Origin of the sequence: Kitasatospora sp. NPDC057015, assembly GCF_042673745.1 — a bacterium.
Taxonomy (GTDB): domain Bacteria; phylum Actinomycetota; class Actinomycetes; order Streptomycetales; family Streptomycetaceae; genus Kitasatospora.
This window is the reverse complement of record NZ_JBHUSG010000011.1, coordinates 54,578-96,832: the sequence shown is the minus strand read 5'-3', so window position 1 is coordinate 96,832 and position 42,255 is coordinate 54,578. Positions and strand designations below refer to the sequence as shown.

Annotated in this window: 39 protein-coding genes and 3 tRNA genes (1 of these 42 running past the window's edge); 23 read left to right on the top strand and 19 right to left on the bottom strand. The window is 75.0% G+C overall.

What is annotated here, in order from left to right:
- Nucleotides 1-339 precede the first annotated feature (339 nt).
- The 3 genes from ACFTWP_RS13710 (at nucleotide 340) to ACFTWP_RS13700 (ending at nucleotide 3,690) form a co-directional block, all read left to right on the top strand.
- Entirely contained in the window at nucleotides 340-1,554 is a 1,215-nt protein-coding gene (locus tag ACFTWP_RS13710; RefSeq protein ID WP_380264687.1) for an alpha/beta hydrolase, read from the top strand.
- Nucleotides 1,555-2,053: 499 nt separating this feature from the next.
- Nucleotides 2,054-2,722 (top strand): DUF4097 family beta strand repeat-containing protein, encoded by a 669-nt coding sequence (locus tag ACFTWP_RS13705; protein WP_380264686.1) that lies wholly within the window; start codon nucleotides 2,054-2,056, stop codon nucleotides 2,720-2,722.
- 122 nt (nucleotides 2,723-2,844) lie between these two features.
- Nucleotides 2,845-3,690: an alpha/beta fold hydrolase gene (locus tag ACFTWP_RS13700; RefSeq protein ID WP_380264685.1), complete on the top strand. Its 846-nt coding sequence runs from the start codon at nucleotides 2,845-2,847 to the stop codon at nucleotides 3,688-3,690.
- An 8-nt stretch (nucleotides 3,691-3,698) separates the two neighbouring features.
- Here ACFTWP_RS13700 and ACFTWP_RS13695 read toward each other — a convergent pair whose 3' ends face one another.
- On the bottom strand, nucleotides 3,699-4,694 hold the full coding sequence (locus ACFTWP_RS13695; protein WP_380264684.1) for a helix-turn-helix transcriptional regulator: 996 nt from the start codon (nucleotides 4,692-4,694) through the stop codon (nucleotides 3,699-3,701).
- Nucleotides 4,695-4,789: 95 nt separating this feature from the next.
- Between ACFTWP_RS13695 and ACFTWP_RS13690 the strand changes: the two genes are divergently transcribed.
- A complete protein-coding gene (locus ACFTWP_RS13690) occupies nucleotides 4,790-5,365 on the top strand; it encodes a TIGR03086 family metal-binding protein (RefSeq protein ID WP_380264683.1) in 576 nt (191 codons plus the stop codon).
- Nucleotides 5,366-5,489: 124 nt separating this feature from the next.
- Here ACFTWP_RS13690 and ACFTWP_RS13685 read toward each other — a convergent pair whose 3' ends face one another.
- On the bottom strand, nucleotides 5,490-6,494 hold the full coding sequence (locus ACFTWP_RS13685) for an aldo/keto reductase (RefSeq protein ID WP_380264682.1): 1,005 nt from the start codon (nucleotides 6,492-6,494) through the stop codon (nucleotides 5,490-5,492).
- Nucleotides 6,491-7,171, bottom strand: coding sequence for a MerR family transcriptional regulator (locus ACFTWP_RS13680; RefSeq protein WP_380264681.1), 681 nt, complete (start codon nucleotides 7,169-7,171; stop codon nucleotides 6,491-6,493). The genes ACFTWP_RS13685 and ACFTWP_RS13680 overlap by 4 nt, the downstream gene beginning before the upstream one ends.
- Before the next feature lie 107 nt (nucleotides 7,172-7,278).
- On the opposite strand from ACFTWP_RS13680, the gene ACFTWP_RS13675 reads away from it, so the two are divergent.
- Nucleotides 7,279-8,112: a serine hydrolase domain-containing protein gene (locus tag ACFTWP_RS13675; RefSeq protein WP_380264680.1), complete on the top strand. Its 834-nt coding sequence runs from the start codon at nucleotides 7,279-7,281 to the stop codon at nucleotides 8,110-8,112.
- 37 nt (nucleotides 8,113-8,149) lie between these two features.
- On the opposite strand, the gene ACFTWP_RS13670 is transcribed toward ACFTWP_RS13675, so the two are convergent.
- On the bottom strand, nucleotides 8,150-8,926 hold the full coding sequence (locus ACFTWP_RS13670; RefSeq protein ID WP_380264679.1) for a pirin family protein: 777 nt from the start codon (nucleotides 8,924-8,926) through the stop codon (nucleotides 8,150-8,152).
- A gap of 319 nt (nucleotides 8,927-9,245) precedes the next feature.
- On the opposite strand from ACFTWP_RS13670, the gene ACFTWP_RS13665 reads away from it, so the two are divergent.
- The 5 genes from ACFTWP_RS13665 to fabF all read left to right on the top strand — a co-directional run bounded on the left by ACFTWP_RS13665 (nucleotide 9,246) and on the right by fabF (nucleotide 14,228).
- Nucleotides 9,246-10,421 (top strand): PucR family transcriptional regulator, encoded by a 1,176-nt coding sequence (locus ACFTWP_RS13665; protein WP_380264791.1) that lies wholly within the window; start codon nucleotides 9,246-9,248, stop codon nucleotides 10,419-10,421.
- Nucleotides 10,422-10,511: 90 nt separating this feature from the next.
- Nucleotides 10,512-11,465, top strand: a complete 954-nt coding sequence (locus tag ACFTWP_RS13660) for an ACP S-malonyltransferase (protein WP_380264678.1) — start codon at nucleotides 10,512-10,514, stop codon at nucleotides 11,463-11,465.
- Nucleotides 11,462-12,493, top strand: a complete 1,032-nt coding sequence (locus tag ACFTWP_RS13655) for a beta-ketoacyl-ACP synthase III (protein WP_380264677.1) — start codon at nucleotides 11,462-11,464, stop codon at nucleotides 12,491-12,493. The genes ACFTWP_RS13660 and ACFTWP_RS13655 overlap by 4 nt, the downstream gene beginning before the upstream one ends.
- A 76-nt stretch (nucleotides 12,494-12,569) precedes the next feature.
- Nucleotides 12,570-12,812 carry an acyl carrier protein gene (locus ACFTWP_RS13650; protein ID WP_100890366.1) on the top strand — a complete coding sequence of 81 codons (243 nt, stop codon included), beginning with the start codon at nucleotides 12,570-12,572 and terminating at the stop codon, nucleotides 12,810-12,812.
- A 150-nt stretch (nucleotides 12,813-12,962) separates the two neighbouring features.
- The gene (fabF, locus tag ACFTWP_RS13645; protein WP_380264676.1) at nucleotides 12,963-14,228 is read left to right on the top strand and encodes a beta-ketoacyl-ACP synthase II; all 1,266 of its coding nucleotides are present in this window, start codon (nucleotides 12,963-12,965) and stop codon (nucleotides 14,226-14,228) included.
- A 182-nt stretch (nucleotides 14,229-14,410) separates the two neighbouring features.
- Here fabF and ACFTWP_RS13640 read toward each other — a convergent pair whose 3' ends face one another.
- Nucleotides 14,411-14,905, bottom strand: coding sequence for a DUF3145 domain-containing protein (locus ACFTWP_RS13640; RefSeq protein ID WP_380264675.1), 495 nt, complete (start codon nucleotides 14,903-14,905; stop codon nucleotides 14,411-14,413).
- Between the two features lie 435 nt (nucleotides 14,906-15,340).
- Nucleotides 15,341-16,366 carry an NADP-dependent oxidoreductase gene (locus ACFTWP_RS13635; RefSeq protein WP_380264674.1) on the bottom strand — a complete coding sequence of 342 codons (1,026 nt, stop codon included), beginning with the start codon at nucleotides 16,364-16,366 and terminating at the stop codon, nucleotides 15,341-15,343.
- A gap of 145 nt (nucleotides 16,367-16,511) precedes the next feature.
- On the opposite strand from ACFTWP_RS13635, the gene ACFTWP_RS13630 reads away from it, so the two are divergent.
- The gene (locus ACFTWP_RS13630; RefSeq protein WP_380264673.1) at nucleotides 16,512-17,012 is read left to right on the top strand and encodes a MarR family winged helix-turn-helix transcriptional regulator; all 501 of its coding nucleotides are present in this window, start codon (nucleotides 16,512-16,514) and stop codon (nucleotides 17,010-17,012) included.
- A 195-nt stretch (nucleotides 17,013-17,207) separates the two neighbouring features.
- Nucleotides 17,208-18,866, top strand: coding sequence for an LCP family protein (locus tag ACFTWP_RS13625; RefSeq protein WP_380264672.1), 1,659 nt, complete (start codon nucleotides 17,208-17,210; stop codon nucleotides 18,864-18,866).
- A 51-nt stretch (nucleotides 18,867-18,917) separates the two neighbouring features.
- Here ACFTWP_RS13625 and ACFTWP_RS13620 read toward each other — a convergent pair whose 3' ends face one another.
- A complete protein-coding gene (locus ACFTWP_RS13620) occupies nucleotides 18,918-19,916 on the bottom strand; it encodes an NADP-dependent oxidoreductase (protein WP_380264671.1) in 999 nt (332 codons plus the stop codon).
- 169 nt (nucleotides 19,917-20,085) lie between these two features.
- Between ACFTWP_RS13620 and ACFTWP_RS13615 the strand changes: the two genes are divergently transcribed.
- A complete protein-coding gene (locus ACFTWP_RS13615) occupies nucleotides 20,086-20,700 on the top strand; it encodes a TetR/AcrR family transcriptional regulator (RefSeq protein ID WP_380264670.1) in 615 nt (204 codons plus the stop codon).
- Here ACFTWP_RS13615 and ACFTWP_RS13610 read toward each other — a convergent pair.
- The 4 genes from ACFTWP_RS13610 to ACFTWP_RS13595 form a co-directional block, all read right to left on the bottom strand.
- Nucleotides 20,654-21,586 carry a 1-aminocyclopropane-1-carboxylate deaminase/D-cysteine desulfhydrase gene (locus tag ACFTWP_RS13610; protein WP_380264669.1) on the bottom strand — a complete coding sequence of 311 codons (933 nt, stop codon included), beginning with the start codon at nucleotides 21,584-21,586 and terminating at the stop codon, nucleotides 20,654-20,656. The genes ACFTWP_RS13615 and ACFTWP_RS13610 overlap by 47 nt on opposite strands.
- Before the next feature lie 47 nt (nucleotides 21,587-21,633).
- Nucleotides 21,634-22,143 (bottom strand): isochorismatase family protein, encoded by a 510-nt coding sequence (locus ACFTWP_RS13605; protein ID WP_380264668.1) that lies wholly within the window; start codon nucleotides 22,141-22,143, stop codon nucleotides 21,634-21,636.
- 131 nt (nucleotides 22,144-22,274) lie between these two features.
- Nucleotides 22,275-23,342: a hypothetical protein gene (locus ACFTWP_RS13600; RefSeq protein WP_380264667.1), complete on the bottom strand. Its 1,068-nt coding sequence runs from the start codon at nucleotides 23,340-23,342 to the stop codon at nucleotides 22,275-22,277.
- Between the two features lie 351 nt (nucleotides 23,343-23,693).
- Nucleotides 23,694-23,767: transfer RNA gene (locus tag ACFTWP_RS13595), tRNA-Ile, on the bottom strand.
- A gap of 239 nt (nucleotides 23,768-24,006) precedes the next feature.
- On the opposite strand from ACFTWP_RS13595, the gene ACFTWP_RS13590 reads away from it, so the two are divergent.
- Nucleotides 24,007-24,891, top strand: a complete 885-nt coding sequence (locus ACFTWP_RS13590) for a trypsin-like serine peptidase (protein WP_380264666.1) — start codon at nucleotides 24,007-24,009, stop codon at nucleotides 24,889-24,891.
- A 158-nt stretch (nucleotides 24,892-25,049) separates the two neighbouring features.
- Nucleotides 25,050-25,799, top strand: coding sequence for a trypsin-like serine peptidase (locus ACFTWP_RS13585; RefSeq protein WP_380264665.1), 750 nt, complete (start codon nucleotides 25,050-25,052; stop codon nucleotides 25,797-25,799).
- Nucleotides 25,800-25,956: 157 nt separating this feature from the next.
- Here ACFTWP_RS13585 and ACFTWP_RS13580 read toward each other — a convergent pair.
- Both ACFTWP_RS13580 and ACFTWP_RS13575 read right to left on the bottom strand, forming a co-directional pair.
- Nucleotides 25,957-26,029: transfer RNA gene (locus ACFTWP_RS13580), tRNA-Asn, on the bottom strand.
- A gap of 58 nt (nucleotides 26,030-26,087) precedes the next feature.
- A tRNA-Asn gene (locus ACFTWP_RS13575) sits at nucleotides 26,088-26,163 on the bottom strand.
- 244 nt (nucleotides 26,164-26,407) lie between these two features.
- On the opposite strand from ACFTWP_RS13575, the gene ACFTWP_RS13570 reads away from it, so the two are divergent.
- The 5 genes from ACFTWP_RS13570 to ACFTWP_RS13550 all read left to right on the top strand — a co-directional run bounded on the left by ACFTWP_RS13570 (nucleotide 26,408) and on the right by ACFTWP_RS13550 (nucleotide 31,445).
- Entirely contained in the window at nucleotides 26,408-26,710 is a 303-nt protein-coding gene (locus ACFTWP_RS13570) for a hypothetical protein (protein ID WP_380264664.1), read from the top strand.
- A gap of 202 nt (nucleotides 26,711-26,912) precedes the next feature.
- Nucleotides 26,913-28,346, top strand: coding sequence for an FGGY family carbohydrate kinase (locus tag ACFTWP_RS13565; protein WP_380264663.1), 1,434 nt, complete (start codon nucleotides 26,913-26,915; stop codon nucleotides 28,344-28,346).
- Nucleotides 28,347-28,485: 139 nt separating this feature from the next.
- Entirely contained in the window at nucleotides 28,486-29,889 is a 1,404-nt protein-coding gene (locus ACFTWP_RS13560) for a glutamate decarboxylase (RefSeq protein ID WP_380264662.1), read from the top strand.
- A gap of 157 nt (nucleotides 29,890-30,046) precedes the next feature.
- Nucleotides 30,047-31,027: a DUF2690 domain-containing protein gene (locus tag ACFTWP_RS13555; RefSeq protein ID WP_380264661.1), complete on the top strand. Its 981-nt coding sequence runs from the start codon at nucleotides 30,047-30,049 to the stop codon at nucleotides 31,025-31,027.
- A 268-nt stretch (nucleotides 31,028-31,295) separates the two neighbouring features.
- Nucleotides 31,296-31,445, top strand: a complete 150-nt coding sequence (locus tag ACFTWP_RS13550; RefSeq protein ID WP_380264660.1) for a hypothetical protein — start codon at nucleotides 31,296-31,298, stop codon at nucleotides 31,443-31,445.
- A 108-nt stretch (nucleotides 31,446-31,553) separates the two neighbouring features.
- Here ACFTWP_RS13550 and ACFTWP_RS13545 read toward each other — a convergent pair whose 3' ends face one another.
- The 5 genes from ACFTWP_RS13545 to ACFTWP_RS13525 all read right to left on the bottom strand — a co-directional run bounded on the left by ACFTWP_RS13545 (nucleotide 31,554) and on the right by ACFTWP_RS13525 (nucleotide 37,674).
- On the bottom strand, nucleotides 31,554-32,648 hold the full coding sequence (locus ACFTWP_RS13545) for an RNA polymerase sigma factor (RefSeq protein WP_380264659.1): 1,095 nt from the start codon (nucleotides 32,646-32,648) through the stop codon (nucleotides 31,554-31,556).
- Nucleotides 32,649-32,779: 131 nt separating this feature from the next.
- The gene (dnaG, locus tag ACFTWP_RS13540) at nucleotides 32,780-34,702 is read right to left on the bottom strand and encodes a DNA primase (protein WP_380264658.1); all 1,923 of its coding nucleotides are present in this window, start codon (nucleotides 34,700-34,702) and stop codon (nucleotides 32,780-32,782) included.
- Between the two features lie 141 nt (nucleotides 34,703-34,843).
- Nucleotides 34,844-36,178, bottom strand: a complete 1,335-nt coding sequence (locus ACFTWP_RS13535) for a deoxyguanosinetriphosphate triphosphohydrolase (protein WP_380264657.1) — start codon at nucleotides 36,176-36,178, stop codon at nucleotides 34,844-34,846.
- Nucleotides 36,179-36,349: 171 nt separating this feature from the next.
- Nucleotides 36,350-36,718: a hypothetical protein gene (locus ACFTWP_RS13530; protein WP_380264656.1), complete on the bottom strand. Its 369-nt coding sequence runs from the start codon at nucleotides 36,716-36,718 to the stop codon at nucleotides 36,350-36,352.
- Nucleotides 36,719-36,819: 101 nt separating this feature from the next.
- Complete coding sequence (locus ACFTWP_RS13525; protein WP_380264655.1) at nucleotides 36,820-37,674, bottom strand: sirohydrochlorin chelatase; 855 nt, start codon at nucleotides 37,672-37,674, stop codon at nucleotides 36,820-36,822.
- A 158-nt stretch (nucleotides 37,675-37,832) separates the two neighbouring features.
- Between ACFTWP_RS13525 and ACFTWP_RS13520 the strand changes: the two genes are divergently transcribed.
- Nucleotides 37,833-39,917 (top strand): molybdopterin oxidoreductase family protein, encoded by a 2,085-nt coding sequence (locus tag ACFTWP_RS13520; RefSeq protein WP_380264654.1) that lies wholly within the window; start codon nucleotides 37,833-37,835, stop codon nucleotides 39,915-39,917.
- Between the two features lie 17 nt (nucleotides 39,918-39,934).
- Here the strand turns inward: ACFTWP_RS13520 and ACFTWP_RS13515 are convergent, their stop codons facing one another.
- Nucleotides 39,935-40,279 (bottom strand): ester cyclase, encoded by a 345-nt coding sequence (locus tag ACFTWP_RS13515; protein ID WP_380264653.1) that lies wholly within the window; start codon nucleotides 40,277-40,279, stop codon nucleotides 39,935-39,937.
- A 115-nt stretch (nucleotides 40,280-40,394) separates the two neighbouring features.
- Here ACFTWP_RS13515 and ACFTWP_RS13510 point away from each other — a divergent pair, with 115 nt between their 5' ends.
- Together ACFTWP_RS13510 and ACFTWP_RS13505 are read left to right on the top strand one after the other, a co-directional pair.
- Nucleotides 40,395-40,967, top strand: a complete 573-nt coding sequence (locus ACFTWP_RS13510; RefSeq protein ID WP_380264652.1) for a TetR/AcrR family transcriptional regulator — start codon at nucleotides 40,395-40,397, stop codon at nucleotides 40,965-40,967.
- 145 nt (nucleotides 40,968-41,112) lie between these two features.
- Nucleotides 41,113-42,255, top strand: the 5' portion of a protein-coding gene (locus ACFTWP_RS13505) for an NAD(P)/FAD-dependent oxidoreductase (protein WP_380264651.1). The gene runs 171 nt beyond the window's last position; only the first 1,143 of its 1,314 coding nucleotides appear in the window; its start codon is at nucleotides 41,113-41,115; its stop codon lies off the right edge, out of view.

Below are 42,255 nucleotides of genomic sequence, written 5' to 3'. Positions count from 1 at the left end.
CCGGTTCCCCGGGGGGGGGGCCCGGGCGCCGCCCCCCGCGGGGGGGCGCGGGGCCCCCGCGGGGGGCCCCCCCCGACCCGCGCCGCCGGGCGCCCGGTGCCCGGCCCCGGACCGCGACGCGCGCGGGCGGATCACCGGGGCCGCAGAGTGCATCGGGGCGAAACTCCCGGTTCAGCGGGGCGACACGGGCCGGACGGACGGGCATGTGACCCATCCCACAGTTTGACGCTCGCCCATCGCTCCTCCCGACCACCTACGCTTGCCGGAGCAGTAGGCAGTCGTACCACCTCCGGGCCCCGCCCGCAGTGACGGTCACGGGTCCCCGAGGGAGTTGACGCCATGCGCCGTAGGCGTTGGAAGCGTGTACTGATCGGCGCCTTCGCGGGATGCGCGGTACTCGTCGACGCCGGTGCGGCCGCGGCCCAGGCGGCGGCGTCCACCGAGCAGGTCGCCATCGCGACGCCTCCGGCCGGCAGCGCCGCCTGGGTGCAGGACCACTCCCTGGGCCGTACGCTCCCCGATCCCGCCACCACCGCACCCAGCTCGGTCGCCGCGTTCTTCGCCTCCCTGACGCCCGCCGAACTGGACCGCCTGGTCGCCGAGTACCCGCTGGTGGTCGGCAACTTCGACGGCGCCCCGCTGGCCGTCCGCTACCGCGCCAACCGGCTGGCCCTCGCTGCCGAGAGCGAGCGGGCCAAGGCCCGCGCCGCCGACCGCGAACTGGACGCCACCACCCGTGCGCTCGCCGTCTCGCGCGCCAACGACTGCGATCACCTGCTGGAGCCCGGCCGCCAGATCCTGGCCTTCGACCCGCGCGGCCGCGGGCTGGTCAGCGAGGTGTTCGGCGATCTCGCCCACGCCCAGCGGGTCTCCGTGCTCGTCCCCGGCTCCGACGCCGACCTCGGCCACCACGACCAGGCCGCGGACCCGCTGCGCTCCCCCGCCGGCATGGCCCGCGCCCTGCTCGCCGAGGAGCAGCGCCAGGCCCCGGGCACGACCACCGCCGTGGTGGCCTGGACGGGCTACGTGACCCCCTCCGGCCTCGGCCCGGACGCGGTGACCTCCCGCCTCGCCGACGTCGCGGCCCCCCGCCTGGAGCGACTGCTCGGCGGGCTCAAGGAGACCACCGCCCCCACCGCCCCGCCGGCCCTGTTCTGCCACTCGTACGGATCGGTGGTCTGCGGCATCGCCGCACCGGACATCCCGCCCGCCACCGGGACGGACGGCCACCCGGCCGGAATCACCGACGTGGTGGTGTTCGGCAGCCCGGGCATGGGCGTGCAGAGCGCCACCGAGCTCGGCGGCGGCGTCCAGGTCTGGGCGACCCGCAACCCCACCGACTGGATCGGCAACGTGCCGTACCTGGAGGTCGGCGGGCTGGGTCACGGCGCCGACCCGACCGACGGGGGCTTCGGAGCCGAGGAGGTCTCCTCGGCGGGGGCGGCCGGCCACAACGGGTACCTGGCGACCGGCACCGAGAGCCTGCAGAACTTCGCCTCGATCGCGCTCGGCCACTACCGGGCGGTCAGCCACACCCTCACCGCGGAGGGCTGAGCGGGCTCCGGGCCCGCGGTGCACCGGAGCGGAACCCGACACCCGGCCGTTGGTCGGCCCTGAGCCCGGCCGTTGGTCGGCCCTGAGGCGGTCGGCGGTGCGCCGGCCGTGCGCCGGCGCCGGACTCCGCCCCGAGCGGCACCCGGACTCACTTCGCAGCGGCCCCGGCCTCCCCCTCCGCCCCGGAGGCGAGGGCGCCGGCGCCCCGCCGTGCGCCGGTGCCCCGCCGTGCCACCTCGGCGCACAGGTCGGCGCTCCGGGCTCACGGGCCGTCCGCGGCACCTCGCGATAGCGTTCACCTTCAACTCATTGCAATGAGCCGACGCGCGCCCATTGCATTAAACTCCAGACCATTGCAACGATTTATTGCCTCTGAGCTGCAGTGATGCCATTTCTATGCAACGAGCCTGTTGCCTGATCAATAAATGCAACGTAGCTTTTCCATCATCAGAAACGGCAGGCCGACAAGGAGCCCGCCGCTGAAGAAGGAGAGAGCACCATGCAGAAGTTCGACACCCTCGCCCCGATCGCCGCCGTCCTCGACGTCCCCGCGGGCCGCATCCGGTTCATCGCCGCCGACCGCCCCGACACCACCGTCGAGGTCCTGCCCGCGGACGCCTCCAAGGGCCGCGACGTGAAGGCGGCGGAGCGGGTCCAGGTCAGCTACGGCGACGGTGTCCTGCGGATCGAGGCCGCACCGGCCGCGAACCGGATCCTCGGCAACCCCGGATCCGTCGAGGTGACCGTCCAGCTGCCCGCCGGCTCCCGGGTCGAGGCGAAGGCCGCCAGCGCCGAACTGCGCGGCGTCGGACGCCTGGGCGACGTCACCTTCGAGGCCGCCGCGGGCACGGTCAAGCTCGACGAGACCGCCGCCGCCGAGCTCGCCCTGCAGGCCGGCGACATCGCGGTCGGCCGCCTCGGCGGCCCCGCCCGGATCAGCACCCGGCAGGGCGACCTGCGGATCACCGAGGCCGTCCGCGGCACCGTCACCCTGCGCACCGACGCCGGCCACATCGAGGTCGGCGCCGCCCGCGGCGTATCCGCCTCCCTCGACGCCGGCACCGCCCTCGGCCGGGTCCACAACGCGCTCAGGAACACCGACGGCGCCGCCACCCTGACCATCCACGCCACCACCGCCCTCGGCGACATCACCGCCCGCAGCCTCTGAGGCCCACAGCCGCGCCGCCCGAAGAGGCCGGCCTGACCGTCGAAACGCTCGGCCGCGCCTCCCGCGGCGACGGCGCCGTCCACCGCTCCCCGTCCACCTCAGCCCCCGGAAGAAGGCACACCTTGACCGCCACACCGTCCACCTGGACCGGCATGGTGTCGATCGAAGACACCGCTCTGGCCGTGACCGACACCGGCGGGCCCGGCCGACCCGTGGTCTACCTCAACGGCTCCTACGCCGACCGGTCGCACTGGCGGCGCGTCATCACCGAGCTCGGTGGCGACTACCGGCACATCAGCTACGACGAGCGCGCCCGCGGCGGGTCGAAGCGCGCCGCGGACTACTCCTTCGAGGCGTGCCTGCGCGACCTCGACGCCGTTCTCGTCGCCAGGGGCGTGGACCGGCCGATCCTGGTGGGCTGGTCCTACGGCGCCATGCTCGCCGTGCACTGGGCCGCCCGGAACCCGGACCGCGTGCTGGGAGCGGTGTCGGTGGACGGCGCCCTGCCGCACGACTGGCTGGACGACGCCGCCCGGGCGCAGATCCGCAAGCTGTTCCGCCGGCTGAGCCCGCTCTTCCCGATCGCCCGCCCGCTCGGCCTGGCGGCGCGCATGAGCGCCGCTCAGCACGCCGAGATCAACATCGAGATCAACGAGCTCTGTGCGCCCGCCGCCCTCGGCCCGGTCCTCGACGGCCTGACCGTGCCCGTCCGGTACGTGCTCGCCACCGGCGGCAACCTGGGCGGCGAGGCGGAGCTGATGGAGCGGATCCGCGCGAACCTCGACCCGGTGCTCGTCGGCAACCCGAACATCCGGGTCGCCGCGAAGGTCGCGAGCAACCACTCCAAGGTCCTCCGCCGGGACTTCCGAGCCGTCGCCGACGCGGTACGGGAGCTCGCCGCCGGCCGCGGGAGCGCAGCCGGCCGCGACGACCGACCCGCCGCCACCGGCGGCCGGGACGTCGGCTGACCGGGCGGTCAGTGCGCCGCCGGGCCCGTCCCCGCGCGGTCCTCCTCCGGGCGGTAGAGCCGCACCGCCTCGGCGGCCGCCCGGGCCAGCTCCCGGCGGGCCTCGGGCGGCGACAGCACCTCGACGTCCGCGCCGAAGGCCAGCAGGGCCCGGACGGCCGGCACGGCCCGGAAGCACATCCGCAGCTCGGTCCACTCGCCGGCCGGCGCCTGCGGCGGCGGCCCCGCCAGCAGCGCGCCGTGGATCCGGACGAACATGTCCAGCCGGGCCCGGTGCACCCGCACGAGCACCGGCACCTCGACCGGCAGCCGCTCCACCTGCTCGCGCAGCTCCGCCCAGACGCCGCCCAGGGTGGCCCCCGGACGCCGTCGCACCGGCTCGTCCAGGGTCTCCGCCGCGGACACCCGGTCGGCCCGGAACAGCCGCGGCCCGCCGTCCAGGTCCGCCACCAGGTACCAGACGCCGGCCTTGCTCACCAGGCCGTACGGGTCGACGGTGTAGTCGGCCGGCCCCGTCGCACCGCTGTGCCGGTACGCCAACCGCAGCCGCCGGTCGGCGAACACGGCCCGCTGCAACTCGCCGAGGTCGGTGGCGGGCGGGCCGGCGCGCATCCAGCGCTCCGGGTCGACCAGGACGCGTTCGCTGGTCCGCTCGGCGGCCGGTCGGTGCGGGGCGGGCAGCGCGGCCATCACCTTGCGCAGCGCCGAGCCGAGGGCGTCGTCGAGGCCGAGCGCGCGGTGCGCGCCCCCGGCGGCCAGCACGAACAGCGCCCGGGCCTCGTCCCCGGTCAGGCCCGTGACGTCGGTGCGGTAGCCGGGCAGCAGGCTGACCCCGCCGTGCCGGCCGCGCTCGGTGTAGACCGGGACCCCGGCCGCCGACAGGGCCTCGACGTCGCGGTAGACGGTGCGGACGGACACCTCCAGGCGGTCGGCCAGGTCGGTGGCGGACACCCGTCCACGGGTCTGGAGCAGCAGCAGGATCGACAGCAGCCGGTCGGCTTTCATGACGTCGAGAATGCCAGGAATACCTGACGGAGGATGTCAGGTATTGCCGCCAGAGTGCGTCCCGAAGCAGAAACCGCTCATCGCTTGGAGACCGCATGGACACCACCCAGGACCCGCGCCCGCTGTACCGGCTCGCCCTCGGCCAGCTGGAGAAGGTCTTCAGCGAGCTGACGCCCGAGGCCCTCGGCCGCCCCACCCCCTGCACCGAGTACGACCTCGCGGCGCTGCTCAGCCACACGGTCGGCGGCGTCCACCGGCTCGCCTACATCGGCGAGGGCGGCCGGGCACAGGACGTCGCGGCCTCCTGCGGCGAGATCGAGGACGACGAGTGGCCGGCCGCCCTCGACCGGGCCCGCGCCCGGGTGACGGCCGCCTGGGCCGAGGACGCCAGGCTGGACCGCCCGTCCGTGGCGCCCTGGGGCGAGGTGCCCGGCCGGGGCGCGGTGGGCGGCTACGTGATGGAGGCCGTCATGCACTCCTGGGACATCGCCCGGGCACTCGGCTCCGACACGGCGCTGGACGAGAACCTGGCCCTGGCCGCGCTGGGCATCGCCGAGGCCGTGCTGCCCGCCGACATCCGCGGCTTCGTCCCGTTCGGCGAGGTGCGGCCCGTCCCGGCGGACGCGGACCCGTACACCCGGCTGGCCGGCTGGCTCGGCCGCGAGGTCTGAGCGGACGCGCGCGGCCGGAGGCACGGCGGCGGTCGGCCCGCCCCCGTACCCGGCCCGCCGCGGGAACCTGACCCGGGCGCGGGTACCCGACCCCGGCGCCGGCGGCCCGCCGTAGCCGGGCGGGCTACTCGCGCCCGGCCGAGGTGAAGGACATGTCGGCGTAGCGGGTCCCGGCCACCCGGCCGGCGATCGGCTCCAGCTCGGCGAGCTCCTCCGCGGTCAGCCGCAGGGTGGCGGCGGCGGTGTTCTCGACCAGCCGGCTCCGCCGGCGAGTGCCCGGGATCGGGACGACCGGCAGGCCGTGCACCTCGGCGCGCTGGTGCACCCAGGCCAGGGCGACCTGCGCCGCGCCGATCCCGCGCTCGGCGGCGATCTTCAGGATCGGCTCGACCAGCCGGGCGTTGCCCGCCGCGTTCGGGCCACTGAACTGCGGGTGGCGGCGCCGGTAGTCGCCCGGGGCGAGCTCCTCGGCCGCGGTGAACGCGCCGGTCAGGAAGCCCCGGCCGAGCGGCGAGTAGGGCACGAAGGCGACGCCCAGTTCGGCGGCGGCGGGCACCGCCGTCCGCTCGACGTCCCGGGAGAAGATCGACCACTCCGACTGGAGCGCGGCGATCGGGTGCACGGCGTGCGCCTCGCGCAGCTCCGCGCCGGTGACCTCGGAGAGTCCGAGGTGGCGCACCTTGCCGGCGCGCACCAGCTCGGCCATCGCGCCGACCGACTCGGCCAGCGGCACGGCCGGGTCGCGGCGGTGCATGTAGTAGAGGTCGATGACGTCCACGCCGAGCCGGCGGAGCGAGGCGTCCACGGCCGACCGCACGTAGGCCGGGTCGTTGCGCACCCCCCGGTGGACGGGGTCGTCGTCGCGGCGCTCGATGCCGAACTTGGTCGCCAGCACCACGCGGTCCCGGTGGGCCCGGGCGAACGAGCCGATCAGCTCCTCGTTGTGGCCGGAGCCGTAGGCGTCCGCGGTGTCGAGCAGGGTGACGCCGAGGTCGAGCGCCGCCTCCAGGGTGGCGAGGGCCTCGACGGTGTCGGTCGGGCCGTAGAACTCGCTCATGCCCATGCAGCCGAGCCCCTGGACGCCGACGGTGGGTCCGTTGTTGCCGAGTGTGGTGGTGGGGAGAGTCATGCGCTCTGCTTCCTCTGCTTGTGTGGGGGCCGGGTGGCGGGAGCCGGCGAGGCCTCGGGGCGGCGCCGCGCCTCGGGCTGCCGCTCCGGTCCGGCGGTCCGCGAAGGCCCTGGCTGCGCCGCTCCGGTCGGCCGGACGCCGGCGTACAGATCGATCTTGTGGTCGAGGACGGCGAGGGTCGCGTGCAGGTCGGCGAGCCGCTGCCGCACCTCCTCGCGGTGGGCGACCAGCAGGTCGCGCCGCTCGGCGAAGGTCTCCTCGCCGAGCCGGGCCAGCTCGACGTACCGGAGCATGTCGGCGACCGACATGCCGGTCAGTCGGAGCCGGCCGAGGAAGCCCAGCCGGGCCAGATCGCCGTCGCTGTACCTGCGCTGGCCGGAGTACGTCCGGTCGACCGGGTCCAGCAGGCCGATCCGCTCGTACCAGCGCAGGGTGTGCGCGGTGAGCCCGGTGGTCGCCGCGACCTCGCTGATGGTGTGCCGCGGGGACCGGTCGGGGGTGCCGTCCGGCGCACGGTAGGCGTCGCCGCAGCTCCGCAGCCCGGCATCCGCGGTCGCCGTCGCCGTCGCCGTCGCCGTGACAGTGGCGCCGGCGCCGGCGCGACCGTCCGTCGCCGGGGCGGCGGTCGGGGCGGTGGCGGTCGGGGCGGCGGTGGCCTCGGTGAGTGTGGTCGGCATGGGCTGGACCCCCTGGTCTGCGGTGACTACGACGCTAGTGAGTTGGAGCGCACTCAAAGCAAGCCTCGCACGCGACCTGCCCCGGATCACTGGCTAGAGTCGGGCCCATGCAGAGCTTGCGGATGATCGAGGACTGGCCGGTGGCCAACGCGGCGACGGCCGTGGTGCGCGGCACGGACGGCGCGCTGCTGGGAAGCGACGGGCCGCAGGAGCACCCGTTCCCGCTGGCGTCGGTGACCAAGCCGCTCAGCGCGTACGCGGCGCTGGTCGCGGTCGAGGAGGGGGTCTTCGAGCTGGACGACCCGGCGGGCCCGGAGGGCTCGACGGTGCGTCACCTGCTCGCCCACACCTCCGGACTCGCCTTCGACGAGCACCGGACGATGGCGGCGCCGGGCACCCGCCGGCTGTACTCCAACGCCGGCTTCGACGTGCTCGCCGAGACCCTGGCCAAGGCCTCCGGCATCCCGTTCGCGCAGTACGTCGCGGAGGCGGTGCTGGAGCCGCTGGGGATGCGGGCGACCTACCTGGACACCGCGCACCGCTCGCCGGCCGGCGCCGGCGGCGTCTCCACCGTCGCCGACCTGACCCGCTTCGCCGCCGAGCTGCAGGCCCCCCGCCTGCTCGACCCCTCGACCGTCGAGGAGGCCACCCGGTTCGTCGCCTTCCCCGGGCTGAGCGGGGTGCTGCCCGGCTTCGGGCACCGCAAGCCCAACGACTGGGGCCTCGGCTTCGAGATCCGCGGTGACAAGGCGCCGCACTGGACGGGCACCAGCAGCTCGCCGGCCACCTTCGGCCACTTCGGCCAGTCCGGCACCTTCCTGTGGGTCGACCCGACCGCCGGCGTGGCCTGCATCGCCCTCACCGACCGCGACTTCGGCCCGTGGGCGGCCGAGGCCTGGCCCGCCTTCACCGACGCCGTCCTGGAGGAGCTGGACGGCTGAGCCCCGCCGGCCCGACCCCTGCCCCGGCCGTGAGCCGTCAGCCGTACGCGACGGGCGAGTGCATCTCCCAGAGCAGCAGCTCGGCGCCGTGCTCGCCCGCCGTCGGGTCGGCGAAGGCGTCGCCGCTGATCCGGACGCTGTCCCCGGGCTCCATCGAGCGCCCGCCGCCCTGCGGTCCGCGGACGGTCCGGAAGCCCAGCGAGCCGGCCGTCAGGTGCGCGTAGCGGTAGACGGCGGCGGGCAGCTCCGGCAGCGGCAGCCAGGGCCCGGCCGTGACCAGCCAGAGTGCGGCGTCCGAGCGGCGCAGCCGCAGGGCGGGGGTGGCCGCGTCGCGCTCCAGCCCGGAGGCGAGCAGCGTCAACCCGTCCGCGGCCGGCTCCACCCGGCGCAGCCCGTACCCGGGGGGCGCGTCGAAGACGTCGGGCTGGAGCCACATCTGGACGAAGCGGACGGGCACCCGGGCCCCGCCGACGTTGCGCTCGGAGTGGGCGACGCCGGAGCCCGCGCTCAGGTGCTGCACCATGCCCGGGCGCACCACGCCGCTGTGCCCCTCGTCGTCCCGGTGGGCGAGGGCGCCCTCCAGGACGACGGTGAGGATCTCGGTGTCGCGGTGGCGGTGCTCGTCGAAGCCGGCGCCGGGCGCGAGCCGTTCCTCGTTGCAGGCGAGCAGGGCGCCGAAGTGCGTGTTCTTCGGGTCGTAGTGCCCGGAGAAGGAGAACGCGTGCCGGGTCTCGACTCCCTCGGCCGGGGTCGAGAGGTACCGCTCGGCGGTGCGGCGCAGGTCGGAACGGGGGCGGATGGCGGCGTCGGTCACGGGGCCCACGGTAGCCCGTGTGATCGCCGCCACCGGGACGGATCGGAGGGGCTGTGCACGAGCAGTCACCCGGGTGAGGCAGTCTTGTCCTGTGCCAGCCGCCTCCGCGAACGCCAAGAACGACCAGTCCGACACGCCCGACGACGCCACCGGCGCGGCCCAGGCCGCCACCCCGGGCGCCGCCAAGGCCGGAGCCAGCAAGTCCGCAGCGGGCAAGTCCGGCGCCGCCCGGCCCGCTGCCGCGAAGAGCGCCGGGCGGGCCGCCGCGCCCCGGGCGGGCCGGACGGCCGCGCCGCGCCTGACCGCGCAGGAGCGCAAGCTGCTGGCCGACCGCGCGGAGCGCCGGGTCGCGACCCTCAAACGGCTGGAGAAGTCGTCGGGCAAGCTGGCCTCGGCCGCGATCGCCCGGATGGACGACCAGCTCGGCTGGTACCGCCGGATGCCGCCGGAGCACCGCTCCTGGATCGGCCTGGTCGCCCAGGCGGGCATCGCCGCGTTCACCGAGTGGTACCGGCGCCCGGACGCCCCGCAGGCGATCTCCACGGACGTCTTCGGCACCGCGCCGCGCGAGCTGACCAGGGCCATCACGCTGCGTCAGACCGTCGAGCTGATCCGCACCACCATCGAGGTGATGGAGGAGGCCATCGAGGAGGTGGCCGCTCCCGGCGACGAGGCCGACATGCGGGAGTCGGTGCTGGTCTACGCCCGCGAGATCGCCTTCGCCACCGCGCAGGTCTACGCCCAGGCGGCGGAGGCGCGCGGGGCGTGGGACGCCCGGCTGGAGGCCCTGGTCGTCAACTCGCTGCTCTCCGGTGACGCGGACGAGGGAGTGCTGTCCCGGGCGGCGGCACTCGGCTGGGGCCAGCCGAGCCAGGTCCGGGTGGTGATGGGCAGTGCCCCGGACGGGGACAGCGAGCTCGTGGTGGAGGCGATCCGACGGGCCGCCAGGTACGCGAAGCTGCACGTCCTGACCGGTGTGCTGGGCAAGCGGCTGGTGGTGGTGGTCGGCGGCGACAAGGAGCCGGTGCACGCGGCCCGGGCGCTGATCGGCCAGTTCGCCCCGGGGCCGGTGGTGGTCGGCCCGACCGTCGGGGACCTGCTGTCGGCGACCAGGTCGGCGCACGCGGCGGCGGCCGGCCTGCGGGCCTGCGCGGCCTGGCCGGACGCCCCGCGACCCGTCCTCGCGGACGATCTGCTGCCGGAGCGCGCGCTCGCCGGGGACAAGGCGGCGCGCCGCCAGTTGGTGGAGGAGATCTACACACCGCTGGACGAGGCGGGTTCGGCACTCCTGGAGACGCTGAGTGTCTACCTGGAGCAGGCGTCCTCACTTGAGGGCGCCGCGCGGATGCTCTTCGTTCACCCCAACACGGTGCGCTACCGGCTCCGACGTGTGACTGACGTCACGGGCTATGCTCCCTCCGACGTACGTTCGGCCTTCACGCTGCGCATCGCACTCGCACTGGGCCGGCTCGGCACGGTCGGGGACCAGAACTGACAGCGCTGTAGGGACCCCACAATCCCACGTGCTTTTCTTCGTTACCGTCGCCTACCCGCCCCCGGGTGCCTGGCAAGAGAGGCTTGAACCGTGCTCGTAATCGTCGCCCCTGGACAGGGTGCCCAGACTCCCGGATTCCTCAGCCCCTGGCTGGAGGTGGACGGCGTCGCCGACCGCCTGCGTGGTTGGTCGGACGTCGCCGGGCTCGACCTGGTGCGCTACGGAACCGAGGCCTCCGAGGAGGAGATCAAGGACACCGCCGTCGCCCAGCCCCTGCTGGTGGCCGCCGGGCTGGTGACCGCCGGCGCGCTGCTGCCGGACGGACTGACCGGTGTCGCGGGCGCCGTGGCAGGTCACAGCGTCGGTGAGATCACCGCCGCGGCGGCCGCCGGGGTGCTGAGCGAGAGCGACGCGCTGGAGTTCGTCCGGGAGCGCAGCCTGGCGATGGCGGAGGCCGCCGCGGCCACCGCGACCGGCATGGCCGCGCTGCTCGGCGGCGACCCGGAGACCGTGGCCGCCAAGCTCGCCGAGCACGGCCTGACCGCCGCGAACAACAACGGCGGCGGCCAGATCGTCGCGGCCGGCACCCTGGCGCAGCTGGAGGCCCTCAAGGCCGACCCGCCGACCGGTACCCGGGTGATCCCGCTCAAGGTGGCGGGCGCCTTCCACACCGAGCACATGGCTCCGGGTGTGGAGCGCCTCGCCAAGCTCGCCCCGACCCTGCGGGTCGCCGACCCGACGCTGAGCTACGTCTCCAACCGTGACGGCGAGGTCGTCGGGTCCGGCACCGAGGTGCTGGACCGGCTGGTGTCGCAGGTCTCCAACCCGGTCCGCTGGGACCTCTGCATGGAGACCCTGCAGCAGCTGGGCGCGACCGCCGTGATCGAGCTCTCGCCGGCCGGCACTCTCACCAACCTGGTCAAGCGCAACGTCAAGGGTGTCGCGACGCTGGCCCTGAAGACCCCTGCCGATCTCGACAAGGCGCGCGCGCTGGTGGCCGAGCACGGCACCCAGGCGACCGGCGGTCAGGAGCTGAACGCATGAGCACCCCCCAGATCCGTCCTGCCACCGGTGCCGCGTTCTCGCGCATCCACGGGGTCGGCGGCTACCGCCCGGTCCGGGTGATCCCGAACTCCGAGGTGCTGAACTGGATCGACTCCTCGGACGAGTGGATCCGCAGCCGCAGCGGGATCGCCGAGCGCCGCTGGGCCGGCCCGGAGGAGACCGTCGCCGAGATGTCGGTGCAGGCCGCCGGCAAGGCGATCGCGCAGTCCGGGATCAGCGCCGAGCAGATCGGTGGCGTGATCGTCGCGACCGTCTCGCACCTCAAGCAGACCCCGGCCATCGCCACCGAGATCGCCCAGCGCCTCGGCTGCGGGACGGCCCCGGCGTTCGACATCTCCGCGGCCTGCGCCGGCTTCGGCTACGGCCTGGGCCTGGCGGACGGCATGATCCGCGGCGGCAGCGCCGAGTACGTGCTGGTGATCGGCGTCGAGCGACTGAGCGACCTGACCGACACCTCGGACCGCTCGACCGCCTTCATCTTCGGTGACGGCGCGGGCGCGGCCATCGTCGGCCCGTCCGACACGCCGGGGATCGGCAAGGTCATCTGGGGCTCCGACGGCTCCCAGAAGGACGTCATCTCGCAGACCCAGGCCTGGGACACCGCCTTCGCCAAGCAGGACGCCGTCAACGGCGTCGGCGAGGAGCAGAAGTGGCCGGCCCTGCGGATGGACGGCCAGCCGGTCTTCCGGTGGGCCGTCTGGGAGATGGCCAAGGTCGCCCAGCAGGCGCTGGACGCCGCCGGGATCACCGCCGACCAGCTCGGCGCCTTCATCCCGCACCAGGCCAACATGCGGATCACCGATGCCATGATCAAGGCGCTCAAGCTGCCCGCGTCGGTGCCGGTGGCCCGCGACATCGCCGAGACCGGAAACACCTCGGCGGCCTCCATCCCGCTGGCGATGGAACGCATGCTGGAGAGCGGCGAAGCCCGGAGCGGCGACCTTGCCCTGATCATCGGGTTCGGGGCGGGTCTGGTCTACGCGGCAGCAGTCGTTACGCTCCCCTAGGCACACCCGCCGTACCCAACAAGACCTGCGGCCGCCCGCCGGGCAACCGCATCTACACCGAAGAGGAGCAGCCACTATGGCTACCAAGGACGAGGTCCTGGAAGGTCTCGCTGAGATCGTCAACGAGATCGCCGGTATCCCGGCCGAGGACGTCGAGCTCGACAAGTCCTTCACGGACGACCTGGACGTCGACTCGCTGTCCATGGTCGAGGTCGTCGTGGCCGCCGAGGAGCGGTTCGACGTGAAGATCCCGGACGACGAGGTCAAGAACCTGAAGACCGTCGGCGACGCCGTGGACTACATCCTCGCCAACGCCTGAGTACTGGTCAGCACCGCAGGACCGGTCAGCACGACCGGTACGACCGGTACGACCGCTTGAACCGGCCGGGGCGCTCCGCCCGCGCAGCGCCCCGGCCGGGCCCCACTCCCGGCGCCGCCGACCCCCGCCACACGTGAGAGAGAAAAACCAGTGACCGCTGAAAACCGCACCGTGGTCGTCACGGGTATCGGCGCCTTCACGCCGCTGGGCGGCGACGCCGCCTCCACCTGGGAGGGCCTGCTCGCCGGCCGCTCCGGTGTCAAGGTCCTGACCGAGGAGTGGGCAGCCGACCTCCCCGTGCGGATCGCGGCGCGCACCGCCGTCGAGCCGGGCGAGATCCTGCCCCGGCCGCTGGCCCGCAAGCTGGACCGCTCGGCGCAGTTCGCGCTGATCGCGGCCCGCGAGGCGTGGGCCGACGCCGGCTACGAGACGCCCGCCACCGACGTGTCCTCCAAGCTCGCCCCCGAGCGCCTGGGCGCCGTCATCGCCTCCGGCATCGGCGGCGTGACCACCCTGCTCGACCAGTACGACGTGCTGAAGGAGAAGGGCGTCCGCAAGGTCTCCCCGCACACCGTCCCGATGCTGATGCCGAACTCCCCGGCGGCCAACGTCGGCCTGGAGGTCGGCGCCCGCGCGGGCGTGCACACCCCCGTCTCCGCCTGTGCCTCCGGCGCCGAGGCGATCGGCTACGCGATCGAGATGATCCGCAGCGGCCGCGCCGACGTCGTGGTGGCCGGCGGTACCGAGGCGGCGATCCACCCGCTGCCGATCGTGGCCTTCGCCAACATGATGGCCATGTCCAAGAACAACGACGAGCCGCAGCGCGCCTCGCGCCCGTACGACAAGGGCCGGGACGGCTTCGTGCTCGGCGAGGGCGCGGGCGTGGTCGTGCTGGAGTCGGCCGAGCACGCCGCCGCGCGCGGTGCCCGGATCTACGCCGAGGCGGTCGGCCAGGGCCTGTCCTCGGACGCCCACCACATCGCGCAGCCGGAGCCGACCGGCGCCGGCGTGGCCCGCGCGCTGGCCGACCTGTTCGACCGCAACGAGCTGGACAAGGCCGAGATCGTGCACGTCAACGCGCACGCCACCTCCACCCCGCAGGGTGACGTGGCGGAGCTGAAGGCGCTGCGCAAGGAGCTCGGCGAGCACCTGGACCACATCGCCGTGTCGGCCACCAAGTCGATGACCGGTCACCTGCTGGGCGGCGCCGGCGGCATCGAGACCGTCGCCACCGTGCTGGCCCTGTACAACCGGCTGGCCCCGCCGACCATCAACCTGGAGGACCTGGACGACGAGGTCGACGCCGACGTCGTCACCGGGGAGCCGCGCAAGCTGCCCGAGGGCCCGATCGCGGCGCTGAACAACTCGTTCGGCTTCGGCGGCCACAACGTGGTGCTGGCGTTCCGCAGCGTCTGATCCGCCCCTTCGGGCGGACCCGCCGCGGGTCGTGAGGGTGGGGCCGGTGCTCGACGGAGCACCGGCCCCACCCTCATGACGTCCGCCACGCGGGTGCGGGTGCGCGCGGGCGCACCCGGGGCCGCGCGCGGAGCTCGGCTCGGGGTGCGGGGTGCGGGGTGCGGCGCGGGGTGCGGCGCGGCTCAGACCACCTGGTGCAGCCAGCGCACGGGGGCGCCCTCGCCCGCGTAGCGGAAGGGCTCCAGTTCGTCGTCCCAGGGCTTTCCGAGCAGCCGGGAGATCTCGGCCTCCAGGTCGGTGCCCTCGTTGCGGGACCGCACCAGGACGGCGCGCAGCCTGTCCTCGGGGATCAGGATGTCGCCGTGGATGCCGGTCACGGCGTGGAAGATCCCGAGACCGGGCGTGCTGCTGTAGCGCTCGCCCTCGGCGCTCGCGCAGGGCTCGCTGGTGACCTCGTAGCGCATCAACTGCCAGCCGCGCAGGGCGGAGGCGAGCTTCGACGCGGTACCGGGCTCCCCCTGCCAGGAGAACTCGGCCCGCCAGTGTCCGGGCGCGGCCGGCTGGCGGATCCAGTCGAGGCTCACCCGCACTCCGAGCACACCCGCCACCGCCCACTCGACGTGCGGGCACAGCGCGCGGGGCGCTGAGTGGATGTACAGGACTCCACGTGTCGTCACCGGGACCTCCAGGCTGTGGACGAGGGTCGCCTTCCCCAGCTGCCTCGTGCCTGCAGTTGATCCACAGTTACCCGAGTCAGCCGACATTAACCGACTAAAACGAGCAAAACGGACAGGCTTTCACTCAATGTTAGTCGGATCCTCAACGAGGTCCACCCCTCGGTCGGATCTCTCCCCCGAACGGCCCCATGACCGGGCCGGACCACCGTACCGCGCCGCCCCCCACCTCGGATGACGCTCTGTCGGATCGAGCCGGGAGGGGGGAGTGCGACGCCCCGCCCAGCGCCCGGTACGCAAACCGCCCCGCCGGCCCGAGGGGGCGGCGGGGCGGTTGACACGGCGCCAGACCGGGTCCGCGAGCGGGGCGCGCGCGGTGGCCGGCAGGCGCGCCGGCCACCGCGCGCACCGACCGGCGGGCGCGCCGGCCGGGCCGGGTCAGAGGGCGAGCCGGACGACCATCTTGCCGGTGTTGCCGCCGCGCAGCAGGCCGATGAAGGCGTCCGCGGCGTGCTCCACCCCGTCCACCACCGTCTCGTCGTAGCTCAGGCCGCCGTCGCGCAGCCAGCCCGCCACCTCGGCGGTGAACTGCGGCTGCAGCGCCGCGTGGTCGCCCACCAGCATGCCCTCCAGGCGCAGTCGCTTGCCGATGGCGAGCGCCAGGTTGCGCGGGCCGACCGGCGCGGTGGTGTCGTTGTACTGGGCGATCGCACCGCACAGCACGGCCCGGCCGTGCACGTTCAGCACCGAGATCGCGGCCTCCAGGTGCTCGCCGCCGACGTTGTCGAAGTACACGTCGATGCCCTCGGGGGCGGCCTTCTCCAGCTGCTCGCGGACCGGGCCGTCCTTGTAGTTGAAGGCGGCGTCGAAGCCGTAGTCGTCGACCAGCTTGGCGACCTTCTCCGCCGAGCCGGCCGAGCCGACCACCCGGGAGGCGCCCTTCAGCCGGGCGATCTGGCCGACCAGCGAGCCGACCGCGCCGGCCGCGCCGGAGACGAAGACCCGGTCGCCCTCCTTGAGCTCCGCCACCGCGAGCAGGCCGGCGTAGGCGGTGAGCCCGGGCATGCCGAGCACGCCGAGGTAGTAGGAGAGCGGCGCGGCGTCGGCGTCCACCTTCACCGCGCGGGCGGCGTCCAGGGTGGCGTACTCGCGCCAGCCGAGCCCGTGCAGGACGGCGTCGCCGACGGCGATGCCCTCGGCCTGCGAGGCGACCACGCGGCCGACCGCGCCGCCGTCCATCACCGCACCGAGCCGGAACGGCGGCACGTACGACTTCACGTCGTTCATCCGGCCGCGCATGTACGGGTCGACCGACAGGTACTCGTTGCGGACCAGGATCTCGCCCGGGCCCGGCTGCCGGACGGGCGCCTCGACCAGCGCGAAGTCCGCCGGGGTCGGCCAGCCCTGCGGGCGGGCGGCGAGGTGCCATTCACGGGCGAGGGTGGGCGTTGCCTGCTCTGCCATCGGTCTCTCCTTGCGATTGCGGCGGTCCGTCCCGGGGCGGCTCGACTGCTCCCGGGATTGCCCGTCAACCTGAAAGGTTGAGGCAATAAAGCAATCGTGGGCATGAAAGGTTCATGTTGTCAAATGTTCAGGTAGACTGAGCGGTATGGACACCCAGCCGACCGAGGTCGCCCCGCCGCCGACCGATGCGATCACCCGTGAGGTCGTGGACCTCATGGCGAACCTGGTCGCGCTCTTCCACCGCGAGTACGAGGAGGCCGCCGCCGCCCGCTCGCTCACCGGCGCCCAGGCCAAGGTGCTCGCCCTGCTCCGCCGGGGCCCGATGCCGATGCGGCACATCGCCCAGACCCTCAGCTGCGAGCCGTCCAACATCACCGGCATCGTGGACCGCCTGGAGTCCCGCGGCTTCGTCACCCGGGAGGCCGACCAGCACGACCGCCGGGTCAAGCTGGTCGCCGCGACCGAAGCCGGCTCCGACGCCTCCGAGGAGCTGCGGGAGTCGCTGAACTTCGCCCGCGAGCCGCTGGCCGCCCTCGGTGACGAGGAGCGGACCACGCTGCGCGACCTGCTGCGCCGGATGCTCGAAGGCGTGGGCCCCGACGGCGGCCCCGCCGAGCCCGCCGCCCCCGCAGGCCCGACCGCCTGACCCGCACCACCGCGCCCCACCGCGGAGGGCACGCCGAGGCGGCGGGAGGCCGCCGCAACCGGGCACGGAGCGTGAGACGTGTCACACCAGCCGGTTCGGGCGGCCCACAATGTAACCGAACAGTCTCCCGAAGCGTCTTACCTCTGAGACCAGACCGCCGGCCGGCCGGCGGCCACAGAGGGAGCAGCAGGGGCGATGACCGATCCCACGAACGGCCGTAGTGACGGCCGGCGCAGCGGCACGCCCCGGCGACGACGACTCGCCCGCACCGCCATCGGGCTCACCGCCGTCCTGGTGCTCTCCATCGCCGGTGCCGGGGCCTGGTTCTACCACCGGCTCGACACCAACATCAGCACCTTCGACCCGGGCGGCGTCGCCACCAGTCGCCCGCCGGCCCCCGTGCCGGTGACGCCCGGGGCCCGGCTGCCGGTGAACGTCCTGCTGCTGGGGTCGGACACCCGGGAGGGCGGCAACGACGAACTCGGCGGCGGCGACATCGGCGTGGGCCACTCCGACACCGCGATCCTGCTGCACGTCTACGCCGACCACAAGCACGCCGTCGGCGTCTCGATCCCCCGCGACACCCTGGTCACCATCCCGGCCTGCAAGCTGCAGAACGGCAGCTGGACCACGCCGCGCACCAACCAGATGTTCAACGAGGCCTTCACCGTCGGCGAGTTCCCCAACGGCAACCCGGCCTGCACCCAGAACACCGTGGAGGCGCTGACCGGGCTGCGGATCGACCACACCGTCGTGGTGGACTTCCGGGGCGTCGCGGCGATGACCGAGGCCATCAACGGGGTCGACATATGCGTCCCCAACGACGTGAACTCGCACGCCATCCGGTTGAAGAAGGGCCCGCAGAAGATCTCCGGGCAGCCGGCCGTCGACTTCCTCCGGGCCCGCTACGGGTTCGGCGACAACTCGGACATCGGCCGGATGAAGCGTCAGCAGGCCTTCCTCTCCTCGATGATCAAGAAGGTCCAGGGCCAGGGCTTCTCGCTGCCGACCCTGCTCCCGCTCGCCGACGCCGCCACCCGCTCGCTGACGGTGGACGAGGGCCTGGGCACCGCGATGAAGCTGGTCGACTTCGCGCAGTCGCTGCAGAACATCAAGCTCGCCGACATCACCTTCGTCACCACCCCCTGGCGCTTCGCCGGCGACCGGGTCGCACTGGTCCACCCCGACGTGGACACCCTCTGGACGCTGCTCCGCCAGGACCGCACCCTCGACGGCCGGGCGACCGGCCAGGGCGACCCGGCGTCGCCGTCCCCCACCGCCTCCCCCGCCGTACCCGGCGCCCCGGGCCAGGTCCCGGCCGCCACGGCCGCTCCGACCGGCGCGACCGGGCCGGTCGCCGCCCCCGCCCCGACCTCCGTCGCGGACGTCACTCCCGCCCCGAGCACCCTCGCGCCGAGCGCCCTCGCCCCGACCCCCGGCAGCCCGACCGCGCTCGCCGCGACCGCCGGCCCGATCGTGGTCGTGAACGGGACGAAGACCGCCGGGCTGGCCGGCCGCGCCGCCGAGACCCTCCGCTCCAGGGGCTACCTGGACGTCACCCTCGACGCGAGCGGCGGTGGCCGCCTCACCACGGACATCACCTACCCGCCGGCCCGGCAGGCCGTCGCCCAGCAGCTCGCCGCGCTCTTCCCCGGCGCGCGGCTGGTCGCCGAGCCCGGGGCCGAGAGCACGGTGATCACCCTCGGCCGCGACTACGAGCCGGTCGCGGCCGCCGCCGCGACCGCCGGAGCGGGTGCCATGCCCGGCGCGATCCCGTCGAGCATCCCGTCCGGCATCGCCGAGAACGCGCGGACGGCCGACACCGACCCCTGCACCGACCTCACCTTCGGCTGACCCGACGCGGCCGGCCGGCACCCCCGTGACGGGCCGGCCGCGGTCGGCGGCTCAGCCCTCCCCGGCCACCCGCAGGACGATCTTGCCCTGGATGTGTCCGCGCTCCGCCCGCTCGTGCGCGTCGGCCGCGCGGTCGAGCGGGAAGACGCTGTCCACGCCCACCGTGAGCAGGCCCTGCTCGACCAGCCGGGCCAGTTCGCCCAGCTGCGCCCCGTCCGAGTGCACCTGGCCGGAGGGGAAGGTGATGCCCAGCTCCTGCGCGCGCTCGCGGTGGTACTCCCCGAGGAAGACCGGACTGAGGGTGCCGCCGCGTCGCACGACCCGCAGGAGGCGGTGGCCGTCGGGGCCGCCGACGGTGTCGACGAGGTGGTCGACCCCGTCCACGACGTCCTCGACGGCGGTGGTCGTGTAGTCGACGAAGCGGTCCGCGCCGAGGCCGCGCAGGAACTCCTCGTGCCGCCCACTGGCGACCGCGACCACCTCGGCGTCGATCGCCTTGGCGAGCTGGACGGTGAAGTGCCCGACCCCGCCGGCCGCGCCGTTGACCAGCACCGTCCGGCCCGCCCCCGAGCCCGGGCCCCGCTCCAGGCCGATGTGGTCGAAGAGGTACTGGTAGGCGGTCAGTCCGGCCATCGGGATCCCGGCGGCGCCCACGTGGTCCAGCCCGGTGGGCTTGCGCGCCAGGTGCGTCCCCGGCGACGTCGCGTACTGGGCGTACCCGCGGCCGGCGTCGCCGGCGGAGGGGAACCGCACCAGCCCGAACACCTCGTCGCCGACGGACCAGCCGGTGTCCCCCGGCCCGAGGGCCACCACCACGCCGGAGATGTCCGTGCCCGGTGTGAACGGCAGCGTCAGCCGGGCCCGCAGTTCGGCGGGGATGTTGGTGAAGCCGATCCGGGCGTACCAGTCCGGCGGGTTGAGCCCGGCCGCGTGCACCTCCACCAGCACCTCGCCGGGCGCCGGCTCGGGCACCGGCACCTGCTCGTAGCGCAGCACGTCCGGGCCGCCGAAGGCGTGTACCCGGACGGCACCCATCGTCTTGTCGGTCATGACTCTCCCCTGTGTCCAAGACCGCCCCGTAGAATGCGGAGCAATGCTCCGGATATAACCGGAGCAGTGCTCCACTTGTCAACGGCCGCCTTCTGCCGGGCTGCTGACCACAGACCCGCCGCGAACCACCCGGACGCCCCGGCGACCGGCCCCCGACCGGAGAGACCGCATGACCGCAGAGAGCCCCACCACCACCCGCGGCCGACGCGCCGACGCCGAGCGCAACCGCGAGCGCATCCTCGAAGCGGCCCGGGCCGTCGTCGGGGAGCAGGGCACCCAGGCCTCCCTGCGGGACGTCGCCCGCCGCGCGGACGTCGGGCTCGGCACCCTCTACCGGCACTTCCCGACCCGCGAGGCCCTGCTGGAGACCCTGCTCCGGGAACGCTTCGACGGGCTCGCCGCCCGCGCGGCCGAACTCGGCCGGAGCCTGGAGCCCGCCGCGGCCCTGACCGAGTGGCTGCACGGATTCATCCTCAGCACCGGTGGCTACCGGGGCCTGGCCGGCTCGCTGATGGCCACCCTGAACGACGAGGACTCACCCCTGCACGCGTCCTGCCTGGCCATGCGCGAGGCCGCCGGGCAGCTGCTCGGACGGGCTCAGGAGTCCGGGCGGATCCGACCGGACGTCGACGGGACCGACCTCTTCGCCCTGGTCAACGCCCTCGGCTGGATCGCCGACCAGGCGCCGTCCGCGGCCGACCGCGGCGCCCACCTGTTCACCGTGTTCATGGACGGGCTCAAGACCCGTCCGGCGTCCGGCGCACCGGATCCGGCAGGCCCGTGACGACCACCGTCACCCGGGTGCCGGGCGCCAGTCCACCGGCCCCCGCGAGGTCCCGGACGGCCAGCAGGGCCTTGGCGACGTAGCGCCGCTCCAGTGCGATCCCGTGCCGCGCCTCGAAGTCGGCCGCGAACGCCTCCAGCTCCGCCGGGACCTTCCCGTAGCCGCCGCCGTGGTGCCCGTGGTCGATCCGCCAGTTGGCGAACTCCCGCCCGTACGCCGCTCGGTGGAGGCGGGCGACCTCGGCCTCCAGGTAGCCCTCGCCGCCGCGCAGCACCGCCACCCCGAGGGCCCGGGCACCGGGCGGGAGCCCGGCGGCGATGCCCGCGAGGGTGCCGCCCGTCCCGACCGGGCAGCAGAGCACGTCCCGGGCGCCGAGGTCCGGGATCTCGGCGGGAATGCCCGCCGCGCCGGTCACGGCCGCGGCGTTGGAGCCGCCCTCGGGCAGGACCAGGCAGCGGCCCCAGCGGTCCGTCAGCTCGGCCGGCACCGCCCCGTCCGCCGACCGTCCCACCACCCGCCGGTACTCGGACCTGCTGAGGAAGGCCAGCTCCATCCCGGACTCCTCGGCCGCCCGCAGCGACCAGTTGCGCGGCGCCGCGGCCAGCTCCTCGCCCCGCACCAGCCCGACGCTGGACAGGCCCAGCGCCCGTGCGGCGGCGGCGGTGGCCCGCAGGTGGGTGGAGTACGCCCCGCCGAAGGTGAGCAGCCGGGTGTGCCCCTGCTCCCCGGCGAGCGCCAGGTTGGGTGCCAGCTTGCGCCACTTGTTGCCGGGGACGGCCGGGTGCAGCAGGTCGTCCCGCTTCAGCCGCAGTTCCACGCCGGCCCGCTCCAGCACCGGGTCGGTCAGCCGTTCCAGCGGGGTGGGCAGGGCGGCGGGTGCGAGCATCCGCCCAGCTTACGGACCGGCGACGGCGGCCGGGGCGAGGGCCCGGGTCAGCCCAGCCGTACGCCGGCCGCCGTCACCACCGTGCCGAAGCGGGGCAGGCCGAACCCGATCGCCGCCCGGTGCTCCTCGCCGGTGAACGTCGCCATGGCGTCCTCGACGAAGACCAGCTCGTAGCCGTGGTCGGCCGCCGCCCGCGCGGTCGACTCCACCCCCATGTTGGTGGCGATGCCGGCGAACACCAGGGTGTCCACCCCGCGTCCGCGCAGCCGCTCGTCCAGGTCGGTGCCGTGGAAGCCCCCGATGGTCCGCTTGACCACCACCAGGTCGGCCGCCGCGGCGACCCCGGCGGCCAGGCCGCTGCCCGGCGGCTGCTCGGCGACGCCCGGCCGCTCCACCCGGATCGCGGCCACCGTGGCCCCGGCCGCACGGAACCGGCCGGCGAGCTCCAACGAGGTCGCCAGCACCTGGTCACCGCTCCTCGGCCGCAGCGGGAGCGCGACGATCCGGTCCATCAGATCCACCAGCACCAGCGCGCTGCGCGCCGCCTCGACTTCCACCGTCGTCTCCACGAACCGCCCCCGGGTCTCTGTGCGAACGGGTGATCCACCCTCTCGGGCGGCACTCTCTCACACCCGGGCGAACACCGGTGCCGGCCCGCGGCAACGCACCTCGACCGGCGGACCCGCCGTCACTCGGCGAAGCCCGCGTGGACGTGGTCGTGGTGGGTGCGGTCCGAGAAGAACTGGTTGACCGTCGCACCGCCGCTCAACTGCCGCGGCCCGCCGACGTTGTACGAACCCGCGGCGGCGGCCGCCCGCATGAAGCCGTCCACCAGGGCCGGGTCGGTCGCCGGGTCGGCGACGGTGTGGCCGTCGATCTGCCAGATGTCGACGCCGCGCCCCTGCGGGTGGTCGCTCGGCCGGTTCGTCCCGAAGACGTCCAGCGGGTGGCCGGAGCGCAGCACGGTGACCTGGAAGCTGTGCGCCTGCGCCAGCGTGAGCAGCGCCCGCAGCACGCTGTCGTGCACGGTGCCGGCGGCCACGTCGGCCGCGGCGGCCGGCGGCAGCACGATCCGCGTGTCGGTCAGCACGCTGCGGGCCGCGGCGGACGGCGTCGGGGTGGCCGGTCCGGGCTCGGCCGGGCGCAGCCCGGTCACCGTCCAGAGCGGCTGCGCCCGGTCGAGCCGGACGTCGACGGTGGTGCCGCCCGCCGTGACGGCGCCGTCCGCCCCGAGGGCCCACTGGCGGCACACCACCATGACGCTGGCGCTGTCCGCCAGCAGTCCGCCGTACTGGGCGTAGACCACCTGCAGCGCCGCCCGGTCGGCCGCCGGCAGCAGGGGGCCGGCCTGGGCCGCCAGGCCCGGGTCCAGGCCGAGCGCGGCGGCGCGGGCACCGGCCGCGGCGGCCCCCTCGCCGCCGGACGGCCAGGTGCCGAGTGCCTCGACCAGCTGCACGGCCCGCAGCTTGACCTCCGGGCTGACCTCGCCGGGCCCGGGCACCCAGGGCGTCACCGCCGGCAGCGCGGCGGTCGGAGCGCTCGCGGGCGGGCTGCCCGCGACCGCCGCACCGGCGGCCCCCGGGCTCACCCCCGGCGTCGGAGCGCCGGCCGACCCGGCCGGGGTGCGGCCCGCCGGACCCGCCCCGCCGCCCGACCCGGCGCAGCCTGCCGCGCCCAGCAGCACCCCCGCACCCCCGAGCAGCACCACTCGCCGGGGCACGAACCGTCGGATCCCCCCGGCCGTGTCGGATTCCATATCCCAACTATGCGCGGCGGAGCGGCCACGGGCAGGACGGTCCCGGCACCGGAGCCCGCCCGGGAGCAGCGCGCGCCCGACCGGCGGCGTCCTCGGGCGGGGGTTCGGGCGGCGGTTCGGGCAGGGGTTCGGGCGGTACGGAGGCGCGCTCGGGGCAGGGGGCGGACCGTGCTCGACGTGCGGGTCCGTGCGGCCCCGTCAACGGGTGGCGCCGGATTGGTGCCGGACGGGTGAACCTCGGCATGTCATTCGCTTCGAGGAGCCTGCGCTGTCCTAGAGTTCCTCCAGGGCAGCCGACTGTTCACGCAGGTCACCGCAGCGATCTCGCCGGCGGGCCGACACATCTGACGGTGGGGCGGGTGGGACTCGAACCCACGACCAAGGGATTATGAGTCCCCTGCTCTAACCGGCTGAGCTACCGCCCCGGTTCGCCGTGCACGCGCCCGGTGAGCCGGTCGTGGCAGCAGCAGACGGCCCCGGAAGGCCGTCCCGGGCAGCATAGCCGGTCGATCACCCGTGATGCGCGCCGGGGGCGCACACGGGTGCGCGGGCCTCGGGCCCTCCCCGTACGGTCGAATCCCGGTGGCCGGGCGGGGGCGACGGTCCGAGCCTGGGAGCCGACGAGCCGGGCCGGTCCACGGTGCGGCGGGGCGAAGGGCGGCGGATGACGATACGTGAGCCGGCCGCGATAGCCGTCGCCCTCGTCCTCGCCTGCGCGGGCTGTGCCGCTCCGGGCCGGTCCGTCCCGGAGGCCTCCCGGAGCGGGTCGGGCCCGTCCGCCACGGCAGGCACGCCGGCGCCGGGCGGCGGCGCGCGGCCCTCGCTGCCGGCGGCGCCGCACGGCTGGACCAGGGACCGGATCCGCGCCGCCGTGGCCGAGCACCCCGGCACGACCCGCACGGCCGCCCCCACCGTGCTGAACAGCCTGGTCGGAGCGGTCTTCACGCACTCCGCGGGGGGCGACCACTTCTGCACCGCGAGCGTGGTCGACAGCGCCGGCCTGAACCTGATCGTCACCGCCGCGCACTGCGTCTACGATCCGCACCTCGGGCAGCGCGACGACCTGGTCTTCGTCCCCGGCTACCGCGGCGGCGACACCCCGAACGGCGTCTGGCCGCTGCTCTCGGTCACCGTCGACCAGGCCTGGAAGGACTCCGGCGACCCCGACGTCGACGTCGCGTTCGCGGTGGTCGCCCCGCAGGGCGGGCAGCAGGTCCAACAGGTCCTCGGCGCCAACCTGCTGGGCATCGACCGGGGGTTCCGGCTGCCGGTGAAGGTGACGGGCTACCCGAGCAGCGGCGAGCTGCCGATCACCTGCAGCAACACCACCACCGAGCAGAGCCCCACCCAACTGCGGGTCGACTGCCCGGACTACACAGGCGGCACCAGCGGGAGCCCCTGGGTGACCGACTTCGACCCGGGGACCATGACCGGCACCGTGGTCGGCGTGATCGGCGGCTACCAGGAGGGCGGCGACACCGCGGACACCTCGTACAGCAGCTACTTCGGCGAGCGCGTCCAGGACCTGTACGACCGGGCCACCGGATGAGCGGGGTCGACGGTGGCGCCGTCCGGGCCCGGACTGGTAGATCTTCCTCGTACGCGGCGCCCGCCGGCCCGCGGCCCCGGACGACCCGTCGTGCCGGGAGCAGCCCCCGTACGACCGCTGCGCGTCCGCCGGACGCGAGGAGGAGAGGCGCAGTCCCGATGGCACTCGGCCCGGTCCGGACCGCCTGCGCGCGGCTGCTGCCCCCGCTGGCGCTCCTCCTGCTCGCCGCCACCGCCTGCGCCGCGCCCGCCGGGCAGCCGCCGGTGGCCCGCACCGCCCCCCGGGACGCCGCCGGGGACCGGATCGGCACGCTCTCGCTGGGCACCGCGCAGGGCCCCCGGGCGTGCACGGCCAGCGTGGTGCGCAGCCCCGGGCACAACCTGCTGGTCACCGCCGCGCACTGCGTGGAGCCCGAGGACTACGGCCTGCAGGAGGGCCTGGTGTTCACCCCCGGCTACCGGGACGGGACGTCGCCGTACGGGACCTGGTCGGTGGACGTGGTGACGGTGGACCCGCGCTGGAGCGAGGACGCCGACCCGGAGTACGACGTGGCCTTCGTCACGGTGCGGCCGTCGGGCGGGCGGCAGATCGAGGACGTGGTCGGCGGGAACGGCCTCGGCGGCGAGGGCGGGTTCGGGCTGGCCGTCTCCGTGACCGGCTACCCCAACGGCGTGGAGGAGCCGATCACCTGCACCACCCGCACCGCCTCGCAGAGCCCGACCCAGGAGCGCTTCGACTGCGACGGCTACACCAACGGCACCAGCGGCAGCCCCTGGATCACCGCCGACGGCGCGGTGGTCGGCGTGATCGGCGGCTACCAGGAGGGCGGCGACACGCCGCGGATCTCGTACAGCGTCACGTTCGACGACCGGGTGACCGAGCTGTACCGGCGGGCGACGGGCGAGTGAGCGCCCGGCCGGCGATCGGCCGGCCGGTGGGCGCCCGGCGACGGGCAGCGGCCGGGGTGAGACGTCCCACGGCCCCGCCGGCCCGGCCAACACGAAGGCCCCCCGGTCGACCGGGGGGCCTTCGCTCTGGACACTCACCCGGACGAACCGGCTGAAGCTCCCGCAATTGGACTCGAACCAATAACCTGCCGATTAACAGTCGGCTGCTCTGCCAATTGAGCTATGCGGGATCGCGCGCACCGAGGTGCGCAACAGCAGGCGTGCCGGGCCCGTGGGCCCGGCTTCCTGTGGCTCCCCCAATTGGACTCGAACCAATAACCTGCCGATTAACAGTCGGCTGCTCTGCCAATTGAGCTATGGGGGATCGAGCTTCCGCTCCGGGCCTCCGGTCTCCCGGTCCCTCGGCGCTCGCTGCGGGACATACATTAGCGCACTCAGGGGGGTGGTCCGCCAATCGCTTTCCGCAGGCCCCCGCGCGACCCCCGCCCGGCGCGCCCGGCGCGCGAGCGGCACACGGCCCGGGGATGCTGGGAGCACGGACGGTTCGCCGCTGCGAACGACGGGTAGGGCAATGCGGCACAGTCCGCGACGAGGGATGGAGACCCGGTATGTGGAAGTGGAAGTTGAGTTTCGTCGTGGGGGCGGCGGCCGGGTACGTCCTCGGCGCCCGGGCGGGCCGCCAGCGGTACGAGCAGATCGCCAAGGTCAGCCGGCAGGTCGCGCAGAACCCCCGGGTGCAGAGCGCCGCCGACAAGGCGAAGCAGCAGGCGGGCGCGGCGGCCGGGAAGGCGGCCGGCGCGGTGGCGGACAAGGTCGGCGACAAGCTCCCGAACTCGCTGACCGACCGGGTGCCGTACTTCAACCGCCAGCCGGTGACCTCCGACGACAGCTGGGGGACGTTCCGCCCATGAGCGGCCCGCTCCCGCCCCCTCCCCCGGGCGCCGGGCCGGTGACCGGCGGCGGCCCGGCGGCGACCGTCGGCGCCGGACCGGTGTACGAGGGCCGGGCCGCCGCCGAACCGCCGTGCGACCGCGGGCCTACCGGCCGGTACCGACTGGGCAACACTTGCGCCTCCCGGCCGCGCCGGGCCGCCCGCTGAGGCATGATCTCGACATGGCCATCGTCGCGGGGATAGACAGTTCGACCAACCGCACCAAGATCGTCGCGTGCGACGCCGAGACCGGCTCCGTCCTGCGCTCCGGCAAGGCCCCGCACCCCGCCACCGAGGGCTCGGACGCCCGGGCCGGTGCGGACCCGCAGTCCTGGCTGCACTCGCTGGGCGAGGCCGCCGCCGGCGGCCTGCTGGAGGGCGTCCGGGCGATCGGCGTCTGCGCCCAGCAGCACGGCATGATCGGCCTGGACGCCGGCGGGGTGCTGGTCCGCCCCGCCATCCTCTGGAACGACCCGCGCGCGGCCGGCGCCGCCGCCGCCCTGGTGGACGCCCTCGGCGGCCCCGCCGCCTGGACCCAGGCCATCGGCGCCGTCCCGACCGCCAGTTACACCATCGCCAAGCTGCGCTGGCTGGCCGAGTTCGAACCGGCCTCGGCCCGCCGGATCGCCGAGGTGCTGCTGCCGCACGACTGGCTGGTCTGGCAGCTCCTCGGCCACCCGCAGCGCCGTACCACCGACCGGGGCGACGCCTCCGGCACCGGCTACTGGTCGCCCGTCAGCGGCGACTACCGGCAGGACCTGGTGAAGCTCGCGCTCGGCCACGAACTGCGGCTGCCCGACGTCCTCGGCCCGGCCGAGCCCGCCGGGCACACCCCCGAGGGCCTGCTGATCTCGGCCGGCACCGGTGACAACATGGCGGCCGCCCTGGGCCTGGGCCTGGGCCCGGGCGACGCGGTGGTCTCGATCGGCGGCAACGGCACCATCTTCGCGGTGCACGACCGCGCCGTGGTGGACGCCTCCGGCATCGTCTCCTCCTTCGCCGACGCCACCGGCCGCCACCTGCCGATGGTGGGCACCCTGAACGCCGCTCAGGTGCTGCGGGCCACCGCCGCGATGCTCGGCACCGACCTCGACGGCCTCAGCGAGCTGGCCCTGCAGTCCACCCCCGGCTCGTACGGGCTGGTGCTGCTGCCGTACCTGGACGGCGAGCGCACCCCCAGCCTGCCGCACGCCGCCGGCACCCTGACCGGACTGCGGGCCGAGTCGATGGCCCCCCACCACCTGGCCAGGGCCGCCGTCGAGGGCATGCTCTGCAACATCGCCGACGCCCTGGACCTGCTGCGCACCAAGGGCGTCGAGGTGCGCCGGGTGTTCCTGCTCGGCGCCGCCGGGCGGCTGCCGGCGGTGCGGAAGATCGCGCCGCAGCTGTTCGGCATCCCCGTCGTCGTGCCCGCCCCGGGCGACCACGCGGCGCGCGGGGCGGCCCGGCAGGCCGCCTGGGCCCTGGCCGGCGGCGCCGAACCGCCGCGCTGGGAGCTGCCGGAGGGCGCCGACACCACCGTGCCCGACGCACAGCACGACCTCCCGGTCGGCTCGGCCGTGCGCCAGCAGTTCGCGGCGGCCCGCGAGCAGATCCACCCGGAGACCGCCTCCTGAGCGTGCCTCCGGTACGGGCCGGGCCGGCGGCGGGGGCGCGTCGCCCCGGGCCCGGTGGCAGCGCCGGAGGTGCGTCGCCCAGGACCCGGTGGCAGCGTGGGACGGGACACGGCCACCGGAGCGAAGGGCGACACCGCACATGGCGCTGCACGAAGGAGCCGACGACGACCGCCGGCTGACGGTCAGCCCCTTCCTCGGGGCCGCCGACCCGCTCGGGTCGATGGAGCTCGCGCCGCCGGTCCACCGGCTGGCGCCCGGTCCCGTCCCCGCCGACATCGCCTACCAGCTGATCCACGACGAACTGATGCTGGACGGCAACGCCAAACTCAACCTGGCCACCTTCGTGACCACGTCGATGGAGGTCCAGGCGACCCGGCTGATGACCGAGTGCCTCGACAAGAACATGATCGACAAGGACGAGTACCCGCAGACCGCCGAGCTGGAGCGGCGCTGCGTGTCCATCCTGGCCGACCTCTGGAACGCGCCCGAGCCGACCTCCGCCGTCGGCTGCTCCACCACCGGCTCCAGCGAAGCCTGCATGCTGGCCGGGCTGGCCCTGAAGCGCCGGTGGATGCGGCGCAACGCCGAGCGGTACGCCGCCGGGGCCCGGCCCAACCTGGTGATGGGCGTCAACGTCCAGGTCTGCTGGGAGAAGTTCTGCACCTTCTGGGAGGTCGAGGCCCGCACCGCCCCGATGGAGGGCGAGCGCTTCCACCTGGACGCCGAACGGGCCGTGGCGCTCTGCGACGAGGACACCATCGGCGTGGTCGCCATCCTCGGGTCCACCTTCGACGGCAGCTACGAGCCGGTCGCGGAGATCTGCGCCGCCCTCGACGAGTTGCAGGGCCGCACCGGGCTGGACGTCCCGGTGCACGTGGACGGCGCCTCCGGCGGGATGGTCGCGCCCTTCCTCGACCCGGACCTGCCGTGGGACTTCCGGCTCCCCCGGGTCTCCTCCATCAACACCTCCGGCCACAAGTACGGGCTGGTGTACCCGGGCGTGGGCTGGGCGCTCTGGCGCGACAAGGCGGCCCTGCCCGAGGAGCTGGTGTTCCGGGTGAACTACCTGGGCGGCGAGATGCCCACCTTCGCGCTGAACTTCTCCCGGCCCGGAGCCGAGGTGATCGCCCAGTACTACACCTTCCTGCGGCTCGGCCACGACGGCTACCGGGCCGTCCAACAGGCCTCCCGGGACGTCGCGCTGTACCTGTCGGGCGCGATCGAGGCCCTCGGCGGCTTCCGGCTGATCACCCGCGGCGACGATCTGCCGGTCTTCGCGTTCACCACCGCCGCCGACGTCCCGTTCGACGTCTACGACGTCTCCCGGCGGCTGCGCGAACGCGGCTGGCAGGTGCCCGCCTACAGCTTCCCGGAGAACCGGACGGACCTCTCGGTGCTGCGGATCGTCTGCCGCAACGGCTTCTCCCGCGACCTGGCCGACCTGCTGCTCGCCGACCTCACCCGGCTGCTGCCGGAACTCAACAGCCAGCCGAGCCCGCTGAAGGACCTCGGGATGCCGGCCCGGACGGCCTTCCACCACTGAGACGGTGGGCCCCCGCCGTGCCCGCGGGCCGCGCGCGCTATGCTGCCCGACGGACTCTCAGGACTACGACCATCGCCGGGCCCTGAGGCGGGGGCCGTCCATGGCGCGTGGCACCGCCCCTGACTCAGCCGAACCCGGTCTCCTCCAGGCGAACGGCATGACGATGACCACCGAGGACTCCCTCACCACGCCCCCTCCCGGTGCCGCGGGCACCGGACCCGACGCCGCCGAGCGGCTGCGGCTGGAGCTGCTGGCCTTCAAGGACGCCTCGGGCCTCAGCTACGCCAAGATCGGGGCGCGTACGCACTACGCGAAGTCCTCGTGGGAGCGCTGGGTCAACGGCAAGCAGTTCCCGCCGCGCGGCGCCGTCGAGAGCCTGGCCACCGCCTTCCAGTACGAGGTGGCCCCGCTGCTCGACCTCTGGGAACTGGCCGACCGGGACCGCGCGGAGCGCGAACTCGCGGCGGCCGGCGCCGGCGGGACGGTCGTACCGGAGGGCGGCGACGGCCCGGACGCCCCGGAGCGGGCGGCGGACGGGGACGCGCCGGCGCCGGCCGGGCGGGCCTCCCGGTGGTCCACCCGCCGGGCGGTGCTCGGCGGGGTGCTCGCGGCGGCCCTCGCCCTGGCCGTGGTGCTCGGGGTCTCGCAGTGGGGCGGATCGCCGGGGAAGGCCTCCGCCGGCGGCGCCACCGCCACCGTGACCGCCGGCGCCCCGGCCGCCGCCACCGCGTCCCCGTCCGCATCCACGTCCGCGTCCGCCGGGGCGGCCCCGGCGACGCCGCGCCCGATCGGCTGCACCGCGGCCGGCTGCAACGGCAAGGACCCGAGCACGATGGGCTGCAGCCAGGACGGCCAGACCCTGGCCACCGGCCAGAACCAGGGCATCGTGATGGAGCTGCGCTACAGCAAGGCCTGCTCCGCCGTCTGGGGCCGGATCACCTACGCGGCGCCGAACGCCGTCGTCAGCGCGGAGAACTCGGACGGCATCACCTCGCCGTACGCCGTGAAGTGGGGCAACGACGCCTACTCGCCGATGGTGGAGCTGACCGCCGGCAAGGAGGCCTGGACCTGCTCCACCCAGCCCGACGGCGCGACCCGGGTCTGCACGAGCCACGTGGGTGCGCCCGCGGCCCCCTGAGGCCCGCCGAACCGCCCGGCCCCGACCCGACCTCCGACCCGCCCCGCGACTCCTGATCCGAGTCGCAGGGCGGGTCGCGGCGTCCCCGCTCCCGACCGTCCCTGCAGGTCAGAGCCCTGGGGATGTCCCGGGCCGGGTGGGGACGGTGGATCACTGGACCGGGCCGCCGGGGCGGCCGGAGCATGGTCTCACCGCAGGGAAGGCGAGAACGTCTTCCGCCGGGCCGTCCGGCCCGTGCCCCGTGCGGCCGACCTCCTGGGAGTCCCTCATGTCCCTCGGCTCGCTGCCCAGCCGCAGCTGCCTCCCGTCCGACGCCCTCCGCCCGGCCGGCGGCGCCGGCCCCGTGACGACCGCCGCCACGGGCCGCGGGCTCGCCGACGCGGCCCGGCCGCTCGCCAACAACAGCATCTGGGGCTGAGCCCCCGGCCCGGCGGTGCTTCCACCGGCGGTCTCGGTCCCGGCGGTCTCAGGCCCGGCCGCCTCGGTACCGTCAGTCCCGGTCCCGACTGCCTCGGTCCCGGCGGTCTCAGTCCAGATAGCCGCGGAGCTGCTCGGCGAAGGTGTGGTCGCGCAGTTTGCCGAGGGTCTTCGACTCGATCTGGCGGATCCGCTCACGGGTGACCCCGAAGAGGTGGCCGATCTCCTCCAGGGTGCGCGGGCGGCCGTCGTCCAGGCCGTAGCGCAGTTGCACGACCTGCCGTTCGCGGTCGCCCAGGGTGGCGAGCACCGCCTCCAGATGGCGGCGCAGCAGCAGGAACGAGGCCGACTCGACCGGTGACGCCGCGTCGGCGTCCTCGATCAGGTCGCCGAAGGCGACGTCGTCCTCCTCACCGATCGGCGTGTGCAGCGAGATCGGCTCCTGGGCCAGCCGCAGCACCTCGCGGATCCGCGCCTCCGGGAGGTCCAGGACGGCGCCGATGTCGGCCGGGGTCGGCTCGGCACCGCGCTCCTGGAGCAGTCCGCGCTGGATCCGCACCACCCGGTTGATCAGCTCCACCACGTGCACCGGGACGCGGATGGTGCGGGCCTGGTCGGCCAGGGCCCGGCTCATCGACTGCCGGATCCACCAGGTCGCGTAGGTGGAGAACTTGTACCCCCGGGTGTAGTCGAACTTCTCCACCGCCCGGATCAGGCCGACGTTGCCCTCCTGGACGAGGTCGAGCATGGTCAGGCCGCGGCCGACGTAGCGCTTGGCCACCGAGACCACCAGGCGCAGGTTCGCCTCGATCAGCCGGCGCTTGGCCATCCGGCCGATCACCACCAGGCGGTCGAGTTCGTCCGCGAGGCGGTCGTCCGGCGCCGGGATCCGGTGCAGGTGCTCCTCGGCGAACAGGCCGGCCTCGATCTGGCGGGCGAGCTCCACCTCCTCGGCGGCGGTCAGCAGGCGGACCCGGCCGATCTCGCGCAGGTACTGGCGGAAGAGGTCGGCGCCCGGCCCGGCCAGGGAGGCCGGCGAGGCCGCCGGGGGCGGCCCGTCGTCCTCGTCGTCCTCGGCTGCGTCGAGGACGTCGGGGCCGTCGGGGTCCGACGCGGCGGCCTCGCCGGGCGGCTCGGGCGCGCCGGGGTCGTCGGGGGTCCGGGTCGGCGTGGGACGGACGGTCGCGGCGGGCTCCACGGGCATCCCCTCGGGGCCGTGCGCGACTCTGGCGGACCCGCGCTGTACGGAGTTGGGACGCCCTCCAGTGTGGCGTACGCCACATGCTCCGGCCGAGAGTCGTGCGCGGACTTTCTGTCGCCGGTCGGGCGGCCCCGCTACAGCGCGGCGGCGCCCCGGCTGCGCAGCTGCTGGCCGTACTGCTGGAGTTGCCAGAGCTCGGTCTGCACCGCGTGCAGTTCCTCGGGGGCGGCCCGGTTGCCGAGCCGCTGGAGCTGGGCGCGGACCTCGGCCACCCGGCGCTCCACGGCCTGCAGGCGCAGCTTGACCAGGAACTCCCCCGCATAGATCTCGTCCGGCTTGCGCCGGGTGCGGACGGGCTCGACGGTCAGCTCGGTGACCAGGGAACGCACCTGGTCGTCGGGCGCGGTCTCGCGGACGGTCTTGGTGAAGTCGGCCAGCGTCGCGCCGTACGCGGCCCCGCCGGCCTGGCCGATCGCCCGGCGCACGGCGGTGTAGGGCGGGGTGGGGAACTCGTCCTCGCCGTAGTTGTCGAAGGCCGGGCTGACCAGCACCGGGTACTGCAGGGCCAGCTTGAGCAGCTCGCGTTCGACGAACTGTGCCGGGTCGCGCGGGTTGAGCCGGAAGACCGGGCGGGCCGGCTGGACCGGCTGCTGCGACTGGGCGTCGGGGCGTCGGGCCTGCTGCTGGTTGCCGCCGCGCTGGTTCTGCTGCTTGTTGTCGCGGTCCCAGCGGGCGAGTTGACCCACCCGGCGGACCACGAACTGCTCGTCCAGGATGCCCAGCATGCCGGCCAGCTGGACGGCGTACTCGTGCTGGATCGAGCGGTCCTTGATCTTGGCGACGATCGGCGCCGCCTCCAGCAGCGCGGCGGACCGGCCCTCGGCGGTCTCCACCCGGTGGCGGGCGACCGCCGAGCGCAGCGCGAACTCGAAGAGCGGGACGGGGTTGTCGATCAGCGTGCGGACCGCCTCGTCGCCCTGGGCGAGGCGCAGGTCGCACGGGTCCATGCCGCCGGGGCTGACCGCGATGGAGGTCCGGGCGGCGAACTTCTGGTCGTCCTCGAAGGCGCGCAGGGCGGCCTTCTGGCCGGCCGCGTCGCCGTCGAAGGTGAAGACCGTCTCGCCGCGGTACTGGGAGGTGTCCATCAGCAGCCGGCGGATGATCTTGATGTGGTCCTCGGCGAAGGCCGTTCCGCAGGTCGCCACCGCGGTGGTCACGCCCGCCAGGTGACAGGCCATCACGTCGGTGTAGCCCTCGACCACCACCGCCCGGCCCGACTTGGCGATCTCCTTCTTCGCCAGGTCGATGCCGTACAGCACGTTGGACTTCTTGTAGATCGGCGTCTCGGGGGTGTTCAGGTACTTCGGCCCGTTGTCGTCCTCGCGGAGCCGGCGGGCGCCGAAGCCGATCACCTCGCCGCCCATGTCCCGGATCGGCCAGACCAGCCGGCCCCGGAAGCGGTCGATCAGCCCGCCGCGCTGGCCCTGCGAGGCCAGCCCGCCCAGCAGGATCTCCTTGTCGCTGAACCCCTTGCCGCGCAGGAACCGCACCAGGTGCTCCCAGCCGGCCGGCGCGTAGCCGACGCCGAAGTGCTGGGCCGCCTCCTCGTCGAAGCCGCGCTCGGCGAGGAAGCGCCGGCCGATCTCGGCCTCCGGCGACTGCAGCTGCTCGCGGAAGAACGCGGCGGCCACCTTGTGCGCCTCGACCAGGCGGGTCCGCTCGCCCTGCTGGTGGCGCGGGTTGTAGCCGCCCTCCTCGTAGCGCAGGGTGATGTTGGCCTGGGCGGCCATCCGCTCGACGGCCTCGGCGAAGGTGAAGTGCTCGATCTTCATCAGGAAGGCGATGGTGTCGCCGTTCTCCTGGCAGCCGAAGCAGTGGAAGACGCCCTTGGAGGGGTTGACGTAGAACGAGGCCGACTTCTCGTCGTGGAACGGGCAGACGCCCTTGTACTCGCCCCCGCCGCCGTTCGTCAGCTGGACGTACTCGCCGACCACCACGTCGATGGGCAGCGCGCTGCGCACCGCCTGTACATCTTCATCCCTGATCCGCCCGGCCACTGTGGAAGTCTACGTCCCCGCCGGCCCGTCCCCGGGTCCGCTCGGGCGGCGGCGGGGGCGCGCGGCGCCGACCGGCCCGCGGAGCGGGCGGCCGGGGGTGCCGTGGGCGGGCCGACGGGGGCGGCCCCGGGCCCGCCCGCCTCAGGTGCGGGCGGCGGGCCCGACCAGGCGCGAGTGCAGGGCGAGCGCCGAGGCGTCGGTCAGGGTGGCGATCTGGTCGATCACCGCGCGCAGGGCCGCGCAGTCGTCCTCCGCCTCCTCGTAGAGGGCGGCGAAGACCACGTCCAGGCCCTCCGGCGCACGCCGGACCAGCACCTCGGCCAGCTCGGCGATCACGATCCGCTGGCGGGTGCGCAGCTGCGCCTGCTCGTCGCGCTGCATCACGTACCGGACGGCGACCGCCTTGAGCACCGCGCACTCCAGTCGCACCTCGTGCGGGACCACCAGCTCGGCCGCGTACCTGGTCAGCGGGCCCGGGCCGTAGCGGGCCCGGGTGGCCTGCTCGGCGGCCAGGCAGAAGCGGCCGATCAGCTGGCTGGTGAGGTCCTTCAGGCCGGCCCGCGCGCGGGCCGAGCCGTCGTAGCCGACCGGCCACCACGGCTGGGCGTGCAGGCGGTCCAGCGCCTCGGAGAACTCCTCCGGCTCGGCGTCGGGGGCGTAGCGCTCGGCGACCTTGAACAGCTCGGCGCGCTCGGCCCGGGAGCGCAGGGCCGCGGGGTCGATGTGGCCGGCCTGGAGCCCGTCCTCGACGTCGTGGGTGGAGTAGGCGACGTCGTCCGACCAGTCCATGACGGTGGCCTCGAAGCACTTGCGGCCGGCCGGGGAGCCGGCCCGCAGCCAGCGGAACACCGGCAGGTCGTCGGCGTAGACGCCGTACTTGGTGGAGCCCGGGTCGGTGGGGTGGCCGCCGCGCGCCCACGGGTACTTGGTGGCGGCGTCCAGCGCGGCGCGGCTGAGGTTGAGGCCGACGCTGCGGCCCGGCCAGGGCGCCAGCCGGGCCGGCTCCTCGTCGAACGGGGCGAACCGCTTGGGCTCCAGGCGGGTCAGGATCCGCAGCGACTGCGCGTTGCCCTCGAAGCCGCCGCAGGCCTCGGCGGCCTGGTCGAGCGCCTCCTCGCCGGTGTGGCCGAACGGCGGGTGGCCGATGTCGTGCGCCAGGCAGCCCGCCTCCACCAGGTCGGGGTCGCAGCCGAGCGCCGCTCCCAGCTCCCGGCCGACCTGCGCGCACTCCAGCGAGTGGGTCAGTCTGGTCCGGGGGAAGTCGCTGCGCATCGGGGCGACCACCTGGGTCGTCCCGGCGAGGCGGCGCAGCGCGGCGGAGTGCAGGACGCGGGCGCGGTCGCGCTGGAACGCCGTACGGCCGGGGCGCTTGTCCGGCTCGGGCACCCAGCGGGCCTCGGCGGCGGCGTCGTACGGGCCCGGGTGGTTCGACGCGGTCTGGTCCGGAGTGGTGGTGCGGTGCGCGGTGTCGTCCATATGCCAGTCACGGTACGCCGCCCGTCCGACACCCGGGGTGTGCCGCGCGTGACCGGGTGCCCAACGGGGCGCGAAATCCCTTGTGCGGGCGCGGTTGCGGGGCGCGGGTCGGGCCCCGGCCGCGGTTGCCGGACCCCGGTCGGTACCGGCGCGCGGCGCCCGGTGGCGGGGTCAGGCCGCCAGCAGGGCCCGCCAGCGCGGCAGCTCGGCGACGGCGCAGGCCGCCGCGAGCACGGTCACCGACGCGGCCACCGGCGCCGGCCAGGCCGCCCAGGACGAGACCACGGCCGCGACGAGCTGGAGCAGGACCAGCGCGATCGTCCCCGCTCCCGGGACGGCCACCAGCACCTGCTCCTTGTCACCCGGGGTCGCGAGGACGGTCGGCAGTCCGATCAGGACCAGCACCGACAGGACGGCGAGCGGCACCGAGTGCGGAGCCAGCGCCCAGGGGGTGGCCACCCAGGCGATCAGCTCGACGGTGAAGCGGAGCACGTCCGGTGTGCGGACGGGCTTCTTCCCTGCTGCTGTCACGGAGTTCACGGCGCCACGATCCCACGCGGCGCCCCGGCCGCGCGAGGGGCGCGGCCCGGTCGCGACGGCCCGGTCGCGGCCGTCCGGTCGGGGTGCCGGGGCGCCCGCCCTCAGGCCGCCGCTCGCAGCCGGGAGTGCTCGTAACGGGCCAGCACCAGACGGGCCATCAGCTCGTGCGCGCCCAGCGGGGCGCTGGTCAGCCAGTCCCCCGCCGCGGCGGCCAGCCGGGCGAAGTCGCCGGGGGCGGTGAAGTAGCCGGCCACCGCGATCCGGCGGTAGCCGCGGGCCGAGAGCCCGGCCACGGCCTCGGCGACGCTCGGCGAGCCGGCCGCGACGTACCCGGCCACCACCGGCACGTGCAGCCGCTTCGCGAGCAGCCGGGCCTGGGCCTCGGTGTCGGCCGCCGCGTCGGGGTCACGGGAGCCGGAGGCGGCCAGCACCACCGCGTCCCGCCCGTGCCGCTGCCGCTCGCGGACGGTGGCGGGCTCCGCCCAGCCTGCCTCCAGCAGGCGCTCGTGCAGGACGTCGGTGAGCAGCCCGTCCGGCCCGAGCGGGGCGGTGACGGTGCCGCTGACCTGCGGCGCGGCTGCCAGCACGGCCGGCAGGTCCACCTTGACGTGGTAGCCGCGCCCCAGCAGCAGCGGCACCAGGACCACCGGGCCGGCCAGCTCGGCCAGCACCTCCGGCAGCAGCGGCGCGTTGAGCCCCAGGTGGGCGAGGCGGATGTCGAGCTCGGGGCGGGCGGCGCGCAGCAGGGCGAGCAGCCGGCGGATCTCGGTGAGGGCGGCCGGGTCGCGCGAGCCGTGCGCGACCAGCACCAGCGCCGGGCGGCGGGCCGAGTGCACCACGAGTGCCGGCCGGGCGGCCGACCGGCCGGACCAGGACACGGCCGACCGCGCGGTGAACTGCTGCGAGATCTCGGTGAGGAGGTCGGAGGAGCTGGAGGTCCAGGCGGGCGGCGTCATGCCTCCAGCGTGGCCGTTCGCTGTTTCCCCGCCGTTGCCCGTCGGTCACGACTGGTTTCCCCGCCCTCACAGTCGGGGCCCGGCGGGGTGAGGCGGGTGTGCGTCCCTCGTAACGCGCGGGTCGTGGCGGCGAAACAGCGCCGTAGCAGGGTGACGGCATGAGCAACGCCGTCGCCACCACCGACACGCACTGCCCGTACTGCGCCCTGCAGTGCGGCATGGGTCTGCGCCGCACCGAGGGGCCCGTCCCGGTCGCGGTGGTCGAGCGGCCCGGGTTCCCGGTGAACCGGGGTGCGCTCTGCGGCAAGGGCTCCAGCGCCGCCGCCGTGCTGGCCCCGGGCGCCCGCCTCACCTCGCCGCTGGTCCGCCGCGGCGGCGTGCTGCGGCCGGCCGGCTGGGACGAGGCGCTGGACCTGATCGCCGACCGGCTGTCCGCGACCGCCGCCGCGCACGGGCGCGACGCCGTCGGGGTCTTCGGCGGCGGCGGGCTGACCAACGAGAAGGCGTACCTGCTCGGCAAGTTCGCCCGGGTGGTGCTCCGCACCTCGGCCATCGACTACAACGGCCGGTTCTGCATGTCCTCCGCGGCGGCCGCCGGGACACGGGCCTTCGGGCTGGACCGCGGTCTGCCGTTCCCGGTCGCCGACATCCCGCAGGCCGGCTGCGTGATCCTGGTCGGCGGCAACCCGGCCGAGACCATGCCGCCCTTCGTCCGCTACCTGCGCGAACTGCGCGAGAGGGGCGGCACGCTGGTGGTCGTCGACCCGCGCCGCACCCGGACCGCCGAACTCGCCGACCTGCACCTGGCCCCGCGCCCCGGCACCGACCTGGCGCTCGCGCTCGGGATGCTGCACCTGGTGGTCGCCGACGAACGCACCGACGAGGCCTTCATCGCGGAGCGCACCACCGGCTGGACCGAGACCCGGGCCGCCGCGATGGCGCACTGGCCCGAGCACGTGGAGGCGGTCACCGGGGTGCCGCTGCCGCACCTGCGGGAGGCCGTCCGGCTGTTCTGCGGGGCGGACTCCGCGATGGTGCTCACCGCACGCGGCCCCGAGCAGCAGGCCAAGGGCACGGACACCGTCAGCGCCTGGATCAACCTGTGCCTGGCCACCGGCAACGCCGGCCGCCCGAACGCCGGCTACGGCTGCCTCACCGGACAGGGCAACGGCCAGGGCGGGCGCGAGCACGGCCAGAAGGCCGACCAGCTGCCGGGCTACCGCAAGCTGGACGACCCGGCCGCCCGCGCCCACGTCGCCGCCGTCTGGGGCGTGGACCCCGACTCGCTGCCGGGCCCCGGGCGCAGCGCGTACGAGCTGCTGGACTCGCTCGGCGGGGACGTGAAGGCGCTGCTGCTGGCGGGTTCCAACCCGGTGGTCTCCGCCCCGCACGCCCGGCACGTCACGGAGCGGCTGCGCTCACTGGACTTCCTGGCCGTCAGCGACGTGGTGCTCTCCGAGACGGCCGAACTCGCCGACGTCGTGCTGCCCGTCACCCAGTGGGCGGAGGAGACCGGGACGATGACCAACCTGGAGGGCCGGGTCATCCTGCGGCGCCGGGCCGTCGATCCGCCGGCGGGCGTCCGCAGCGACCTGGAGGTGCTGCACGCGCTGGCGGCCAGGCTCGGCCACGGCGAGGGGTTCCCCACCGACGCCGAGAAGGCCTTCGACGAGCTGCGCCGGGCCTCGGCGGGCGGTCCGGCGGACTACGCGGGCATCAGCTACGAGCGGATCGCGGCCGAGGACGGCGTCTTCTGGCCCTGCCCGTCCGGCGATCACCCGGGGACGCCCCGGCTCTTCCTGGAGCGCTTCGCCCACCCGGACGGGCGGGCCCGTTTCTTCCCCGTCCAGCACCGGCCGGCGGCCGAGGAGCCGGACGCGGCGTTCCCGGTGCGGCTCACCACCGGCCGGGTGCTGGCCCAGTACCAGTCCGGCGCGCAGACCCGCCGGGTCGACGCCCTGAACGCCGCCGCCCCGGGCCCGTACGTCGAGCTGCACCCGCTGCTCGCCGACCGGCTGGGCGTGCGGGACGGGGACCAGGTCGCGGTGGTCAGCCGGCGCGGACGGACCGTCACCCCCGCCCGGCTGACCACCGCGATCAGGCCCGACACCGTCTTCATGCCGTTCCACTGGGCGGGCGAGGGCAGCGCCAACGTCCACACCAACCCGGCGCTGGACCCGGTCTCCCGGATGCCGGAGTTCAAGGCCTGCGCGGTGCGGCTGGAGCCGGTCGGCGTCGCCTGAGCCGTCGGGGGACCGGCTCAGATCGCCCGCCGCACCTCGGCGGCGAGGCGGCGCAGCTCGAAGCGGAGCTCCGGGAGCTGCGCCCGCAGGCCGTCGACGAAGGCGGTGAGCGGCGCGCGGCCGTCGGGCAGGTCGGGGTTGTGCCGGATCAGCCCCTCGGCGAGGTAGCGGTCGGCGAGGTCGGTGCGGCCCTGGTTCCAGAGGGTCTCCAGGTAGTCCTGGACCAGCGCCCGCGCGGCGGCGGCACCACTGCCGTCGGCGCTGGGAACTGCGGGAGCGGGAACAGCGGGAGCGGGAACTGCGGGAGCGGGAACAGCGGGAGCGGGAACTGCGGGAGCGGGAACAGCGGCGGTGACGGTCATCGGGTGACTCCTTCTCGGGCGGCGCCGGCCCCGGACGGGGCCGGCGCGGTGCGGTCGGTACGGCGGACGGAGGCCCGGTGGGCCAGGCCCGCGAGGGCGAGCGGCAGGAGGCGCCATGACCGGACGACCGCGTGACCCCGCCGTCGACGAAGCCATCCGCCGCGCCGCCGTGGACCTCACCGAGCAGCACGGCTACCGAGGCCTCTCGATGAAGGGCATCGCCGCCCTCGGCGGCGTCTCCAAGCAGACCGTCTACCGCCGCTACCGCAGCAAGGGCGAGGTCGTCCTGGACGCCCTCGCCGGCTACGCGTCCACCCGCCTGCCCAGCCCCGACACGGGCTCGCTCCGCGGGGACCTGGACGCCCTGCTCACCGCGACCTTCGCCGCCCAGCAGGGCGTCAACGGCACCCTCAACCGCGCCCTGGCCACCGAGGCCCTCCAGGACCAGGAGTTCGCCGCCCTGCTGTGGGAGCGGCTGATCGCCCCCCGGCGGGCCGCCGTCCGCGAGCTGCCGGCCCGGGGCCGGGCCCGCGGCGAGGTCGGGCACCCGGACGAGGACTTCCTGCTCGACCTGGTCTACGGCCCGATGTGGCACCGGCTGCTGTTCGACACCGCGGCCCTCACCCCGGCGTACGCCGCCGAACTCGCCCGCGTCGTCGCCCTGGCGGCCACCGGCGGAGGCCGCTGAGCAGCAGGTCCGCGCCGCCCGGACGGCGCGGACCGGCGGGCGCGCGAGGGCTCACACCCGCGCCCGGCCCCTGCTGAGGTCAACGTTCCGCCTCCGAAACAGACCGGCCCCGGACGGGAAACACCTGCCCCACATGCTCGGAGGCATGACAGCGACCGACACTCCCCCAGCGGACCGCATCGTGGTCGTCGGCGCCGGGATGGCCGGCCACCGACTCGCCCAGCAGCTCGCCCGGCACGGCACCGACCGCGAGATCGTGCTGCTCGCCGAGGAGGAGCACCCGCCGTACAACCGGGTGCTGCTCGCCGAGGTGCTCGCGGGGCGGTACGCCCCCGAGGTGGCCGCCCTCGCCGGGTCGGAGCCGCAGGTGGAGCGCCGGCACACCCGGGTGGTGCGGATCGACCGGGAGCAGCGTCAGGTGCTCTGCGACGACGGCTCCGCGATCGCCTACGGCGACCTCGTGCTCGCCACCGGCAGCAACCCCGTCCTGCCGCCGCTGCGCGGCCTGTTCGACGACTCCCGGACCGGCCGGGAGCGGCACGCGCTGCCGAACGGCGTCTTCGCCTTCCGGACCATGGCCGACTGCGCCGACATCGACGCCTACCTGCCCGGCGTGGCCCAGGCCGTGGTGGTCGGCGGCGGCCTGCTCGGAGTGAGCGCAGCCCGGGCCCTGGCGGCCCGCGGCGTCCAGGTGGTGCTGGCCCACCAGGGCGAGCACCTGATGGAACGCCACCTCGACCCGGAGGCGGGCGCGCTGCTGCGCACCCACCTCACCGACCTCGGCATCGAGGTGCACACCGAGTGCCGGGTCCGCTCGGTGCTGACCGAGGACCGCACCGTCACCGGCGTCGAACTCGCCGACGGCTTCCGGCTGGCGGCCGGCCTGCTGGTGGTCGCCGTCGGGGTGCGCCCGCGGACCGGGCTCGCCGAGGCGGCGGGGCTGGAGACCCGCCGGGGCGTCGTCGTCGACGACCTGCTGCGGACCAGCGACCCGCACATCCACGCGGTCGGCGACTGCGCCGAACACCGCGGCGTGCTCTACGGGCTGGCCGGCCCCGCCCAGGAGCAGGCCGACCTGCTGGCCCGTCGGCTCGCCGACCCCGCCGGCGCCCCGGCGGACCTCGCGTACACCGGCAGCCGACTGCTCACCCGCCTCACCCTGACCGGCCCCGACCGGGCGCCGCTCGACCTCGCCGCCTTCGGCGAGACCGAGCCCGCCGGCTCCGAGGACCGGGTGATCCGGCTCGCCGACGCCGCCCGGGGCACCTACCGCAAGGTGATCGTCCGC

Coding starts and splice junctions, on each gene's coding strand:
- ACFTWP_RS13610 (WP_380264669.1), bottom strand. CDS start 21,586: ATGCTCGCACCCGCCGCCCTGCCCACCCCGCTGGAACGGCTGACCGAC.
- ACFTWP_RS13675 (WP_380264680.1), top strand. CDS start 7,279: ATGCAGAGCTTGCGGATGATCGAGGACTGGCCGGTGGCCAACGCGGCG.
- ACFTWP_RS13600 (WP_380264667.1), bottom strand. CDS start 23,342: ATGGAATCCGACACGGCCGGGGGGATCCGACGGTTCGTGCCCCGGCGA.
- ACFTWP_RS13650 (WP_100890366.1), top strand. CDS start 12,570: ATGGCTACCAAGGACGAGGTCCTGGAAGGTCTCGCTGAGATCGTCAAC.
- ACFTWP_RS13555 (WP_380264661.1), top strand. CDS start 30,047: ATGACGATGACCACCGAGGACTCCCTCACCACGCCCCCTCCCGGTGCC.
- ACFTWP_RS13655 (WP_380264677.1), top strand. CDS start 11,462: ATGAGCACCCCCCAGATCCGTCCTGCCACCGGTGCCGCGTTCTCGCGC.
- ACFTWP_RS13550 (WP_380264660.1), top strand. CDS start 31,296: ATGTCCCTCGGCTCGCTGCCCAGCCGCAGCTGCCTCCCGTCCGACGCC.
- ACFTWP_RS13695 (WP_380264684.1), bottom strand. CDS start 4,694: ATGAAAGCCGACCGGCTGCTGTCGATCCTGCTGCTGCTCCAGACCCGT.
- ACFTWP_RS13690 (WP_380264683.1), top strand. CDS start 4,790: ATGGACACCACCCAGGACCCGCGCCCGCTGTACCGGCTCGCCCTCGGC.
- ACFTWP_RS13570 (WP_380264664.1), top strand. CDS start 26,408: ATGTGGAAGTGGAAGTTGAGTTTCGTCGTGGGGGCGGCGGCCGGGTAC.
- ACFTWP_RS13515 (WP_380264653.1), bottom strand. CDS start 40,279: ATGACCGTCACCGCCGCTGTTCCCGCTCCCGCAGTTCCCGCTCCCGCT.
- ACFTWP_RS13590 (WP_380264666.1), top strand. CDS start 24,007: ATGACGATACGTGAGCCGGCCGCGATAGCCGTCGCCCTCGTCCTCGCC.
- ACFTWP_RS13685 (WP_380264682.1), bottom strand. CDS start 6,494: ATGACTCTCCCCACCACCACACTCGGCAACAACGGACCCACCGTCGGC.
- ACFTWP_RS13710 (WP_380264687.1), top strand. CDS start 340: ATGCGCCGTAGGCGTTGGAAGCGTGTACTGATCGGCGCCTTCGCGGGA.
- ACFTWP_RS13585 (WP_380264665.1), top strand. CDS start 25,050: ATGGCACTCGGCCCGGTCCGGACCGCCTGCGCGCGGCTGCTGCCCCCG.
- ACFTWP_RS13560 (WP_380264662.1), top strand. CDS start 28,486: ATGGCGCTGCACGAAGGAGCCGACGACGACCGCCGGCTGACGGTCAGC.
- ACFTWP_RS13565 (WP_380264663.1), top strand. CDS start 26,913: ATGGCCATCGTCGCGGGGATAGACAGTTCGACCAACCGCACCAAGATC.
- ACFTWP_RS13635 (WP_380264674.1), bottom strand. CDS start 16,366: ATGGCAGAGCAGGCAACGCCCACCCTCGCCCGTGAATGGCACCTCGCC.
- ACFTWP_RS13520 (WP_380264654.1), top strand. CDS start 37,833: ATGAGCAACGCCGTCGCCACCACCGACACGCACTGCCCGTACTGCGCC.
- ACFTWP_RS13620 (WP_380264671.1), bottom strand. CDS start 19,916: ATGACCGACAAGACGATGGGTGCCGTCCGGGTACACGCCTTCGGCGGC.
- ACFTWP_RS13625 (WP_380264672.1), top strand. CDS start 17,208: ATGACCGATCCCACGAACGGCCGTAGTGACGGCCGGCGCAGCGGCACG.
- ACFTWP_RS13525 (WP_380264655.1), bottom strand. CDS start 37,674: ATGACGCCGCCCGCCTGGACCTCCAGCTCCTCCGACCTCCTCACCGAG.
- ACFTWP_RS13705 (WP_380264686.1), top strand. CDS start 2,054: ATGCAGAAGTTCGACACCCTCGCCCCGATCGCCGCCGTCCTCGACGTC.
- ACFTWP_RS13510 (WP_380264652.1), top strand. CDS start 40,395: ATGACCGGACGACCGCGTGACCCCGCCGTCGACGAAGCCATCCGCCGC.
- ACFTWP_RS13615 (WP_380264670.1), top strand. CDS start 20,086: ATGACCGCAGAGAGCCCCACCACCACCCGCGGCCGACGCGCCGACGCC.
- ACFTWP_RS13535 (WP_380264657.1), bottom strand. CDS start 36,178: ATGGACGACACCGCGCACCGCACCACCACTCCGGACCAGACCGCGTCG.
- ACFTWP_RS13630 (WP_380264673.1), top strand. CDS start 16,512: ATGGACACCCAGCCGACCGAGGTCGCCCCGCCGCCGACCGATGCGATC.
- ACFTWP_RS13545 (WP_380264659.1), bottom strand. CDS start 32,648: ATGCCCGTGGAGCCCGCCGCGACCGTCCGTCCCACGCCGACCCGGACC.
- ACFTWP_RS13680 (WP_380264681.1), bottom strand. CDS start 7,171: ATGCCGACCACACTCACCGAGGCCACCGCCGCCCCGACCGCCACCGCC.